At 38.6% G+C, this 57671-nt stretch carries 58 protein-coding genes and 1 pseudogene (2 of these 59 only partly in view); 20 read left to right on the top strand and 39 right to left on the bottom strand.

Annotated elements, in window-relative coordinates; all coding sequences use genetic code 11:
- The 8 genes from HBN50_RS07565 to ubiE all read right to left on the bottom strand — a co-directional run.
- Nucleotides 1-59, bottom strand: partial view of a hypothetical protein gene (locus HBN50_RS07565; protein WP_273869020.1) — the start only. 1165 nt of this gene lie to the left of the window's left edge; 59 of the gene's 1224 nt are visible here — the first part of the coding sequence; the start codon lies at nt 57-59; the stop codon falls past the left edge of the window.
- A gap of 165 nt (nt 60-224) precedes the next feature.
- Nucleotides 225-380, bottom strand: coding sequence for a lipoprotein (locus tag HBN50_RS07560; protein ID WP_273869019.1), 156 nt, complete (start codon nt 378-380; stop codon nt 225-227).
- Nucleotides 381-455: 75 nt separating this feature from the next.
- Nucleotides 456-683 carry a hypothetical protein gene (locus HBN50_RS07555; RefSeq protein WP_273869018.1) on the bottom strand — a complete coding sequence of 76 codons (228 nt, stop codon included), beginning with the start codon at nt 681-683 and terminating at the stop codon, nt 456-458.
- A 52-nt stretch (nt 684-735) separates the two neighbouring features.
- Entirely contained in the window at nt 736-1665 is a 930-nt protein-coding gene (locus HBN50_RS07550) for an enolase C-terminal domain-like protein (RefSeq protein ID WP_273869017.1), read from the bottom strand.
- A gap of 7 nt (nt 1666-1672) precedes the next feature.
- Nucleotides 1673-2551, bottom strand: coding sequence for a 1,4-dihydroxy-2-naphthoate polyprenyltransferase (locus tag HBN50_RS07545; RefSeq protein ID WP_273869016.1), 879 nt, complete (start codon nt 2549-2551; stop codon nt 1673-1675).
- Between the two features lie 8 nt (nt 2552-2559).
- Nucleotides 2560-4293 carry a 2-succinyl-5-enolpyruvyl-6-hydroxy-3-cyclohexene-1-carboxylic-acid synthase gene (gene menD, locus HBN50_RS07540; protein ID WP_273869015.1) on the bottom strand — a complete coding sequence of 578 codons (1734 nt, stop codon included), beginning with the start codon at nt 4291-4293 and terminating at the stop codon, nt 2560-2562.
- 23 nt (nt 4294-4316) lie between these two features.
- Complete coding sequence (locus tag HBN50_RS07535) at nt 4317-5699, bottom strand: isochorismate synthase (RefSeq protein WP_273869013.1); 1383 nt, start codon at nt 5697-5699, stop codon at nt 4317-4319.
- Nucleotides 5699-6412 carry a bifunctional demethylmenaquinone methyltransferase/2-methoxy-6-polyprenyl-1,4-benzoquinol methylase UbiE gene (gene ubiE, locus HBN50_RS07530; RefSeq protein ID WP_273869012.1) on the bottom strand — a complete coding sequence of 238 codons (714 nt, stop codon included), beginning with the start codon at nt 6410-6412 and terminating at the stop codon, nt 5699-5701. The genes HBN50_RS07535 and ubiE overlap by 1 nt, the downstream gene beginning before the upstream one ends.
- A gap of 190 nt (nt 6413-6602) precedes the next feature.
- Here ubiE and HBN50_RS07525 point away from each other — a divergent pair, with 190 nt between their 5' ends.
- Nucleotides 6603-7580 (top strand): polyprenyl synthetase family protein, encoded by a 978-nt coding sequence (locus tag HBN50_RS07525; protein ID WP_273869011.1) that lies wholly within the window; start codon nt 6603-6605, stop codon nt 7578-7580.
- Here the strand turns inward: HBN50_RS07525 and HBN50_RS07520 are convergent.
- From HBN50_RS07520 to HBN50_RS07485, 8 genes are all read right to left on the bottom strand, one after another.
- Nucleotides 7577-8023 (bottom strand): methylglyoxal synthase, encoded by a 447-nt coding sequence (locus tag HBN50_RS07520; protein WP_273869010.1) that lies wholly within the window; start codon nt 8021-8023, stop codon nt 7577-7579. The genes HBN50_RS07525 and HBN50_RS07520 overlap by 4 nt on opposite strands.
- Before the next feature lie 8 nt (nt 8024-8031).
- A complete protein-coding gene (locus HBN50_RS07515) occupies nt 8032-8463 on the bottom strand; it encodes a hypothetical protein (protein WP_273869009.1) in 432 nt (143 codons plus the stop codon).
- A 35-nt stretch (nt 8464-8498) separates the two neighbouring features.
- Nucleotides 8499-9827: an aminopeptidase P N-terminal domain-containing protein gene (locus HBN50_RS07510; protein ID WP_273869008.1), complete on the bottom strand. Its 1329-nt coding sequence runs from the start codon at nt 9825-9827 to the stop codon at nt 8499-8501.
- 126 nt (nt 9828-9953) lie between these two features.
- Complete coding sequence (locus HBN50_RS07505) at nt 9954-10577, bottom strand: hypothetical protein (RefSeq protein WP_273869007.1); 624 nt, start codon at nt 10575-10577, stop codon at nt 9954-9956.
- A gap of 168 nt (nt 10578-10745) precedes the next feature.
- Complete coding sequence (locus HBN50_RS07500; RefSeq protein WP_273869006.1) at nt 10746-11153, bottom strand: response regulator; 408 nt, start codon at nt 11151-11153, stop codon at nt 10746-10748.
- A 135-nt stretch (nt 11154-11288) separates the two neighbouring features.
- A complete protein-coding gene (gene lysS / locus HBN50_RS07495) occupies nt 11289-12875 on the bottom strand; it encodes a lysine--tRNA ligase (protein ID WP_273869005.1) in 1587 nt (528 codons plus the stop codon).
- A gap of 128 nt (nt 12876-13003) precedes the next feature.
- On the bottom strand, nt 13004-14731 hold the full coding sequence (locus tag HBN50_RS07490; RefSeq protein ID WP_273869004.1) for a sensor histidine kinase: 1728 nt from the start codon (nt 14729-14731) through the stop codon (nt 13004-13006).
- 5 nt (nt 14732-14736) lie between these two features.
- On the bottom strand, nt 14737-15423 hold the full coding sequence (locus HBN50_RS07485) for a response regulator transcription factor (RefSeq protein WP_273869003.1): 687 nt from the start codon (nt 15421-15423) through the stop codon (nt 14737-14739).
- Nucleotides 15424-15550: 127 nt separating this feature from the next.
- Between HBN50_RS07485 and HBN50_RS07480 the strand changes: the two genes are divergently transcribed.
- The 8 genes from HBN50_RS07480 to HBN50_RS07445 are packed head-to-tail and all read left to right on the top strand — an operon-like array spanning nt 15551 to nt 21831.
- Nucleotides 15551-16348 (top strand): NnrU family protein, encoded by a 798-nt coding sequence (locus HBN50_RS07480; protein WP_273869002.1) that lies wholly within the window; start codon nt 15551-15553, stop codon nt 16346-16348.
- Nucleotides 16345-16926, top strand: coding sequence for a YceI family protein (locus HBN50_RS07475; protein ID WP_273869001.1), 582 nt, complete (start codon nt 16345-16347; stop codon nt 16924-16926). The genes HBN50_RS07480 and HBN50_RS07475 overlap by 4 nt, the downstream gene beginning before the upstream one ends.
- A gap of 9 nt (nt 16927-16935) precedes the next feature.
- Nucleotides 16936-18006, top strand: a complete 1071-nt coding sequence (locus HBN50_RS07470) for a type III polyketide synthase (protein WP_273868999.1) — start codon at nt 16936-16938, stop codon at nt 18004-18006.
- Nucleotides 18003-18545, top strand: coding sequence for an isoprenylcysteine carboxyl methyltransferase family protein (locus HBN50_RS07465; RefSeq protein ID WP_273868998.1), 543 nt, complete (start codon nt 18003-18005; stop codon nt 18543-18545). The genes HBN50_RS07470 and HBN50_RS07465 overlap by 4 nt, the downstream gene beginning before the upstream one ends.
- Complete coding sequence (locus HBN50_RS07460) at nt 18542-18781, top strand: acyl carrier protein (RefSeq protein ID WP_273868997.1); 240 nt, start codon at nt 18542-18544, stop codon at nt 18779-18781. Before HBN50_RS07465 ends, HBN50_RS07460 begins: the two co-directional genes overlap by 4 nt.
- An 11-nt stretch (nt 18782-18792) precedes the next feature.
- Complete coding sequence (locus tag HBN50_RS07455) at nt 18793-20523, top strand: AMP-binding protein (protein WP_273868996.1); 1731 nt, start codon at nt 18793-18795, stop codon at nt 20521-20523.
- Nucleotides 20507-21595: an NAD(P)/FAD-dependent oxidoreductase gene (locus HBN50_RS07450; RefSeq protein ID WP_273868995.1), complete on the top strand. Its 1089-nt coding sequence runs from the start codon at nt 20507-20509 to the stop codon at nt 21593-21595. The genes HBN50_RS07455 and HBN50_RS07450 overlap by 17 nt, the downstream gene beginning before the upstream one ends.
- Before the next feature lie 50 nt (nt 21596-21645).
- Nucleotides 21646-21831, top strand: coding sequence for a hypothetical protein (locus tag HBN50_RS07445; protein ID WP_273868994.1), 186 nt, complete (start codon nt 21646-21648; stop codon nt 21829-21831).
- A gap of 26 nt (nt 21832-21857) precedes the next feature.
- Here HBN50_RS07445 and HBN50_RS07440 read toward each other — a convergent pair whose 3' ends face one another.
- The 8 genes from HBN50_RS07440 to HBN50_RS07405 all read right to left on the bottom strand — a co-directional run bounded on the left by HBN50_RS07440 (nt 21858) and on the right by HBN50_RS07405 (nt 29543).
- Nucleotides 21858-23339, bottom strand: coding sequence for a trypsin-like serine peptidase (locus HBN50_RS07440; protein ID WP_273868993.1), 1482 nt, complete (start codon nt 23337-23339; stop codon nt 21858-21860).
- A gap of 191 nt (nt 23340-23530) precedes the next feature.
- Complete coding sequence (locus tag HBN50_RS07435; RefSeq protein ID WP_273868992.1) at nt 23531-23737, bottom strand: hypothetical protein; 207 nt, start codon at nt 23735-23737, stop codon at nt 23531-23533.
- Between the two features lie 13 nt (nt 23738-23750).
- A complete protein-coding gene (locus HBN50_RS07430) occupies nt 23751-24470 on the bottom strand; it encodes an ABC transporter ATP-binding protein (RefSeq protein ID WP_273868991.1) in 720 nt (239 codons plus the stop codon).
- Nucleotides 24470-25255 (bottom strand): ABC transporter ATP-binding protein, encoded by a 786-nt coding sequence (locus HBN50_RS07425; protein WP_273868990.1) that lies wholly within the window; start codon nt 25253-25255, stop codon nt 24470-24472. Before HBN50_RS07425 ends, HBN50_RS07430 begins: the two co-directional genes overlap by 1 nt.
- Complete coding sequence (locus HBN50_RS07420; protein ID WP_273868989.1) at nt 25252-26136, bottom strand: branched-chain amino acid ABC transporter permease; 885 nt, start codon at nt 26134-26136, stop codon at nt 25252-25254. Before HBN50_RS07420 ends, HBN50_RS07425 begins: the two co-directional genes overlap by 4 nt.
- Nucleotides 26136-27068 (bottom strand): branched-chain amino acid ABC transporter permease, encoded by a 933-nt coding sequence (locus HBN50_RS07415; RefSeq protein ID WP_273868987.1) that lies wholly within the window; start codon nt 27066-27068, stop codon nt 26136-26138. Before HBN50_RS07415 ends, HBN50_RS07420 begins: the two co-directional genes overlap by 1 nt.
- Nucleotides 27069-27131: 63 nt before the next feature.
- The gene (locus HBN50_RS07410; RefSeq protein WP_273868986.1) at nt 27132-28274 is read right to left on the bottom strand and encodes an ABC transporter substrate-binding protein; all 1143 of its coding nucleotides are present in this window, start codon (nt 28272-28274) and stop codon (nt 27132-27134) included.
- An 84-nt stretch (nt 28275-28358) separates the two neighbouring features.
- Nucleotides 28359-29543 (bottom strand): exo-beta-N-acetylmuramidase NamZ family protein, encoded by a 1185-nt coding sequence (locus HBN50_RS07405; RefSeq protein ID WP_273868985.1) that lies wholly within the window; start codon nt 29541-29543, stop codon nt 28359-28361.
- Between the two features lie 124 nt (nt 29544-29667).
- Here HBN50_RS07405 and HBN50_RS07400 point away from each other — a divergent pair, with 124 nt between their 5' ends.
- From HBN50_RS07400 to HBN50_RS07390, 3 genes are all read left to right on the top strand, one after another.
- The gene (locus tag HBN50_RS07400; protein WP_273868984.1) at nt 29668-30063 is read left to right on the top strand and encodes a response regulator; all 396 of its coding nucleotides are present in this window, start codon (nt 29668-29670) and stop codon (nt 30061-30063) included.
- 83 nt (nt 30064-30146) lie between these two features.
- Nucleotides 30147-30986 (top strand): thymidylate synthase, encoded by an 840-nt coding sequence (locus HBN50_RS07395; protein WP_273868982.1) that lies wholly within the window; start codon nt 30147-30149, stop codon nt 30984-30986.
- Between the two features lie 8 nt (nt 30987-30994).
- Nucleotides 30995-31471, top strand: coding sequence for a dihydrofolate reductase (locus HBN50_RS07390; protein ID WP_273868981.1), 477 nt, complete (start codon nt 30995-30997; stop codon nt 31469-31471).
- 28 nt (nt 31472-31499) lie between these two features.
- Here HBN50_RS07390 and HBN50_RS07385 read toward each other — a convergent pair whose 3' ends face one another.
- Complete coding sequence (locus HBN50_RS07385) at nt 31500-32078, bottom strand: Maf family protein (protein WP_273868979.1); 579 nt, start codon at nt 32076-32078, stop codon at nt 31500-31502.
- Between the two features lie 129 nt (nt 32079-32207).
- Between HBN50_RS07385 and HBN50_RS07380 the strand changes: the two genes are divergently transcribed.
- Nucleotides 32208-33032 (top strand): class I SAM-dependent methyltransferase, encoded by an 825-nt coding sequence (locus HBN50_RS07380; RefSeq protein WP_273868978.1) that lies wholly within the window; start codon nt 32208-32210, stop codon nt 33030-33032.
- Between the two features lie 29 nt (nt 33033-33061).
- On the opposite strand, the gene HBN50_RS07375 is transcribed toward HBN50_RS07380, so the two are convergent.
- Nucleotides 33062-35269 (bottom strand): penicillin acylase family protein, encoded by a 2208-nt coding sequence (locus HBN50_RS07375; RefSeq protein ID WP_273868977.1) that lies wholly within the window; start codon nt 35267-35269, stop codon nt 33062-33064.
- Nucleotides 35270-35415: 146 nt separating this feature from the next.
- Between HBN50_RS07375 and HBN50_RS07370 the strand changes: the two genes are divergently transcribed.
- The gene (locus tag HBN50_RS07370; RefSeq protein WP_273868976.1) at nt 35416-36174 is read left to right on the top strand and encodes a response regulator; all 759 of its coding nucleotides are present in this window, start codon (nt 35416-35418) and stop codon (nt 36172-36174) included.
- Here HBN50_RS07370 and HBN50_RS07365 read toward each other — a convergent pair.
- Nucleotides 36171-36887, bottom strand: a complete 717-nt coding sequence (locus HBN50_RS07365) for a 1-acylglycerol-3-phosphate O-acyltransferase (RefSeq protein WP_273868975.1) — start codon at nt 36885-36887, stop codon at nt 36171-36173. The genes HBN50_RS07370 and HBN50_RS07365 overlap by 4 nt on opposite strands.
- 52 nt (nt 36888-36939) lie before the next feature.
- Between HBN50_RS07365 and HBN50_RS07360 the strand changes: the two genes are divergently transcribed.
- Complete coding sequence (locus HBN50_RS07360) at nt 36940-37587, top strand: class I SAM-dependent methyltransferase (RefSeq protein ID WP_273868974.1); 648 nt, start codon at nt 36940-36942, stop codon at nt 37585-37587.
- Here HBN50_RS07360 and HBN50_RS07355 read toward each other — a convergent pair whose 3' ends face one another.
- Entirely contained in the window at nt 37588-38607 is a 1020-nt protein-coding gene (locus HBN50_RS07355; RefSeq protein WP_273868973.1) for a tyrosine-type recombinase/integrase, read from the bottom strand.
- Nucleotides 38608-38884: 277 nt separating this feature from the next.
- On the opposite strand from HBN50_RS07355, the gene HBN50_RS07350 reads away from it, so the two are divergent.
- Nucleotides 38885-40435 carry a YiiX/YebB-like N1pC/P60 family cysteine hydrolase gene (locus tag HBN50_RS07350; RefSeq protein ID WP_273868972.1) on the top strand — a complete coding sequence of 517 codons (1551 nt, stop codon included), beginning with the start codon at nt 38885-38887 and terminating at the stop codon, nt 40433-40435.
- Between the two features lie 32 nt (nt 40436-40467).
- Here HBN50_RS07350 and HBN50_RS17605 read toward each other — a convergent pair whose 3' ends face one another.
- The gene (locus tag HBN50_RS17605; protein ID WP_443135169.1) at nt 40468-40956 is read right to left on the bottom strand and encodes a PAS domain-containing protein; all 489 of its coding nucleotides are present in this window, start codon (nt 40954-40956) and stop codon (nt 40468-40470) included.
- Between the two features lie 111 nt (nt 40957-41067).
- Nucleotides 41068-41502, bottom strand: a pseudogene (locus tag HBN50_RS17600) (methyl-accepting chemotaxis protein); the annotation flags it as partial.
- 433 nt (nt 41503-41935) lie between these two features.
- On the opposite strand from HBN50_RS17600, the gene HBN50_RS07340 reads away from it, so the two are divergent.
- On the top strand, nt 41936-43276 hold the full coding sequence (locus HBN50_RS07340) for a KamA family radical SAM protein (protein ID WP_273868970.1): 1341 nt from the start codon (nt 41936-41938) through the stop codon (nt 43274-43276).
- Nucleotides 43277-43454: 178 nt separating this feature from the next.
- Here the strand turns inward: HBN50_RS07340 and HBN50_RS07335 are convergent, their stop codons facing one another.
- The 4 genes from HBN50_RS07335 to HBN50_RS07320 form a co-directional block, all read right to left on the bottom strand.
- On the bottom strand, nt 43455-44792 hold the full coding sequence (locus HBN50_RS07335; RefSeq protein ID WP_273868969.1) for a TldD/PmbA family protein: 1338 nt from the start codon (nt 44790-44792) through the stop codon (nt 43455-43457).
- The gene (locus tag HBN50_RS07330; RefSeq protein WP_273868967.1) at nt 44792-46177 is read right to left on the bottom strand and encodes a TldD/PmbA family protein; all 1386 of its coding nucleotides are present in this window, start codon (nt 46175-46177) and stop codon (nt 44792-44794) included. Before HBN50_RS07330 ends, HBN50_RS07335 begins: the two co-directional genes overlap by 1 nt.
- On the bottom strand, nt 46174-46689 hold the full coding sequence (locus HBN50_RS07325) for a hypothetical protein (protein WP_273868966.1): 516 nt from the start codon (nt 46687-46689) through the stop codon (nt 46174-46176). The genes HBN50_RS07330 and HBN50_RS07325 overlap by 4 nt, the downstream gene beginning before the upstream one ends.
- Nucleotides 46690-46751: 62 nt before the next feature.
- On the bottom strand, nt 46752-48092 hold the full coding sequence (locus tag HBN50_RS07320; RefSeq protein WP_273868964.1) for a cyclic nucleotide-gated ion channel: 1341 nt from the start codon (nt 48090-48092) through the stop codon (nt 46752-46754).
- A gap of 140 nt (nt 48093-48232) precedes the next feature.
- On the opposite strand from HBN50_RS07320, the gene htpX reads away from it, so the two are divergent.
- The gene (htpX, locus tag HBN50_RS07315) at nt 48233-49117 is read left to right on the top strand and encodes a protease HtpX (protein WP_273868962.1); all 885 of its coding nucleotides are present in this window, start codon (nt 48233-48235) and stop codon (nt 49115-49117) included.
- Between the two features lie 32 nt (nt 49118-49149).
- On the opposite strand, the gene HBN50_RS07310 is transcribed toward htpX, so the two are convergent.
- The 3 genes from HBN50_RS07310 to HBN50_RS07300 form a co-directional block, all read right to left on the bottom strand.
- Entirely contained in the window at nt 49150-50097 is a 948-nt protein-coding gene (locus tag HBN50_RS07310) for an NAD(P)H-dependent flavin oxidoreductase (RefSeq protein WP_273868961.1), read from the bottom strand.
- A 17-nt stretch (nt 50098-50114) separates the two neighbouring features.
- Nucleotides 50115-51467 (bottom strand): hypothetical protein, encoded by a 1353-nt coding sequence (locus HBN50_RS07305; protein ID WP_273868959.1) that lies wholly within the window; start codon nt 51465-51467, stop codon nt 50115-50117.
- Nucleotides 51468-51700: 233 nt separating this feature from the next.
- Complete coding sequence (locus tag HBN50_RS07300) at nt 51701-52504, bottom strand: tRNA (5-methylaminomethyl-2-thiouridine)(34)-methyltransferase MnmD (protein WP_273868957.1); 804 nt, start codon at nt 52502-52504, stop codon at nt 51701-51703.
- Between the two features lie 106 nt (nt 52505-52610).
- Here HBN50_RS07300 and HBN50_RS07295 point away from each other — a divergent pair, with 106 nt between their 5' ends.
- The gene (locus HBN50_RS07295; RefSeq protein ID WP_273868955.1) at nt 52611-53288 is read left to right on the top strand and encodes a hypothetical protein; all 678 of its coding nucleotides are present in this window, start codon (nt 52611-52613) and stop codon (nt 53286-53288) included.
- 30 nt (nt 53289-53318) lie between these two features.
- Here HBN50_RS07295 and HBN50_RS07290 read toward each other — a convergent pair whose 3' ends face one another.
- The gene (locus HBN50_RS07290; protein ID WP_273868953.1) at nt 53319-55079 is read right to left on the bottom strand and encodes an acyl-CoA dehydrogenase family protein; all 1761 of its coding nucleotides are present in this window, start codon (nt 55077-55079) and stop codon (nt 53319-53321) included.
- 216 nt (nt 55080-55295) lie between these two features.
- Here HBN50_RS07290 and HBN50_RS07285 point away from each other — a divergent pair, with 216 nt between their 5' ends.
- Nucleotides 55296-57050, top strand: a complete 1755-nt coding sequence (locus HBN50_RS07285; protein ID WP_273868950.1) for a hypothetical protein — start codon at nt 55296-55298, stop codon at nt 57048-57050.
- 39 nt (nt 57051-57089) lie between these two features.
- On the opposite strand, the gene HBN50_RS07280 is transcribed toward HBN50_RS07285, so the two are convergent.
- On the bottom strand, nt 57090-57671 hold the end of the coding sequence (locus HBN50_RS07280) for a hypothetical protein (RefSeq protein ID WP_273868948.1). Its footprint extends 696 nt past the window's final position; only the last 582 of its 1278 coding nucleotides appear in the window; the start codon falls outside the window, past its right edge — the gene reads right to left on this strand; the stop codon is at nt 57090-57092.

Genomic DNA, 57671 nt, shown 5'->3' with positions numbered 1-57671 from the left:
GTTGCAAGTACAGAAGTACTTACAGAAAGAAGCGCTAATAAAGAAGCCAAATGTTTCACGGTGTCTCCCAGGAAAGTTGATAGTGCCCCTCGGATTTACCAGAGTGTCTTTAGTTTGGCCATGAATTGTTTTGTTAGGATTCTATAAAGATTGGAAATTGCAAGGATTTGTGGACTTCTTACAATCTGAGAGAAAAAAAATGGGGCCTTATGGCCCCGTATTTCTTAATAACCGTTACAGCGTTCGTATTGATCAAAATAGTGGTATTGATCGACAAAATAGGGTTCCTCACATGAAGATGCTGGTTTCCTATTCGTTGTAGAACAAGATGCTAAAGTTGCCAGTGCTAAGAAAAAGAAGACAGATAGTGTTTTTTTCATGTTGCTCTCCTGATGAATTATTCATCTTATCGGCAAAAGACTGACAAACTTGATAGGTCATTTGTAAGGAATTGATTAAGACTTCTTAGAATCTGCCTTTTTTTCACCCTTACAGCAGTCTTTCTTCTTTTCTAGACTACACTGTTTCCCGTCTTTTTTCGCCTTGGCACATTTTTCTTTCTTCATTTTACATTGCTTTGAAGAGCATTGTTTCTTGTCTTTATTACAGTGCTTTCCACCAAAATGTGAACAAGATGTTGAAAGTACAAGCATTCCAGCAAAGAGAAGTGTTGTTAATTTCATGTCGTTTCCTTTGTTAAGTTTGGCCTTATTATATCTTAGGATATATTTGAATTCATGGAATAAGAAAAATTGACCCACATGTTGTACGCGTAAATAGGTTTTCTTGAATGAAAAAGGCGCTCATCGTATCGAGTCCATGAAACTGACCTTTTAACTCTTCGTTTTCATGGATAAAAACGCAGTAGCAAGCTAGCGTAAACGGGCCCTCAAAGGCGGAGGAGAGAATGATATTTTTTTGACTTTTTTTCAACTCTTTAATTTGTTTAAGATCGAAATTAAGCCCTGGCTTTACGACAAAACTTGTCACTTGAGAGGGGATTCTCTTTTCACGAAGAGATTTCTCTAGATTTTCATCAAGTGCAATAGGGATATCGTTTATGGCAAAAAGTTCTTCAAAATTAGACAATGGTTCTTCAAAGTATTCAATAAACTCTTTCTTAGTAATTCCATTCCAAAATTGTTCAAGCTGTCTCTTAGAAAGTGATCGATTGGCATCTAAACGCAAGAGCGTGTCCTTAGAGCAATTTTCTATGATTTGGTTGATGTCGTGAATCTCTTTTTCAAGTTCATCGCGACCAATTTTTACTTTTATTCTTTTGGCCTTTAGGAGCTCTTTATTATTAAAACCTGGAACATGAAGAGAGTTAATTTGAATGGGAATATTTGTATAGCGCTCTTTTCTTTGAAATAAAAAGCAGCATTGGAGAGCGACTTTTAATTGGCAACTCACATCTAATTCACTGATTGATAATTCATCGAGTTGATAAAGTTCTTCCTTTGAAAGTTGCCCCAGTTCTTCTATTAGATCTTTAAGGCCTTTAGTGTGAAGTCCTTCAAGAGAGGAGAGTTCACCCATTAAAACTCCGTCTTTATGATCAAATTCAAAGCGAAGAAACTCTTTTTCAGTTAGAACTTTTTTACCAATGGTCATTGGATTTTTAAAGAGAAGTGAATCAATTTCTTTAAATCTTAAATGAGTCATAGGTCTTTTAAAAAACCAGTCCAGCAGAGAGGACTAAGCAAAAGAAAAAGAGATATTTCCCCGTATTGGCCAGGCAATCGTTTAACTTCTTATCTATAGGCTTAGTAAGAATATGATTCCATACGAGAATAAAGGCATAAAAGAGAAGCGTTGCAATTAGCACTGAGTTCTTTTGTAGTCTTGCATAAACCATAAAAGGAACAAAGCTAGAAACCCAAGCAAGTCCTACCGTGAAAAGGCGTGCTTTCTTTTCTCCTAAAAAAGTTGCAATGGTTTTCTTACCCTTTTTCTTGTCACTATAAAGATCACGAAGATTATTAATTCCCATAATCGTTGCAGAGATAAATCCTGGACCTAATCCTAGAGTTAAAAGCAGCTCGTGATTGGTCGATCCAAAAAGATAACCTGCACCCCAAAGTGCGATTGGTCCAAAAAAGAGAAAAGCAAAAACTTCACCAAGCCCGTAGTAACTTAGTGGAAAAGGTCCACCAGTATAGGCCCAGGCAAAAAAGAGCGAGCTAAGGCCGATGACTACAATAGGAAGCCCCCCTTGAATCATGAGATAGATTCCAACTAGGAGTGCTAATGTCATAACAAAGAGACAGCCTTTTTTAACCTCGTTAGAACTTAGAAGATTTGAACTTGTAACACGAGTTGGCCCAAGTCTATCTTCGTCATCGAGTCCTCGAATACCATCGTAATAATCATTGATAAGATTACTGGCAATTTGTAAGAGGACAGCGCAGATGATCGTTAGAAAAAAGATGAGTGCGGGAAGAGTCTTATTGTCATAATACGCTGCAGCCGCTGCAAGTATGACAGGTGAAGCTGCAGCAAATAACGTTTTTGGTCTTGAGGCCAAAAGCCAGGCCTGAGTTTTACTCATATATCCTCTTATAATTTTACCGTTTTTAACTTCTTGTACACTTCGATGTTCTCATTATTATCGAGGACTACTTCTATGAGTGTTTTTTCTTTGTCCTCATAGTAATTGTTGAGTGCTTGAGAGTATTCATTTGATGTTTGAACTTTCTTATATTGAATACCAAAGGCGCTACAGATGGCCCCAAAATTAATATTGTGCTCTGTGATCATTGGCGCAAGAATTTCTTTTTCACTTGCAATTGGCAAGAGAGTGAAAATTCCGCCACCTTTGTTATTAACTAAAATAATTAAGTTGTTTTTTTTATGCTCTTTGAAATAATGAAGGGCGTTTAAATCGTGAAATAAGCTGACATCTCCTGTAACGAGAGTGACTTCTTTTTCAAGAGCATCACTAATTCCAAGGGTTGTACTTACCATTCCTTCTATGCCACTTACGCCTCGATTGCAAAAAATTTGTAATTCTTTTTTCTCACTTGGATGAATGAAGCTGTCAAAAGATCGAATGGCCGTGCTATTGGCGATAAAAACGGATTCCTTACTTGGGATTTGTTCAATGAGTGTTTTACTGATCGATGGAAAACTTAGAGGGCCATTTTCAATGAGCTCTCTTTTTGTTTCGACAAAATTTATCCAAGGGCATGATTCTTTTTCTTGATGAGAATAAGTGAGTTCTTTTCTTAATAAGGAAAGAAAACTTCCTAATTCACACTCATAGCGTTCATGATAAGAAAAACCGGTATCTTCTAAATCCATTGATTCACTAATAAGAATTGATTCAATTTGCGGATTTTCTTTTAGATATCGATAGTAGTGCTTACCTGTTAAACGCCCTCCTAAATGGATGATTAAATCGGGCAGGTGAGTGTTAAAGTATTCATAGACCTCTGGGTGATCCATGCTGGGAATACCTCTTGTCCTCTCCATTGATTTCAATGGAAAGAGATATTTCACTGAGCTTGAAACATCGAAGAATGCATCAAATTGATTCTCTTCGAAAAAAGATCGAATTTCATTTTTGGCCTTGGCCGTATTTTTTCCAACAATAAAAAGAGGAGAGTTCGCTCTTTGAATTTTCTCTTTTAATAAATTAACGGCCGAATCATCAACTGTGAGATAGTTTTTGTGATAAGTCGTTTCAAGGGAATCGTTTTCAAAATAGGACTGAGCATGCTTTTTAAACGTTTCTCCAATAGGTCCCTTCGTTTTATCGAGAGGCTCTCTAAGAGGAAGGTTTAAATGTACCGGTCCAAAAATAGGAGCATGTGCTCTGTGAACTAGTTGATCAATTGCTTTTGTCAGCGCAGAAACTGGAAAAGAGTCACTTGGTGCATCAAGGTTAAGATTATACAGTGAGTATTTTCCAAATAGATTTTGCTGGTCAATGGTTTGGTTAGCATCAACGAGCGAGAGCTCTTTTGGTCTATCTGAAGAGATGACGATAAGGGGAAGCTTATCTCTTTTTGCTTCAATGAAGGCCGGATAGAAATTGGCCATGGCCGTACCTGAAGTACAAACTAAACAGGCAGCTCGATTGGTTGCTTTCGAATAACCAAGAGCTCTGTATGAGAGAGATCTTTCATCGATACCCTCAATTATATTGGCCTTTGAATTATATGTGATGGCCGCAATCATTGGTGCATTTCTCATGCCAGGGGCAACATAGAAATCAGTGATTCCTTGGCGCGTGAGTGATTCCACAATGAGGGCACACCAGAGACGATTAATGTTTTCAAAGTTCTTCATAGCATTTCTCTTTGGAAAGGAGATTAACTTTGGAGATAGGAGATGAAGTGATTCATCTTTATGCCTGTCTCTTCCCATTCTTGTTCAGAATTTGAGCCTGTAACAATTCCTGCTCCGCCGTAGATATGAATGCGATCATTTTCAAAAAGGGCCGATCGGATGGCCACGGCAAATTCTGTCGAATCACCACTTATATATCCCATCGGTGCTGCATAGAGGCCACGATCAAAAGGCTCTAGCTCATTGATAAGACTTAGGGCCTTTTGACCTGGCAGTCCACCAACAGCAGGAGTAGGGTGAAATGTATTAATGAGCACAGCAAAGTTATCCTTCTTTGTTGTGTAGGCTTCAACCTTTGAATGAATATGTTGTACGTAATGAAGTTTGAGGACTTCTTCAATTTGCTTAACTTCAGGTCTTAGACCTAAGTTTTGCATCTTCATTTTTATTGTATTCGTTACTAAACGGTGTTCCTTGATTTCTTTTGGCGAACTCTTAAGATCGTTCTCAAGAAGTTTGTCCTCTGCTTCGTTTGGACTTCTCTTTCTCGTTCCTGCGATAGAGTCAATTTTTAAAGAGTGATGTTCTTTTAGAAAGAGTCTCTCAGGAGTTAGAGTTAAGAATGATCTTTGTTCATCTATTTGGATAAAGCCTAAATAGCTTTCATTGGCCTTTTCATGAAGCTCTTTTAAAAGAGTGAGAGAGTTTACTTGATCGTTACAAATAACAATTTTTTTTCTCGCTAACACTACCTTGTCGAGATTATCTCTTGTAAAAAAATCAAGGCTTGTTGAGATCATGTGATCCCAAGTTTGTTTGCCTGGGGTCTCTATTACTTCAAGTGTAGAAGGGCTTCTTCTTTCAATAATGTCTTCATGTGTTTCAAATTCTAAGCAGTGGTTAAGAGCGAAGGAGTATTTAGCCTTCTCTCTTGGATTACTTAAAATTTTCTTTGGAAATTGAATGCGTGCAAGTGTCGATTCAGCTTCTTTAATGAGACAAACTTTTGGTACAAAGAAAAAACATTCGCCAAGATCGCCCCATTCAGTGTCGCGACTTGAGTTTGTATCAAAACGTTGCGCTCCAATAATGTGAATCTTTGAGCACTTCTCAGTGATATCGAGAATTTTATTATAATCACTTTTTTTAGTGAATGTTATATTTGAACCAAGTCCTAGAACTTCTTTTCTCGATCCTTGATCGAAGCCTCTTTGTTTAAAGAACATACGAGGAGAAGCCTTCGCAAATTGAGTTAGCTCAATAAGATCAAGATTTGCTAGAGGAAGATCAATGCTGATGTATTCATTGGCCTTAATCTTCTTTAGAAAAGACTCGTCAAAACTCTCTTTACTTAGGTCGCGAATAGCATTTAAGACGCGGGCCTTAAGATCAATCAAGTGAAGCATTAGTGCTTATCTCCAATGTAGAGTGTGGCAATTCCAAATGTTAATTCATAACGGTGAACATTTTTAAGATTTGCATTTCTCATAAGTTGTTCAAAGTCATCGCCATAAGGAAAGTCTTCAACACTCTCATTGAGGTAGCTATAAGCATCTTTGTGTTTTGAAAGTATATTTCCTACGAATGGTAGAAGATGGCGAAAGTAGAAAAAATAGATCGCGCGAATTAAAGCATTCTTTGGTAGTGAAAACTCCATAATCATACAGCGACCACCAGGTCTTAGAACTCTTTCAATATTCACAAGGGATCTCTGTGGGTCTGGGAAGTTTCTAATTCCAAATGAAATTGTCGCTACATCGAAAGTTTCATCGGCCGCAGGAATCTCAACGCCATCACCAATATGAAGGGCAACTTTATCTGTTAGACCTTTTGCCGCAACTTTTTTCTTACCAAGCTCAACCATTCCTTTAGAAAGATCAAGTCCCGTTACTTTTTTTACTTTTTTATCTTTAATAAGAGTTAAGGCAACATCACCTGTTCCTGTGGCAAGATCTAAAACTTCTAAATCATTTTTCATTGGAAGATTTTTCTTAATCTTATTTCTCCAATAAATATCAATTCCAAAAGAAAGCAGGTGGTTGAGAAAATCGTACGTTCCTGCAATCTCGTCAAAAATTTTATAGGATTCTTTCTTTCTGTTATCCAGAGTATCGGCCATGTCTTATCCTTCTATCTTATGAATACTTAATGCTTTTTATCCTTATTTTGGCCCTCTTTCAAGTTGAAATCTCCATATGCGTTAAGGTCTATAAATTGTCGCGGCCCCATGCATTTCCTAAGTTTACAAAGGCCCAACTAAAATGTTACAACTTTCCAATATTACATCATTAACTCGTTAGAAATTATTTATGTTTCAAGATTTTTTAGCATCCATTCCAGAAAGTGTCCTCGATGAAGTTCAAGACTTAAATCTTGATATTGAGTCTGAAAACTGCAACAAGGCCATTGAAGAACTTCTTCAACAGTCTGTTCTTGTCGGTGGAAAGAGACTTCGTCCTCTTCTTACTTACTTGATGGGTAACCTATTTCAGGTTAGTGCGAGTGAGCTTTCTCCTTTTGCAAAGGCCATTGAGTTAGTTCATGCTGCAAGTCTAGCTCATGATGATGTTGTTGATGATGCGAGTACACGTCGTGGCGAGCCTTCAATTAATGCGCTAGCTTCGAATCAAAAGGCAGTTCTCGCTGGAGATTATCTTCTTGCAGATGTCATTTATACTCTTGCTCATAAAGGTGATCTGACAATTGTTCAAAATATGAGTCTCGTCATTCAGGCCCTTGCCGAAGGTGAGTGGATACAGCTTGATGCCTCAGGTTCAAAAAAATATACTCGTGAATTAATCAAAACGATTGCTATGAAAAAAACGGCAAGTGTTATGGGTTGGTGCTGTTGGGTAGGTGCTTATAAGGCACAGAAGGGATCTGAATTGGAAAGGGATGCAAAGACTTTTGGTGAGAAAGTTGGAGTTGCATTTCAGTTGATGGACGATACCTTAGATTTTTCTAAAGACTCAAAGAAAGATAGTTTATTAGATGTTCAAAACGGCATTATCAATTCCGTTCTCTTCGAGTGGCTCGAGTCTCACCCAGAGGCGAAAGCGAAGTTTGAGGCCGGAGAATCTATGGCCCAGGTCTTTGATTCAAGTGATATCGCCGAGTCTTGTACAATCGTTGAAAATAGAGCGCTTGATCTTCTAAGAGAGGCCAGAGAGCTACTTGATTCAATGAAAGAAAAACTTGATCTTGATGAAGCAGGTAGTGCTCACTACGAGCAGGCCAAACTTCCTCTTTTAAAGATTCTAGAATATCTCGCAAAGAGAAAATTTTAGATTTTTCTATCTCTTGTGTAATTCCAAACTAAGTGGAGATCTTTTTTATAAGGTTTTCTAAGCATCTCACTTTCAGCGACAAAGTCGGCAGTTGCTTCATTACAAGCGAGAACCGTGTTCCAAAGAGTGGCAACTCTCAAGAGTGCCTTGATATCTGGGTCGTGGGCCTGGGAAGTAAGAGGGTCCCAAAAAAATACAAGAACATCGAGCCTCTCTTCAACAATCGCGGCCCCTAATTGTTGATCTCCTCCAATTGGCCCACTTTTATACTTGATGACTTTAAGTCCCGTTTCTTTTTCAATTTGTACACCAGTTGTTCCAGTGGCAAAAAGTTGGTGGTGTTTAAGCTTTTCTTTGTGGCGATTAACCCAATTAATAAGGTCTTTCTTTCTTTGGTCGTGGGCAACGAGGGCTATTTTCTTCTGCTCGTTCATTGTACTCATATTAATTCCTATTTCGTACAAGTCGGTACGCGAAATGAAATATCTTTAAAGGCCATCTTACAGCGATCTTTCGCACTAGGGGAATGTCTAGGGAATTTTCTTAAGACATATTCTTTGAACATTGATTTATCATCCGCCGCGGGAAAATTATTCTTTGCTTTAAGGATTTCAACCTCAACATAGCACTCTTTGAAACCTGTACCTCGAATGATTTGGGTTAGGTTTGCGTAGAGATCCCCTGGTCGAATTTCTTTTTCGTTATTAAAGAGAGAAACATTGTAGTTCCTCTCTTTAAGTAAATCGATAAATTGTTGATAGAGAAGGGCATTGTCGTTTGTTTTTTCATAGACTTTTAAGTTGCAGCTTTGGTGACGTACTTTATAGTACTGAGCACTCGCCTGTATGCTTAGAAGTAGAAAAAATGAGATAAAATATTTCAATGCAATCTCCCTTAAGTTTCTCACCACCAAAACAATTATAGAATGAAGTCGCGATAATCTTCCTTGCAAGCGAGTTCAACATCTTTAATCTCTTTAGGGATCATGCTTGAAAGGTTCTCGTAACCCTTATCTGTGATAAGAATATTATCTTCTATTCTAACACCAATTCCGCGCAATTCACTTGGAATTTTTGCGTTAGATTTAGGAAAATAGAGACCTGGCTCGACTGTGAAGATGACTCCTTGCTCGAATTTCGTTTCTTCAAATTCATCTGTTTGGTAAGGGTTTTGATCATGGACATCAAGTCCGAGCCAGTGCCCTGTTCCGTGTGGATAGAACTCTCTAAAGCTTTGTGTCTCTAGTGCTTGTTCAAGTGTTTGATCGAGGACTTTTAAGTCAATAAGACCTTGCGCTAAAACACGACAAGACTGCTCGTGAATTGTCTTTAGTGATGAACCAATCTTTGACTTTGCAAGTGATGCTTTTTGCGCTTCAAGGACAATTGAGTACACTTCTTTTTGCATACCAGTGAATGTTCCATTGATAGGGAAGGTTCTGGTGATGTCTGTAGCATAAAGGTTAAGCTCACTCCCTGCATCGATAAGCAGAAGATCACCATCATTTAGCTCTTGATTATTTTCAATATAGTGAAGAATATTGGCATTATCGCCACCGGCGACAATGTTGTCGTAGGCATTTCCTTCTGAGCGGTCTTTATTGAATATATATTGCATTAAGGCCTCGACCTGCTTTTCTGTTTTTCCAGGTGCTGCAAAGGCCATGGCCGCACGATGGGCCTTGTTTGTTGCTTCCATCGCAAGCTTCATAAATTGCACTTCTGTTTGATCTTTGATTAAGCGCATTTTTTCAATGAATGGATTAAGATGAAAGAAATTAAGTGGAGGTGCCGTTTCTTTTGTTCTCTTCTTTTTAAAGAGCCCCTGACAAACTTTGCGAACGTTCATAAAGAGGTCCGTGTTATCAAACATATCCATATAGAGAGACTCATGACCAACGAGGTAGTCGCCAATGCGCTTTTCAAATTCATTGATCGGGTAGGTCTCATCAACTTCCGTCATCTCTAGAGCACGTTCAGGGCCTATGATTCGTCCGGTCCACATTTCCATAAAAGGATCGCGCTCTCTGACAAAGAGGATCTGTTTTTTTTCTGGATAAGTTGTGAGTACTAAAATGGCATCGTGCTCAGGGTATCCTGTAAGATATTTGAAATTACTATTTTGGCGAAAAGGAAATTCTGTATCGTTACTTTTTGTCACTAACTCTGCTGAAGGAATAATGGCGATTCCTTTGGCGATCATATCATTGAGTGTTTCTCTTCTTTTTTTGAAATCTGTTGTAAGCATTCTTACTCCGTTTTTGTATTTTTAACTAAATTATCACGTTAAATACACATTGGTAAGAATTGAAAAAGGGCCCAGTTTGGGCCCTTAGATGATATAAGTGTTGTCTGAGTATGTCGCGTCTTGTTATTAAAGTTGACGACAGCTTTGGTAAAACCCTGAAGAGTAGTTACAGTCTTGAAGAGCTTCTTGACAGGCCTTGGCCTCAACACCAGTTCCACGTCTACCAGTAACTGTTGCAGTGTGATAATCAACAAATCTTCCTGTTCTGTAGTTGTATCTCTCTACAGTACAAGTTCTTGTAACACGTTGACCGTAGTCAGGGTTACCATTATCTCTTCCGTTACCGTCACAGTATGCTCTTGGATTTCTTCCATTTCTCTGTCTACGATCTAGGTCTCTTTCACATTCTCTTTGCGCTTCACGACAAGCTTCTCTTTGTGAGTAGGCTTCACCGATGAAAGAATCAATAATATTTCCATTTCCTCTTCTTAAATTAACTGTACAGTAATCAAGTGATGGAGTTGGATATGGGTTGTAATCGCCATTTGAAACACACCTTAGGCCTCTATCTGTACCCCTCCTGCTCCTTCTTGCAAGATCTCTGTTACATTCTCTTTTAGCGTCACGACAATTATAAGCTCTATATGTGTCGATTACTGCACCTGTTCTCGACTCTAGTCTAGCTGTACAATTAGCACTTGCGTATGTTGAAGCTGCTAAAACGATTCCTGTTACTAATGCTTTCATCATGTGGTCTCTCCTTTTTGGTTGCTTAAGTTCAAAATAGAAAAGAGCTGACCATAAGACTAGGAGAGGTGGTGATATTTTCAAAAAAAGGCGCTGTTTGTAATAATTTGTAAGAAAACAAATTTACTTTTTGCGAGATTTCTTGACTATGGGGCGCAGTTTGTCCCTGGATTAAGCAGCTTTTTGAGCTGCTTTGATATCCTCAGCAAGAATAATTTTACAAACTTTTTCAAAACGGCTCGGATCCATAGGCTTTTTCATGACATAACAAAGATTGTCTTGAGTAAAGTTGAGCGCCTGAGGGACAGCTGTGATGAGGATCAGTGGTGTCTCTGAATTAGGGTTTGAAGCGGACTTTAATTTCTTTGTGAAGTCGAGACCGTTCATATAAGGCATGTTTACATCACTAATGATGAGATCATATTTTTCGTTGAATGAAGTATTAAGGGCCTCCATTCCGTTATCGTAAATATCAAATTGTATTTCAAAAAATTGAGAGAAGTAATCTTCTAAAAATTCTTGATAAAACTCACTTAGCATCGATTCGTCTTCAGCAATTAGAATTTTTAATGTCTTCACTTAGGCCTCTCAAAGTAATTGAAAATGATTTACTTAAGATTTTATCGAATCTTGGGCCAAAATATTTAATTAAGAATGAATCAAGATTATAAAAAGCCCCAAGATCTGAGTAATCTCAAGATCTTGGGGGCTTTATTATTTGATGAGGTTGAGTACTTTATCGCGACCGATAGTGCGAATAAATCCGGCCAGTTTTGGCCCTTTCTCTTTAGAGATTAAGATCTTGTAGAGAATAGAAAAGGCATCTGCTGGCGTGATTTCAACAGCATGGATGATTTCATACATTTTTTCGTGAAGATCTTTGTCCGACTCTAGTTCGCTCCACTCATCTGATTCGATATATTGAGCAAATTCAGCAAGAAACTTCTCTTGTAGCTCATCTGTTTCAACTTGTGGACGTTCTTTATTAACTTGGAACTTAAATTCTTCTGGAGCATGGTTTTCTAGCCAGAAGAGGGCACAATTTGAGCGCTCATTAAAACGACGAAGATCTCTATCATTTTTAATATCGGCTTCATAGGCCTTCTTTGTTTGTTCAATATTTCCTTCATTAATCTGAAGAACGTTACAAAGGTGTCTAAATGATGGTTGAATTGGGCACTCTTTTGGCATTTCACCAATTTGTGAAAGTTCGAGAACTCTCTTGGCCATGTTGACCTTTTTTTCGTTTCCTGTTTCAACACCATAAGCAAGTCTTTCTTGGCGATCAAAGTCTTCATACGTTTTTAAAACATCGAGATCGAAGCTTACTGCGAAATCAACATTTGTTTTATATGAGGCAAAGATCCATCTTAGCATTTCTGGCTCATAGATCTTTAGGACATCGTTAACTGTGATGAGGTTCCCTTTAGAAGAGCTCATCTTTCCACCGAGACCTTTGATAGAAACAAAGTCGTATTGCACATAGATTGGTGCTTCCCAGTCAAAGATCTTTACAATGTCTTTTGCCGTTGTAAAAGATCCTCCTTGAGAAGAGTGGTCTTTCCCACCTGGTTCGAAATCAACTTTTTCAAACGCCCATCTCATTGGCCAGTCAACTCGCCATGGAAGTTTTGCTAGAGAAGTGTCATTGAGATCGATCTTACCTTCATGGCCAGTTTCATTGTGCTTGTAAGTTAGAATGCTCTCTCCGTCCCACCCTGTGATTGTTGTCTGATCTGTTTTATATTTTTCACAGTAGACTGAAACTGGATAGTAGTCATCTCCATAAGGAGTTGTACGGTATTGGTTTAGGATATCTCTAATTTCAATTCTCTTATTGAGAGCGTGCTTAATCTGTTCTTTGTAATCACCGGCGCGATATTTCTTTGCTTGATAAATTGGCTCAACCGCAACTCCAACTTTCTTTAGTTGTGCTTCGAATGAATGCTCGTGGTGAGCAGCATATGATTCGTGCTCTCCATATGGATCTGGAGTATCGACGATTGGTTGAAAGAGATATTCTTTCAGTTCATCTTGTTTTGGAAGATTGAGTGGCACTTTTCTGAATGTGTCGTAGTCATCCCAGCTAAAGATGAAACGAACTTCTTTACCGCGCTCTCTTAGAGCTCTTGCCACGAGATCAACAGTAATGACCTCTCTGAAGTTACCAAAGTGAACAACACCAGAAGGTGTAATTCCACTAGCGACGACGTAAGAGTCTTTATCACCTTTTTGGCGAATGATACGGTCGGCCGTAATATCGGCCCAGTGAATGAGTGGTTTTTTCGTTTGTTCAGTCATTTCGACCTCATTTATGAATGTTATTTATAGTTAAATAGGGGTTACAAAGGGCGATTTTAACAGGGAAAATGCTATGAGTAAATTATTTGATTCATATAATCAGAGGGCCTCTAAAGAATTTATCGGCCCTAGCTCTGTGAATGTAAGTAATCTCTAATTGTAAGCTCGACAATGAGCCCCTTTGGCGTAGAGTTCTTAAGAACAAGATTCCCGTCGTGACTTTTTGCGATTTTGTGGACAAGACTAAGGCCTAGTCCAAATCCTTTGGCCAAATGTTTTGTCTTGTCATCTCGATAAAATCGATCGATGGCCTTGGAGAGAACTTCTTCACTCATTCCTTGACCATTATCAACAAAACTAAAATTGATTGTTCCATTTGATTTTTTACATGTCATAGTCAGTTGGCACTCGGGACCAGCATATTTGATGGCATTTTCAATAATATTTTTAAAGGCCATATAAAGAGATTTCTCGTGGCCTAGAAAATTAATATTGTCGCCTTCAAAATGAAACCTATCTTCCAATTGTGTTTGATAAATGGAATTGAGTTCATCAAAAATAGTTTTTGCATGAAGAGTCTCTAGATTTTCACTGGCCTTATTTTTGTCAAAGCGGGCAAGCATCATCAGATGATCGAGAATTTCTTGAAGCTCTATAGCACTCTCGAGATTTTGTTGAATGGTTTCTTTGTACTCTTGTGCTTGGCGATCCTTTCGAAGGGCAACTTCGGCCTCGCCGCGAATAGCGGCCAGAGGGCTTCGAAGTTCGTGAGAGGCATCACTTGTAAATTGAGCGAGGCGTTCTTCGGATTGGCGCCTTTTTTCTATTTCTTCTTGTAGTTCTTTATTGAGATCGCGCTGCTGTTCGATTCCCGATCGTAAAAAGAAGGTAATGACAAAGAGAATGGAAATGCCAACGGCAAAGACAATCTTTATATGCTCTCCGCGCTTAATCTCTTTGTAAAAAGGAGATTTTTGATAGATGGTCATTGGAATTTTCATTTCTAGGTGCCATGGGCGATTGTCGTGGATATTAACTTTGTCGGTATAGAAAAAATACTGCTCTTCTTTTTTTGACCATTGTCCAAGCTTAGTTAAATCGAGATTAAACGAAGAATCAGGTCGTGTAAGAGTGAAAAATGGTCCATCAAAGATTTTTATAAGGGAGTCTATTTTAATGACTGCCGATAAAATTCCATGAAGTTCACCTCGTTTATCATAAGTTGGAATTGAGTAGATAATACCGAGACGATCATCTGTTCTAATTTTATCAAAATGGGGGCTCTCACTCTTAGTATTGTCACAAGTGATGAGTTCATCTCCACTGGTTGCAGGGTAGTCGAGTTTTTCAAAGGAGTTAGACTTTGGGAATTTTTCTTTAAAAAATGACAATTGCTTTTTTATGTCATTCATTTCGTAGATTTCAACTTCACTGCTACCGTGATCGCTTTTGTGGGCCTTTTCTTCGTGCTCGTGGTGTTGTTCGTTTTCAAATTTAACGATACCTCGAGGAAGCTTTGTCGAATCATCCCATTGATTGAAATCGGTAGAAACGGGAGTGTAGTACATTTCAGAAATTTTCGTCTTCTCTTCAAGATTAGCATAGAGACTCTCATAGAGCTCTTTTCGATATTTAACTTCTGAAGGGGAGTTTAGTGAGACACTAATTGATCTAAGTCCAAGATAGATGTGTTCGAAGTGTCTTTCTATCTGGGAGCGGGTGAGAATGAGCTTTTTATAATTTTCACGATAAAACTCTGCTTGAATACTGGCTTCATTAATATGGCCATAGTGCTTGATGCCATAGAAGATAATGAAGAGAATAAGTGAGTAAATAAAAAGCTGAAGTTTTCGCATAAGTATTAATCCTGCTCGATCATATAGCCTAAGCCGCGAATCGTTTTGATGTGGGAGTTCTCTCTTCCCTGATCAATCTTCTTACGAAGTGATTTTATATGAACATCGACAATATTGGTGGCGCTATCAAAATTGTAGCCTTTTACATTTTCAAGAAATTGAGAGCGTGTAACGACTTTGTTAATTCTTTGAAGTAAATAAACGAGTAAATCAAATTCAGTTTTTGTTAATTCAATGATCTCTTCATTCAAATAGACTTTATGTGAATCAATACTAACTTTCAGATTATCGTGAACAAGGTATTGTTCTTCTCTTTTTTCACTAATATCGTTAATCGATCTTCTAGCGAGGGCCTCGATACGAACCAGCAATTCTTCAAAGGCAAAGGGCTTGGTTAGGTAATCATCACCTCCCTCTCTAAAGGCCTTCAACTTGCTATCGATATCATCTTTTGCCGTTAAAAAGAGAACTGGCGTTTTCTTATCATAACTTCTAAGAGAGCTTAGAAATGTCATACCATCGATGTAGGGCATCATAATATCACTGATAATCACATCAAATTGATGGGTTTTTGTAAATTCAATGGCCTTCGCTCCATCGGGAGCATATTCAACGACGTGGCCTTCTTCTTTGAGCCCTTTTATGAGAAAATGGGCCAATTTTTCCTGATCTTCAATAATTAAAAGTTTCATAAAGATAGTTTACCATTATATATCACCTTGAAAACATAAGGTTTTTTAGATTTCATCAAATCTTCATCTTGGGATTAGCGAAAATTCATCTTTATTTGCGATGATATCTCTAGTGAAGGAGAAAATCATGAGTCAAACAATAGAAAAGAGCAAAAATCAAAAGCGTGCACTCATTTCAGGGCGAGCTCTCATCTTTATTTTTGGTCTCCTTGTTACGGCCTTCTACTTCGTTGCCATCGCAGGTCTTTTTCTCTTTTTGAATCAACTATTACCTTGGATGAATCAAGGTGTTCTAAGTAGTAGACAGTGGATTGTGAATCTGTCTCTTTTGACACTCTTTACTCTTCCCCACAGCCTGCTCTTGGAGAAAGGGCCAAGAAAGTGGGTTGCTAAAATTTTTCCAGCTAAAATATTTATGAGTGTTTATAGTTTTCATGCAACGAGTACCCTTATTTTAATGTATTTCTTTTGGAATTCGAGCTCAGCAATGGTTTGGAATTTTCACTTTGGCCCAGGCCAAGTCATAGTGATCTTCTTTATGTTGTTGAGTTGGCTTTTTATGGGTGTATCACTGCATTTTTCTGGACTTTTTCACCATGCTGGTATCGCTCAGTGGACAAGTTACGTCTTTAAGAAAAATTATGAAAAAATTAAGCCCTTTCAAGGTCCTTATCGCTATATGAGACATCCAATTTTGATATCATTTTTTCTAATGATTTGGATTAGACCTTCAATGAGCTTGGATCAATTAATTTTAAGCGTTTATTGGAGTGTTTATCTTTATGTAGGGATGCTTCTTAAAGAAAAGAGATTGCAAAAGTCGAAACTTTTTCAAGAATACAAAAAAGAAGTCTCGATGATTCCTTTTTACAATGAAATTTCAAAAGTCTTTCCTTTAAAATGGAAGGTAGAGGAGCGTTTATGAAAAATATAATTTTCTTGTCATTTGGGATTGTTCTCCTTTGTCTAGGGACGAGTGCGAAAGAATATGAATTCAAAGATTTTGAAAAGGCGAAAGAGAGTTCTAATTTTCTAGAGTTTCAAGTCGTCTCAACTAAAATAGGTCTTTGGTCTGATAAGGTTATCGGTCATGTTAAAAAATTTAACACTGAGGCAGTCATTTCAAAAAGGGGAGATCTAATTTCTTCTAAGAATATGAAAGTTGAATTTCCCGTCGAGATGATGGACACTAATAGTGAAAGTCGCGATGAAAAATTGCATAACTTTTGTCTGGCAAAAAAAGATCATCCAACGATTAGTCTTGTTATCACGGATGAGGTTCTTTTTAATGGGAAAGAGCACATAGTTGAGGGGACTCTCAACATAAGGGGAGAGTCAAAAAGAGTTAAATTGACTCTTAAAATAAATGAACTTGAAAAAGGACGTTATGAAATTTCTGGATCGGGACTCTTTAGCTTAAAAGAACTTTCCATTCCAGACCCTAGTATTGCCGTAGCTAAACTTTCTGATGAAATTACAATTAGATTTCACTTTCAACATTAAGAGGAAATTATGCCAAAAATAATCCATGTGGAAACTCTTTTAAGTGAACACGAATACGATCAAAAAGAAGTCTTCGATGTTTTAAAAGATCTTTGGAAAGAGAAGTATTTTAATCTCGATCGGATTGAAAAGATCTTTGAAAATACTAGTGTGGGAAAGCGCTATTTTCCTGTTGAACTATCAAGATATAAAACTCTCGATACTTTTGAAGATAAGAACAATGCTTGGCAAGAAGCTGCTAGAAGGCTTGCACCAAAACTTGTTACTAAGCTCATTGAAAATTCTGGCGTTGATACTGATTCTATCGATCTCTTTTGTAGCAATAGTGTAACGGGATTAAGTGTTCCTTCGATTGAATCAATCATCATAAATGAGATTGGTCTAAAAAGAAGTACGATTCGTCTACCAATCTTTGGATTAGGTTGTTTGGCGGGAATAGCTGGTTTAAACAGAGTATGTGATTTCTTAAAAGGATCACCTAAGAGTGCGGCCCTTTTTCTTTCAATCGAGTTTTGCAGTTTAACAATGCAAAAAGAAGACTTGAGTATGGCCAATATCATTTCAAGTGGTCTCTTTGGAGATGGACTCGCTTGTGTTTTAGTTGTCGGTGACGAACACCCTCTGGCAAATCGCCCAGGGCTTGATTACCAAGGATCGAGAAGTGAGGTCTTTTCTGATACTGAAAGAGTGATGGGATGGGACTTTGTAAACTCAGGAATGAAAGTTGTTTTAAGTAGTGATGTTCCTACGATCTCTAAAGAAATGGTCCCTCCTGTGGTAAATGAGTTTTTAATTGATCAAAATCTTTCAAAGGATCAGATTCGCCACTATATTGCTCACCCTGGAGGTCCAAAGGTTCTTGGGGCACTTGTTGAGGGACTGGGACTTTCTCAGGAAGCTTTGTGCCTGAGTTATGAAACATTAAAAGAATATGGCAATCTTAGTTCTGTTTCCGTTTTATTTGTTCTTAAAGAATTCTTTTCTCGCTCAGTTAAAAATGATGGAGAAGACTGTCTTGCTCTTGCTATGGGGCCGGCCTTTTGTGTTGAGCTGTCTCATTTTATTTGGAGAGATTCATGATCGTTCTATTTTATGTCATCTTCCTTGCCACAGTGATTCAAAGATTATTTGAATTACGTTTATCAAAGAAAAATGAGAAATCGATGATCGCAAGTGGAGGGGAGGTGATTTATAAAAAGGATATTCCTTTTATGATGGCCCTGCATACCCTTTGGTTTGTTTCTCTTCTAGTCGAATTCAATATGAAAGTCGTTCAATTCGATATCGTTATTTTTGCACCATTTATCTTTTTCTTTTTTCTTGGTCAACTCTTTCGCTATCTGGCCATTACTGAATTAAAGGGGAGATGGTGTACTAAGGTAATCGATATGAAAGGGGCGATGCCCATTGCTAGTGGTGTCTATAAAGTTATTCGCCATCCTAATTATTTAGGTGTCATTTTAGAGTTTGTTGCCCTTCCACTGGCCTTTGAACTCTATTTTACTGCAGGTGTCTTTTCGCTTTTAAATCTCTTCTTTGTCTTTCATAGAATCAGTGTGGAAAATAAATTATATTATGAAAGAGCAAGTCTCTATAATGGAAAAGGAAATCCTTCATGAGCGAAACTGAAATTTTTAATATTGTAGAAAAGATTTTAAAGAACGAGTGTCTCGTTGATAGCAGTTTAGAGATTTCTAAGCAATCAAAACTCATTGATGATCTTTTTTTAGATTCGATTAATCAACTCACTCTTTTAAGCTCCCTAGAAAATCACTTTCAAATGGTAATTGAAGATACCTTCGATCCACCGCAAACGGTGGGAGATATTGTTAGTTTAATAAAAAAATCGATTTAAAAGGGCCTGTCATGTTCTCTATACTAAATTGGCATAAAGACAATGAGCGAAAAATTCACTTTTATTCTAAAAAAGGCGTCAATTCCTACTCTTATTCTAGTCTTATTCAGTCGATTCATTACTTGGAGACAGATTTTAAAAATAGGGGAATTAAAAAAGGTGATGTTGTCGCTTTGATGTTCCCAACTAGTCTAGAACTTGTTGCGACTTTCTTTGCTCTTTGGAAGATCGGCGCCACTCCAACTTTTCTTTATCCTCCTATTAGGCTAGGAAAAATTGATTTTTGGCTAGAAAAAACGAAGCACTGTTTGAAAGAAGTAGACGCCCGTTTTCTCATCTTGCACGATATTTTAAAAATGACGGGTAATTCATTGCCTATTGAGCATTTTTCAGTGTCTTTAAAAGAGATTGATTCGTTTGAATCTTATCCTAGCTCTTTTTCTCTTAAAGAAATTGAAATTAATGATAAGGAAATCGCCTTTATTCAATTCTCTTCTGGCTCAACCGGAAGTCCTAGACCAATTGAAATTCCATTTTCTGCTCTTTATGCCAATATTAAGGCCATTATTAAAGCGCTTAATATTAAGGAAGGAACGAGCGAGAGTTGCGTGAGTTGGCTCCCTTTGTACCATGATATGGGCCTTGTTGGTGGTTTTCTTTGTGCCATCTATGCAAAGGCTTCTCTCACACTTATTGAACCTTCTCAGTTTTTGGCCTGCCCCTCACTTTGGTTTAAGGCCATCTCTAAAATGAAGGCCACTGTCAGTGTGGCGCCTAATTTTTCGCTTGGTCTTCTTTCAAAACGATTTAAAGAAAGTGATTATGAGGGAGTCGACCTGTCTAGCCTTCGCGTTCTCATGTGTGGGGCCGAGCATATAAGCAATGAAACCTATTCTAAGTTTTATCGTTTTTTTTCTCCATACGGACTGAGTGAGCTCGCCTTTACTCCCGTTTATGGACTTGCCGAAAATACTCTTGCTGCGACATTTTCTAAGGCAAGCTCTGTAGCCAAAGCAAAGTACTTTGATGAGGCCGCCCTTAAAGTTGATAAAATCGCCATCGCTACTGATCATGGACGAGAGCTATTTAGTGTTGGATTTCCGGTGGAAGGAACTCAAATAGAGATCTTAGATGATTGTGGAGAGTCTCTTGGTGAAGCTCATGTTGGCGAGGTGGCCTTTTTTGGAAGTTCAATGTGTGCAAATGTAAAGCGCGACTCGTTTGGGAGAATTAGAACAGGTGACTTTGGCCTTCTCTATGAGGGAGAACTCTTTATTTTAGGGAGGAAAAAAGAAGTCCTCATTATTAACGGTCGCAATATAGATCCTGTAGAAATCGAGCAAGTAGCTTCGAAGATTCCTGGTGTTCGTGAAGGAACTGTGATGGCCTTCAGCTCAACAAAGAATCAAAAAGACAGCGAAGAAATTATTGTCTTTCTAGAACAAGCTCATTCCATGAGTGACAAGGGTCTTTCGAACTTAAAAAATGAAATAAAAAAAGATGTTCTAAAAGAAGTGGCACTGACAGTTAGTGAAATTCACGTCTTTAAAAAATCTTCTCTTCCTCGTACAAGTTCAGGCAAGCTTATGCGTGTAAAGGCCAAGGAGCTTTATGAGAGTGGAAAGTATTTATCGTTAGAAGGAGGGCCCGTTGTAGATTTCTTTTCTAAGTATATTGCCCTTTTTAAACTCTTTGTATTTTATCCATTAAAAAAGAAGATGGCCTATGACAAGCGATCCTAATTTGATTGTCATTGTTGGAGGGGGTCCTGTTGGGCTTTATCTTTCAATTTATATAAAGACTTTGTCTCCCAACCAAAGTGTCTGTGTCATCGAGAAGAGCTCATGGCCAAAGGATAAAGTTTGTGGCCAAGGACTTCTTCCAAAAGGTGTTTCGTGTTTAGAGGAAGTTGGAATAAAAAATCTTGGTCTTAGTCTTGAAGGAATACAAATTCATTTTAAAGAAAGAGATTTTCTTTTAAAGGCCGGATCAAAATTTAGGGGAATTAAAAGAAGTGATCTTTCAAATGAATTGTACTTAAAAGCAAGATTAATGGGAGTGACACTTCTTGAATCCTCACTTGTAAGAAGTGTTGATCTACATTCTAAGAAAATAAAAATTAGTCAAGATCAGAGGATAAGAGAGATTACTTATCATCAACTTATCGCTGCCGATGGAATTAATTCAAGTATGAGACGCCTACTTGGGGTTTTGAATAAATCATCTTTAAAGCGATTTGGTGCAAGAGAGCATTTTGTCGTTGAAAAAGAACTAGGGCGGGTTCACGTGTTTTATCATGAGCAGATTGAATGTTATTTAACTCCTGTATCGAAGGATCAAGTTGAATTCTGTTTTCTTTGGCATCAAGAAAATGCGAATCACAAAGAATTTTTAAAGAATAAAGAATCACTCTATCAATTATTTGAACATGAGTTTTTGAGACTAGGACTAGGTCTGAACTCGAGAAGATCACTCTTAGATTTCAAAGTTCTTGGCCCTCTAAGCAGGTCTCCTGTCCTTAGAAAAGAGGGGGTTTACTTTGTCGGTGATGCTTGTCAATTTAAAGATGGGATCACTGGTGAAGGCGTTAGTTTAGGTCTCTCTCAGGCGCGCTCTCTTGCAAGTCATTTAACTGGCTCAAGAAGTCTTTTAAGCTATCTTTTTTTAAGCTCATTAAACATTTTTATTTATAGGTTAGGCTGTGAGTTTATGCTCTTTTTCTCTTCTAATTATTCTCGCACAAGTCTTCTTGGCGAACTCTTTTTCTCAAAGATTTCGATGTTTTATACTTATTTGAAGCGTCAATTTTCCTAAAGGTTTGCCGAAAAGTAGGAAATCAAGTAATCTCCTTCCAAGGAGAATTTATGTTTCTTGCAGGTCTTGTAAAGTTTGTTATTTTCTATTGTATCTATCGTCTCATCCGTTATGGTGTTCGCTATTATCTCCTGTCTAAAACTTTTGAAAAAACGACACCTGGGCCAAAGAATGGTTATAAGAATGCTAATCAGTCGGATGTTTTTGAAGCTGAATATACTGTCATCAAAGATTAGAAAAGGCTCCCATTGGGAGCCTTTTTTTAATTTAATGATAGCTTGAAATCACCTGCTGCTCCGTTGTATCCTTTGACGACGAGGTAGCGAATATTAGATGAGCGCGTAAGGGTAATAGACTCTGTATTTTTAATTCCCTCACTTTTTCTTACCACATTTCCTGCTGCATCAAGCGCGAAGAGATCTAAGTCGCCATTGGCATGAACAAATTCTAAAGTAGCATTGGCACTAATCCCTATATCAACTTTGTAGTAGAGATCAACTCCTGATTCTATGCTCGCGCTTGTTATAGATGGAGATTTTATTTTTTTAGCGCTTTCCATCGTGTCGTTACTTGTCGGATTTTGAGTTTCAACTTTTGTTGTTAAGCTAAATTTTCCAGTTGCACTAGAGTAGCCGTAGACAACTAAGAAGTATGTCCCAGCTTCGAGTTCATTTGAAATTGATTCACTATCTTTTGTTCCTTGTGAAACCTTAATCTTCTCGCCACTTTCACTAACGAGGGCCAAGTCGAGATCACCTTGGGAATGAGTGAATGAAAGAGTGGCCTCCAGGGGTGTTGGCCCAGTAATAATCATTTTGAAGTAGCGTTTTTCTCCACTCGAGTTGATACTCATTGAATGAGTTTCTCTTTCTTTGGTAAGAACAAGAGCACTACTCATTGATGTGTTGCTTTGATCGCTTGGATCTGTTGGTTCACTTGGCCTGGGATCAGTATCTGCATCATCACTTATTATCTGTGCATATATATCTGGGTGTGCGCTTTGAAGAAAACTTGTGATTTTGCTCATTGGCACACTGTAGTTCATAAAGCCTCGACCCATACCATTATTACCTGATCCTGCATTATGAATTGAGACAACAGTATTTGAATTTTGACTTAGAACAGGGCTTCCTGAGCTTCCTCCAAGTGTGTCGGCATTGTGGGCGTAGATCGATGCAACTTCTGTGATTTGTCCTTCGCTAAATTTCTTTGTCCAGTTACAAGAGCGTTGATTGTAGTAATCGCAATTTTGTTGAACGACATAGATTGGCTCTCCAACAGAGACTTCTTGTGTTGCTAACTCTACTGTGTTGTATTCAAGACCAGGTGAACTCGTACAGCGAAGAATTGCAAAATCCAATGCCTGATTGTTAAGAACAAATTCAGAACAATCATAGGGGATGTACTCTGTTGCAGAAACGCCGTGTAAGCGATTAAATGTTGCCGTTACACCACTTGCGTGGGCCGGTGTTGGAATGCAGTGATGATTTGTCATAAGGAGATCTTCACTAATAAGAAAACCTGTACAACGTGAACCCATAGCGGGCAGATCGATTGTGGCCACGGCCTTTGACTTTACTCTTTTAATATCTGTCTCTAAGAGGGTCGTCACTTCTTTCCAATCCAAGCTTCCAATAATGATGCTTGAATTCATTAGTTTTGCCGAGTTTTCCGTGTGGTCCTTTTTTCCACAAGAGAAGAGGGTTAGTAGTAAAACGAGAAGAACTCCATGTCTTTTGGTCATTCCCTTGCTCCCTTTTTTTTAGTTAACGATCCTTTCATGGATCAAAACTCACTTAAAATGATAATTGAGTAAAAAGGATATGAAGAGTGAATAAAACTCTTAGTTTCTAACAGCAAAATGAGACGAATATGAATGATTTTTTAGTGAATTAGAGAAAATTAGGACAAAGTGACACCTACTAAGGTCTAGTTTTAAACTAGACCTAGTAGACTTTTTAATTCTTGATCAGAGATTTCTCCGCGCTTGACAGCTGATTGAACGACCATGAGGGCCTCTTGATATTTTACTCTCTCTGGTGCGTTGACGAGTGAGAGGTCAAGGTGCTTTTGGTTTTCAATCGTTGAGTACTTAACTGCGTTTTTTAACAGCTCAACAGCTTGATCAAAAGTAATATTCATGATTACTCCTATCTTAATGACCTAAATATGCCTTTTGAATTTCTTCATTTGATATTAATTCTTTTGCATCACCTTGCATAGCGATTTCTCCAGTGGTTAAAACATAACCACGGTGAGCGATCTTCAAGGCCGCAAAGGCATTTTGTTCAACTAAAAGTATTGTCATTTTGTCATGCTTATTAATTTCTTTAATTGCTGAGAAAATATTTTGTACGAGAATTGGCGCGATCCCAAGACTTGGTTCATCGAGTAGCAGAAGCTGAGGGCGACTCATATAGGCCCTAGCAATGGCAACCATCTGTTGCTCTCCTCCAGAGAGTGTTCCTGCCAATTGTTTACTTCTTTCCTCAAGACGAGGGAAGAGCTTGAACATATACTCGTAATCTTTTTTTATTTGCTCATGATCATCACGAAGATAAGCACCCATTTCTAAGTTTTCCTTTACCGTAAGATCGGGAAAGACCATTCTTCCTTCTGGTGACTGAGCAATACCTTTCTTAACAATCTCAAAGGCCTTGAGGCTTTCTATGGGTGCGCCTTTAAAAAGTATTTGTCCTGAACTTGGTTTTAACAGGCCTGAAATTGTGTGAAGTGTTGTCGTCTTTCCCGCTCCATTGGAACCGAGAATCGTGACGATTTCACCTTCATTAATATGGAGATCAATTCCGTGGATGGCATGAATATTTCCATAGTGAACATGCATTCCTTTAACTTCTAATAATGGTGTACTCATTATGCCTCCAACTCCTCTTCATCACTTGTTCCTAGATAGGCCTCAATAACTTTTGGATTGTTTTGAATATCTTTTGGCCCACCCACAGCAATTTCTTCGCCATGATCAACCACATAGATTCTCTCACAAACTTCCATAACGAGTTTCATGTCGTGTTCAATAAGAAGAATTGCAATATTAAATGTGTCGCGAACCCAACGAATAAGTTTTGTTAGATCGGCCGTCTCTTTTGGGTTCATCCCAGCTGCCGGTTCATCGAGAAGAAGGACTTTTGGTTTTGTTCCAAGGGCCCTGGCGATCTCTAGTCGTCGCTGCTCTCCGTAAGGGAGGTTTTTTGCGAGCGTATGGAGTTTACTCTCAAGTCCAAAGATCTTTAAAAGTTCAATGGCCTCTTTTTCAATACGCTCCTCTTCAGAGTGATACTTCCTTGTTCTAAATATAGATTGGAGAAGGTTGTACTCAGTTCTGTAGTGGCAGGCGAGTTTGATATTGTCGAGAACCGTTAGGTCTTTAAAGAGACGAATATTTTGAAATGTTCTGGCAATTCCTTTTTGTGTAATGTGGGCCACGTGCTCACCAACAATCGATTTCCCATCTAGAAGAACATCTCCCTCCGTTGGTGTATAGACGCCAGTAATCATGTTAAAGATCGTTGTCTTTCCCGCACCATTAGGCCCGATAATCCCAACCAATTCATTGGCACCAATATCCATTTTAAAATTGTTGACGGCAACCAGACCACCAAAGCGCATTGTTATATTATTTGTTTGTAATACAGAACTCATGAATTTGTTCCTTTCTTTTGAAAGAGTGCGAGAGGGTTAAATTCTTTTTTACCAAAAATTCCCTTTGGTCTTGCAAGCATGAGAACAATAAGAAGTACTGAGTAAATGAGCATACGCCACTGGGAGATTGTCTCTCCAAAGAAACGTAACAACTCCGGCAGTACAGTTAAGATAATTGCTCCAGCAATAGATCCTGAAATTGAACCAAGACCACCAAGAATAACCATAATCAAAATAATAACTGACCACATAAATGTGAATGAGTTTGGACTAATAAATTCTTGATAGTGAGCGTATAGTGCTCCAGCAACACCAGCAAACCCAGCGCCAATGACAAAGGCAAGGGTTTTGTATTTGAAAGTGTAAATTCCCATACAGTCAGCTGCAATTTCATCTTCACGAATACTGATGATGGCACGGCCATGAGTTCCACGAATGAGATTGGCCATGAAAATAACCGTTAGGGCAATGATGAAATAAAGTAGGGGAAGATTGGTCCATTTTGGAATTCCCGTAAGACCTCTAGGTCCTCCAACAATATCCATATTCATAATGATGATTCGTATGATCTCCCCAAAGCCCAGGGTGGCAATGGCCAAGTAGTCGCCTCGAAGACGCAGGCAAGGAACACCAATAACAAGTCCAGCAAGAGCCGCGCCGACAAAGCCTAGACCACAAGAAATAAAAAGGTTCATAAAGTCTGGAATTGGCAGTGGCATAAAAACACCATAGGCGCCACCAACATAGGCACCAACGGCCCAAAAACCAGCGTGACCAAGAGAGAGCTCTCCGCAGATTCCATTAATTAAATTCAAGCTCACAGCGAGGATGATAAAGATTCCTGAGATCGCTGCCAGGTGAGCAATATATTCTAAGTTCATTAAACTTTCTCCTTAACGTTTTTCCCTAGTAGTCCGGCCGGTTTAATTAGCAGGATGAGAATGAGGATGGCAAAGGCAACAGCATCACGATAAGTAGAAATCCAAAAACCAACGACGAGGTTTTCAGCAATTCCGAGCACGAGTCCACCAAGGGCAGCGCCTGGGATAATTCCGATTCCGCCAAGGACGGCGGCGATGAAGGCCTTTAGACCTGGAATGAGTCCCATCATCGGTTCAACTGTGTTGTAATACATTCCAACGAGAACACCGGTTGCTCCCGCAAGGGAAGCACCTAAGAAGAATGTGAAACTAATAACTTTATCTGTATCAATACCCATAAGTTCAGCTGCGTTTCTATTATAACTTGTCGCTCTCATTGCCTTTCCTATTTTAGTGTGGGTAACAAGCCACCATAGAAAAGTCATGATTAAAAGAGTCAGGGCCATAATGAGTATTTGAACATAGGAAATAAAAATATTGTCATCAAAAAAACCAATTCCATCCGATGAGATGAGGCTTGGGAAGGCCTTAGGTTCCGCTCCTACTGTTCCTTGTCCTAGGTATTGAAAAAAGAGGGAAGCACCTAGTGCGGTAATCAGGGGAGTAATGCGTCCGTGGCCACGAATTGGTCTATAAACAAGTTTTTCGACAATGACAGCAATGGTTCCACTTCCAATCATGGCAAGTGGAAGACCTATTAAAAGCGCCAGCGCTGGGTCCATATCGACGGAGATAAGATATCGGCATATGTAATAGCCAATAAAAGCTCCGATCATATAGAATTCACCGTGGGCGAAATTGATTAATTTAATGATCCCATAAACCATGGTGTAACCAAGGGCAATGAGGGCGTAGATACTACCTTGAGCAATTCCGTTAAGTAGGAATTGGCATAGATCGTAAAAAAAGAATTGAATCTCTTCTCCAGTCACATTGATCTCCTATCAATTGACAAAAGAGCGAGTTATGAACTCGCCCTTTTGAGGATGTCTTTTTTATGGATTAACTTTAGAATTGAAGATGTTTCCGGCAGGAGTTGTTTCGAGAACAACAGCACTCTTTCTAGCATTTCTATTTGAGTCAATTGTAATGAGTCCAGTGACTCCTTGAAAACCCTTTGTCGCAGCAATCGCGGCATTGAGGGCCTTAGGATCTGTTGAACCGGCCCTTTTAAGAGCATCGGCTACAACGAGAATGGCATCGTATCCAAGAGCGGCCATGGCCCCTGGCTTGTTACCAAAAGTTGCTGTGTAGTTTTTTACAAACGACTGAACGAGTTTATCACTATCATCTGCTGCAAAGTGAGAACTAATGTAGTTACCTTTAACAGCATCTCCTGCAAGTTTTTGAAGGTCTGGAGAGTCCCATCCGTCACCACCAAGGAATGGAAGATCAATTCCCATACTACGAGCTTGCTTTAGGATAAGACCTGCTTCTGTATAGTATCCTGGTAGAAAAATAACATCAGGCTTTCTTCTTTTTACTTTTCTTAGAAGTGAGCGAAAGTCTGTGTCTTTTTGAATGTAAGAGAACTCATCAGGAATGATTTCTCCACCAAGTCTTGTAAATTCTTTTTTGAAGACACGAGCTAGACCTTTTGAATAGTCTGAAGAAGTGTCGATGATGATAGCGGCTTTTTTCTTTTTAAGATTTTCTGCTGCAAATTTCGCCATAACGACACCTTGAAATTCGTCAGTGAAACAAGTTCTTGAAACAAAGTTTCCAACTTGTGTGACTTTCTCATTTGTCGAAGCGGGAGTAAGAAGAGGAATTTGTGCTTTCTGTGCAATAGGTGCACCAGCGAGTGTATTTGTTGAAGCAACAGAGCCAATAACGATTGATACTTTATCAACTTCAATAAGTTTTTTTACTGCTGAAGCCGCATCAGTCGGCTCACTTCTGTTATCTTCGCTAATGATTTTAATTTTCTTTCCAAGAACACCTTTTTTGTTGATGTCTTTTAGCGCAAGCTTGATTCCGTTTAAGCTTTCTTGACCATAAGTAGCAATGCCACCTGTCATAGCAAAAACAGTTCCGATTTTAATTTCAGTTTCTTTCTCTTGTGCATGCGCTTGACCAATAATTGAAGGCATTAGCAGCGATGACAATAAAAGAGTTTTCCCTAAAAACTTTCTCATTTTCCCTCTCCTTGGATGTTTAAAACATATAAAGTTTAGGAAAGGGAGATTGCTTTGTAAAGGTTTTCTCTTTAGAAATATTAGCTATTTATAAATCAACGAGTTTTCTCTCACATTCAAGAAAGGCTCAAGCCCAAGGGCCTCTAGCGCACTTAATTCTTCGAGTGATCCATTTTTTTCAATCCACTTTCTAAGCGAATCTGTACCGTTAATTAAATCAATGGCAATTTTATCAAATTCGTACTCGTATGGTTTTTTATTCCATTCAAACTTTTCGCCAAGTTCATGATAGAGCTCTCGCATAAGCACCTGACCAAGTCTCCATGTTTGCGCCTTTGAATTTTCTGTTAGGTGGATATGAAGACCGCCACAAGGAGAGCCCGCGTGCTTTTGGAATGTCGGCATAAAAACTAGGGGTCTAAGAGAAATTCCTTCAAACTTAGAAAAGAGATCAGCTCTTTTATCTAAAAACTGGTAGGGACCAAGAGCTGGGTGACCAACGACTTCTAATGACCTCGTTGTACCACGACCTTCTGAGATATTTGTTCCCTCAAAGAGAACGGTTCCACAAAATGTGAGACTACTTTGTGGGGTTGGAAGATTGGGCGAGGGGTTGATCCAATCTCTCATCGTTTCAATCCAATGCATTGATCTGTTCCAGTGTTCCATTTGTACGATTTCAAGATCGACATCGATCTTCTGCTGCTCTTTTGCAAAGAGAGCGACTTCGGCCATGGTCATTGCGTGGCGTTGAGCAATGGGAAGTACGCCAACAAAAGATTCGTAACCCTCTTGTAAAACAGTTCCTTCGATCATTTGTCCACCAACGGGATTGGGACGATCGAGAATGACGAGGCGAATTCCTTTTTTTGCACAGGCCGCCATTGTATAAGTCATTGTTGAGATATAAGTATAAACGCGAGTTCCCACATCCTGAAGATCTACGATAAAAGTGTCGATTCCCTCGAGCATCTCGTCAGTTGGAACTCTTGTCTCACTGTAAAGTGAATAGACTGGTAGTTGGAAAAACGGGTGAATATAGTGGTCTGTTTCGACCATATTGTCTTGTACATCACTTACGAGTCCATGTTGTGGACCGAAAATTTTTTTTAGGCGATCACCAAAAACTTTTTTAAGACCGATGATACCGATATTGTAATTTCGATCAACTGAAGCACTGTGGCACAAGTAGGCGATATTGCCTTTAATTTTACTTTGTTCTTCTTTTGAATCTAAAAGACGTTCTAGTCCAATAATTGTCGAGGACACGTTTAACCTTCCTTAGTTAATTTGGAATAATTGTAGGGTCTAAGTTACGAAGAGTCTATTATTTCAAAGATTTGTTGACCTGCAAAGCGGGAGAACTTATTCTATTTGAAAGGCAAATCAAGACATGGCAAATAAAGTAAATATCGTATTTATAGATGATGAAGAAGATATCCTCGATCTTGTGGATATTTATTTGAGCCGTATTACCAATTTAAAGATGCACTACTTTACAACGATGGATCAGGCCGAGCAGTTGATTCTCAATGAGTCTGATCAATTAAGTTTAGTGGTATGCGATATTGGCTTTTGTGATGACGAAGAGCTTTGTAGTGATGGAATCGACTTTTTACGACGTATAAGGTCGCACGGCTCTAATGTTCCTTGGGCCTTTTGCTCAGGCTATTCCAATAAAAAAGAGGAGCTTTTAAGCGATTCTGATCTCAATGTGACCTCATTTTTAGAAAAGCCTTTTTCTAAAAAAGAACTCCTAGAATTTATTTACCGACACGTTTCTAAATAATCTTCTTAATTTGGCAGTGAATATAGACAAGCTCCTTGCGTTAAGGCCAAAATGAGCTGTAGAGATAACACACGGAGAAATTAATGAAACAATATTTAGACTTACTCAAGGACGTTAGTGAGAATGGTAACGATCGTGGAGATCGCACAGGGGTTGGAACGCGCTCTGTTTTTGGAAGACAAATGCGCTTTGATCTATCGCAGGGGTTTCCTCTTGTGACGACGAAAAAAGTTCACCTTCGAAGCATCATCCAAGAACTCCTTTGGTTTTTAAAAGGAAGCACGGATAATAATTGGCTCACAGAGAGAAAGGTTTCTATTTGGAATGAATGGGCCCTTGAAAATGGTGACCTCGGTCCAATTTATGGAAAGCAATGGCGCTCTTGGGCCGGTCCTAACGGTGAAGTTGTTGATCAGGTCACAAACCTTATCGAACAAATTAAAACAAAACCAAACTCACGCCGATTAATCATCTCTGCGTGGAATCCAATTGATCTTCCTGATGAAACAATTTCCCCGCAGGAAAATGTTGAGAATGGTAAAATGGCCTTGGCCCCTTGTCATTGTCTTTTTCAATTCTTCGTGGCCGATGGAAAACTTTCTTGTCAGCTCTACCAAAGAAGTGCGGATCTCTTTTTAGGGGTTCCTTTTAATATTGCCTCTTACTCTCTTCTAACTCATATGATCGCCCAGCAATGTGATCTTGAAGTTGGAGACTTCGTTCATACTTTTGGCGATTGTCACTTATATCAAAATCACTTAACGGATGAGATTGTATACGAACAATTAAAAAGAGAACCACGTGCTCTTCCAAAGCTTGTGATCAAGAGAAAACCAGATAGCATTTTTGACTACGAATTAGAAGATTTTGAATTTGTAGGCTACGAACCACACCCAACGATTAAGGCGCCAATAGCAATATGATAATTTCGATGATTGTAGCGAAAGCTCAAAATAATTGTATTGGCAAAGATAACCAGCTCCCATGGCGACTTAGTGGTGATTTGAAAAATTTCAAACGAATCACAATGGGCCATCATATGCTGATGGGTAGAAAGACTTTTGAATCAATTGGAAAGGCCCTGCCTGGAAGAACGAGTTTAGTTCTCTCTAAAACGGCCACTTTTTCAGATGAAAATCTTTTTACTTTCGATCACATTGAAAAGGCCATCGACTTTGCCCGTGAGCGAGGAGAGAGCGAGTTTTTTATTATCGGTGGTGCTGGAGTTTATGCTTCTTTTTTTGATTTAGTCGATCGACTCTATTTAACTGATGTTCACGCTGATGTGGAAGGAGATGCCTTTTTCCCTAAAGTTGATCTTTCATCTTGGCGACTTGTCCAAGAGAGCTTTCAAGTGCAAGATGAGAAAAACTCCCATCCTTGGACATTTAAAATTTTAGAAAAATAAAAAAAAGGCCAATTTTATTGGCCTTTTTTTATAAGATCTTTACACCTAATTTCATGAGTGAACTTGAGACACTCAAAAGAGGCAGGCCAATAATTGAAGAGTGATCATTACAATCAATGCTCTCAAAGAGAGCAATTCCCATTGTCTCCAATTTATAGGCTCCACAACTCCATAGTGGCTCATCCTTAGTAACATAGGCCTCAATTTGTTCTCTTGTTAACTCTCTCATCTTCATTGTCGCAACAATTGTGTGTTCGATTATTTGTTCATTTAAAACAATAGTGACACTTGTAATGAGCTCGTGTGTTTGACCTTGAAGCTTTAAGAGATGATCGATAGCTTTTTCTTTTGTTAAAGGTTTGTTAAATATTTCACCTTTAAAGTTTAAGACTTGATCGCCGGCAATAATGATATCGTTTGGATATTTCTCTTTTACTTTGAGAGCTTTTTGCTTTGATAGTTCAATTGAAACTTCTCTTGGAGTTAGCCCTTGGTCTTTGATGGCATCTTCATCGATATCAGGAGAAAAGCATTCAAACTCAAGGTTGAGCGTTTCAAGTTGAGCTTTCCTAAAGGCCGAGGAACTCCCTAAGATAATTTTTGGCATCAATATTCCTTATTTGTTATTTGCGTTCATTTCTTATACTAGGAAAATAATTAACAATCTTAGGGATTGACGTCAATATGCTTGAGAGAAATTAGGAAATAGCGGATAATTTCTAAATAAGAGGTGAAAATGAATAAAAAGACGGACTTTCCTTACTTGCATGGCTTTAATCAAAAAGAACAAGATCGACTTCGAATGCAGTCACGTTTTACAGAGTATTCTGTCTATCAAGGAATTAATTTTTCTGGCGTTGAAAAATTACTTGAAGTTGGATGTGGGGTTGGTGCCCAAACGGAAATTCTTCTTAGAAGATTTCCCGATCTTCATGTAACAGGAATTGATCGTTCAACGGCACAACTTCAAACGGCCACGGATTATTTAAACACCTTGCCTTATGCAAAGGATCGTTTTGATCTTCTTCAAATGGATGCAACCAATCTTAATTTTGCGCAGTCTCAATTTGATGGCGCTTTTCTTTGTTGGGTCCTCGAACATATTCCTGATCCTGCAAAAGTCCTCTCAGAAGTTAGAAGAGTTCTTCGCCCAGGGAGTCGTGTTTATATTACGGAGGTTCTCAATTCATCGTTTTTTCTAGAGCCTTATAGTCCGAATGTTTGGAAGTATTGGATGGCCTTTAACGACTATCAATACGACATGAAAGGTGATCCTTTTATTGGCGCAAAGCTAGGAAATATTCTTTTACAGCAAGGCTTTAGAGATATTAAAGTTGAAACTAAGACGTGGCACTTAGATAATAGGCGCCCACAAAAGAGAAAAGAGTATATCGATTTTTGGCACGAACTTCTTCTTTCTGCCGCAGATCAATTACTTGAAAAAGAATATGTTGATGAGCAGACAGTAGAAAAGGCCAAAGATGAGTTACAGCAAGTGGCCAATGATCCAAATGCTGTGTTCTATTATTCATACATTCAAGCAAAAGCTACAGTTTATTAAATAATGTGGGCCTTCAGCTTATGAGGGCCCTATTTTAAAGTTAATGTTTTGTATTTTCCACTAAGCCACATCTCAACATCGCTTTGATAATACTTCGAAAAACGACTACCACTAACTCCGCCCGCTAGAACGGTTTGCATTTCTTTTGTACTAAGGTCACTAATCATACGATAGCTCGGGCAAAAACTTGATTGTCGACCGTGAGCGCGATAGACGGCTCCTTGTACGATTGTTGCTCGGTTTCCTTCGATTTGGATTTCCTTAGAGTCAAAGCCTAAAAACTCGGGAAGAGCTCCATCAAAAAAGATATTGGTCATTTTTAATTTATTCACTTGACCCCAAGGGAGAAGTTCATTCTCTTTAAAATATTCGACTGTCATTTGAAGCGCGTTTAAGAAAAATTCCTTTCTCGACTTGTTCTCAAACCACAAAGGATTCTCGTTAAAAATTAAATCATCAAAATTCTTGTAGTAATCGACAAACAGAGAACATTCAGTTTTTAAATATTGAAATGACTCTTCTGTTAAAAAAGACTCTGTAAAAACACCTTCAAGAAGGAGTGAATAAAACTTTTCAAAGAAAACAGCTTCTTTAGATTCTTTGTTATAGCGTAAATCCCAAAGGAGGAGATTTTTAAAATTCTCATCTTCTAGATGAATATTTTCTTCTTTAATAATATCGATAAATTCTCGGGCCTGAATGGAAACCAGATCATTTTGAATGATTTGCATCTTTTTACTATCTAGCGGTTTCATTTGCTCTAAAAGCTCTTCGATTCGCCTCTTTCTATAATCACCCATAGGCATATTGATGGCGCGAGCGGCCCCTTCAGAGTGAATATAGTTATTAGCTGTTACGATCATTTTCTCGAATGGATTTGTAAAACGAGAGAGTCTGTTAGCTTCGTGGATTCCTTGCCACTGTTCTTCCTTTTTGTATCCAAGACTGACGCAAAGACCTGAACCTTTTCGCACAGGAAGTCTTCCTGATTGCTGATAACCGATATTACCCATATTGTCCGCGACTAGCCAATTGCAGGAGATGGTCACTTTAGAGGCAACGTTTTGAAAGTCTTCGACTGTTTTACAAGTAAGGAGATTTTTAATGGCACGCAGAGAATCGGCGGCACCATCTTTATAACAACTCCATGCATAGGAGAGGTAGTGACCTTTTGATAAAATAGGGTTTGTACCATCACACTCTAATACGCCATTGTCAGTTTGACGGATAAAGAACTCAACATCGTGATGCGATTTTCTTTTAATCATTTCTCGTCTCATCTTGAAGGGAATAAAAGCATCTTCACTGCGATAAGTATTGGAGCGAACTTCTTCAATGAAATAGTCAATCATATCCATAAAGCCATAGGTGAAGCCAAAACTAAGATGCTCTGTTCTTCCCATGATAAGCCCTGGAACCCCTGGCATGCTAATTCCGCAAAAACTCTCAAGCTCTTTTACATTGGCCGAAAATTCATACCAAATAGCTGGAAGGCGATTACACTCAAGATGTGGATCATTACATTGAATAGGAGAGTTTGAGCTTGAAAGTTCCCCTGAAATGACCCAGTTATTCGAGGCCATTATTTTTGGAAGGGCCTTTAAAAGGCGAATCTCTTTAGGAAGAGTTCTCTCTTTTATTCTTAGCTTCTTTATAAGGCTGACCTTACTTTGATCAAGCTCATCGAGATGAGGAGAGAAAATGGATTTTAATTTTTCTAAATCAGCATTTTCTTTCACGAGTTCTATGATGAGTTTTTCAATATCTTGTTGTGTTTGTGCAAGGCCTACATAAGACATCACTTTGATGGTAGAAAGAGTATCTTCAGGCTCCCATTTTTTAGGATTGTGACCAATGAGAATAAACTCTAGAGGGCGTCTATTTGTTTCTTGAAAGTAATTAACCCCTTCACAATAGTCATTGAGGTACTCAAGTTCGTCATGAGAGAGTTTTGAGACTTCTTTTTTTGCTTCGTGGGAAAGACCAAGTTGTCGCATAAAGCAATCAATCGAAAAAGTTTCATCGTTATCTTTAAAGCGTTCGCTAAGTTCTCCCTTGCTGATAATACGAAGCATTTCCATTTGAACAAATCGCTCATGAGCATGCAAATAGCCAAGGCCGTATGAGAAATCATTCTGTGTTAAAGCTTCAATGTGGACTAGGCCTGTTTCTTGATTTCTCTCAAAGAGAATTTCATTTCCCAGTCGATTCAAACTAAAGGTTTTTTTGATTTTCATGCGTTTTCCTCTTTTGCAACACTTCTGTGTCACATTGAATATATTGGCCTTGAGTATGAATGAATTTTAATGCTTCAATCGGGCCATGTCACGGAATTATGGTCACTAGGAACTGTTGATTAAAATAGTCAAAATAGGAGAGGGATATGGAAAAGCATCTTATTGTCATTGGTCATAGTAATGAAGATTGTGTGGCCATAGGAAAAGAATTTGATGGATATGAATGTCATTTCTATAAGGCCTCTACAATTGAGGATGTTTTCTCATTTATCCATTCTAAAGTCATCGATATGATTATTTGTGATTACAACTGTGCCTATGAGTTTCATTTTGATTTAGCGCGATTGCTTCATGAGAAAAGTTACGACATTCCGGTCGTCTTTTATAATGCAAAGAAACTCTATGAAAATCATGGGACTTTTTCAATTGAAGGAAAACCCATTTGCCAATTTAGCGATGTTAGTAATGTTATCTCTAAGGCCTTTGTTAACAATTTAAAGGCCCACGAAAAGCTAATTAATCCAACGATTATTTATGCAGATGATTCCGATGACAACCATCTTCTCATGGAAGTGACTCTTAAAGACCTTGGGCCCAATATCGTTCATTCGTTTACCGGCAAGGATGCACTTGAAGATTATAAAGAGTTGTTAGGTCAAGGAAGTCCTATTGATATCATTATTCTTGATTTGGATATGGGTGAGCTTAATGGATTGGAAACCTGTCGGGCGATGAGAGAATATGAAAAGGATAACGGTTTATCTCCAAGGCCTATTGTCGCTTTAAGCGGGGTTGAAAAAGAGAGATTTTATCATATGTGTGGACCACAAGATGGCTTTGATGCTTATATTTATAAGCCCCATATGCGTGAAGAGATTCTCTCGACAATTAAAGACTGGGCCTAGGCCTGAAGCTCGCGATCTAGAAGTTCGACTTCTTTGGCGATGATCTCTTGGCACTTTACGGAAAGTTCTGTGATATCATCGTGTGTAAGTCCTTTAGTCGATATGGGATCGAGAACTTTTGCGACGATCTTTCCACTTTTAAATTTCGTTAAATTTAAATTTGTATGGTATGAGCTAATGGCCACTGGAACGATGGGCACTTGGGCCTTTATCGCTGTGTAAAAGGCACCCTTTTTAAAACGCTGAACACCGCGACCTTTTGATCGAGTTCCCTCTGGCATTATCCAAAGAGAAGTCTTATTGGCCTTAAGAGCTTCAACGGCACTGTCCATCGTTGCCCAGGCCTTGGAACGATTCCCTCTATTGATGAGAACATTTCCTGCAAGCCAATAGGCCAGACCGAAAAAAGGAATCCAAAGAATTTCCTTTTTTCCAACGCTCACTGTGTTTTTAGGAACAATACGTCCTAGAGGAAAAACATCGAGGTTGTGTTGATGGTTAGAAATATAAACAGTTGGCCCATTTTGATTGAAGCCTTCTTTATTTCGTAATTCTAGTTTAATATTGAGAATGATGAGTCCCAGAGAATAGAACCTAGCAATCAGCCATGTGTTTTTTGGGTTTTTAGGGCGAACCAAACCAATGAGGAGTCCTAGGATTCCAAAAAGAACGGTAAGTATTGCAATAAAGAAGATTCGAATTAAATAGATCATCGCTAACAATCCTAGGGTTATAAGAGCGAGATGCCAAGTGCTCGGAGCATAGATGAACAGAGAAGTTTTGCGAAAATTAGCTAATAGACTTAATGCATTCCGCTATAGTCTCTATGCTCCTCTATACCCTCTAACAAGATATTTCTTTAAAAAGGCCAGAAGTCGCTCTCTAAGCACATTAAATGAGCTGATCAACAATTCAAACCCTTCTAAAAAGGTCCTAATCGTCGGTTGTGGGGATGGTCAGGATTTGGAGTTTTTAAGATATGATCACCATATCTATTTAACTGACTTTTCAAGGGTCATGCTCGATAAGGCTACGACGAGGGCCAAAGGTTATGGATTTTCTCATATCCATGCAAAAACCATGAGTGCTGATGATCTTCAATTTGAAAATGATAGCTTCGATGTTGTGATTTTAAATCTCATTATTACTGTTGTCTCTGATCACGAAGCGGTCGTAAGAGAAGCTCGTCGAGTACTTAAAAGCGGTGGACTCATTAGCGTTTTTGATAAATCAATTGACTCTAGAAGACCTGGTCTTTTTATTTCTATCATTAATTTCTTCACAACACTCGTTGCCACCTCGATTAACGTTTATCTCGATGGCATCTTTAAAAAGTTCAATCTTGAGATTCTAGATAAGAGAAATCTTCTTTTAGGTGGTCTTTTTAAGTCTTACCTTTTAAAGAAGTCTTAGTTAATGAAGCCGAGCATTTTTTAAATCTCTTTGAATGAGTTTTTTATCAATATAAGTCTGAGTAACCTTGGCATCATTATGATTGAGATAGTCTCGTACTAAGAGAAGATCCTTTGTTCGACGATAGAGATTTGTTGCACAGGCCTTTCTAAAACTATGTGGTCCAAGCTCACTTGTTAGTCCAGCCTTTTTAAAAAGATTCATCAATTGGCGATACATGGCCCTGGTACTAAGGGGACGAAGGGAGTTTCCACTAAAAAGATATTCACCCAGAGTCTTTTTTTCATGGGCCAAAAGAAGTTTGTAAATCTCATTGAATTTCATCAAGTAGAGATCGTGTCGATACCCTCCTTTTCTGATAACTGTGATGCACTTATTCTTTTCATCGAAATCACTAAATTTTAACGAACAAAGTTCACTAATACGAAGCCCTCCAAAGTAGAGAAGCGAAATGGCCAGTTTTTCTCTCACTCGCCAGGCCGACTCTCGAAGTGCCACCCACTCTTCTACATAGAGCATGCGCGTGTTTTTTACATCGGCCTCTTTTAACTTAAGCCCATGTATCTTTGGTCTTATGGGAATCTCTTTAAAGCGCTTTTCTTTGTGTGAATAGGCCTGATTGAGAAATTCATAGAAATTTTTAAGGCTTGATAAGTGTCTTTTTTGTGAACTTATGGCCAAGGGACGCTGCTCGATAATTTGAATTTTTTGCTTTTTAGTCTTTTTGAGTAAGAGAAGGCGACAAAAATTGACTAAAAAGAGAGCCATTTTTTCTTTTAGTGAAAGAGTTTTTGTAATTGTGCCACCATGAGTGAGGAAATTCTTGTACTCCATGATGTCATCCTGATCAACGGCATCGATCGTTTTATTAGTTTGAAACTCAAACCACAAAATAAATTTTCTAAGATCAGCTTCGTAATTTTTGATGGTGTGCTCAGATTTATTCTGTCTTTTACAAGCGTGTAGATAATTTTCAAACCACTGCTGATTTTTTTTATTAAGAGAAATTCTTTCGTTCATTTTGGTCATGAATCCTTTCATAATTTTTTTAAAAAACCGATACCTTGGCTAGGCCCTTTCAATTTGCGTGAATCCTCGCGCATCGATGTCTTATAATTTATATTATATGAAAAAAAATGTCCATAACTTACTGAAATAAAAGAGAAAGTCCATAAATGGGTCTAGAATCGATTCTAAGGAGTAGTCCTTGGTCTAACCTAGGGGAAATTGCCATAATTTGTTTGGCATTAAGGTTTTTGCTAAAGACGACGAAAAGAGTAGGGAATAGGAGTTGTAAATGAAAAGAAATCTAGCTTTTGTCACCCTCGTTACTCTAACTTTGACATCGTGCTCTACGCATCAAGATTTTTCATGGCGTGGGCCTGCCAGTGTTCATAAGAATAAATTATTTGAAATTCTCGATGAAGTTCAAGTGACTCTTAGTAGAGATATGGGAGCTCGTGAGTGTCACGACTCAATTGAATATTACTGGAAGAAACTTTATGAGTTAGATTCAAAAACGGTTGCACTACAGTCAATGAGTCCAGAGGATATGGATGAGTACATACGCTCTTCTTTCTATATACGACTTGGAATCAAGGAGAGACTCAAGGATCTAGAGCGAGAGACTAGTGATGATAAGAAATGTTTAGTTTCTATTAAAAGGGCCTTCATGGCCTTGCGTTACGTTGAAGATTATTTAATTGAATATAGTTATCAAAATGAGCACAAATCTGATGATCACTTTGTTACTTTAACTGGTGATGGAGGCCATTTTCTTGTCAATCCTAAGTACTCTGGATTCAAAAGCTGGCAGGATTTAAATGGTGGAGATGTTCTTCTTTCAAGAGGGAACGCTTTTTCTTCTGCGGCCATTGCTCGTATTGGTCAGACTGATACTCAGTTTTCTCATTTAAGTCTTGTCCACAAAGAGAAAGATAAAATTTTTACATCTGAGGCGCATATTGAGATTGGAAACGTTGTCGCGCCAATTGATGTCCACTTAGAACAAAAGAACGCAAGAACAGTTGTCTTTAGGCATAGCGATAAAAAGCTTTCAGAGTTAGCGGGAAAAATAACTTTTAACCACGTTAAGAAGGCCCAAGTTGCTGGTAGCAATATCGAGTACGACTTTGGAATGGATTATAAAGATGAGTCGAGACTATTTTGTTCTGAGGTTGTTTACTTTGGTTATAAGCACGCTTCAAAAAAACTTGGAATGGAAGAAGTTGATATCCCTGAATATAAGACTCGCTTTAACAAAGGACTTGTTCCTTTTTTACGAGATTTAGGAATTAAAGTAACCAAAGAGAGTGTTTCATCGTTTGATACGTTTGGACCAGGAGACATTCAATTTGATTCGCGCTTTGATATCGTCTCTGAATGGAGAAACCCAAAGAAACTTAGAGATTCACGCTTTAAAGACGCCATTTTAACAAAACTCTTTCTTTGGATGGAAGATGAGAATTATCGCTTTCACCCAACCGTTGGAACGAAACTTATGTCTCGCTTTTCAACTCTTGCAAGAAAGAGTGATACAATGGTTAAGATTTTGAAGTGGAAATATCTATTAAATAGAGACATCTCGAAGGAATTTCCAAAAAATATGACGGCCAAACAAATGAGACTCTTTCTCGTTCTAGATGAAGTTGGAGAATATTTTTACAAAGAGTTAGATCAGAAAGAAAAGGCCAATAAGGCGCCTTTAAGTCTAGGTGAGATGTTTGATTTCTTAGATTCGCTTAAAGAGAAAGATTACAAGGCCTGGAAGAAGTATCATAAGAAGAGAATTCTTGGAGGCTTCATCGCACCAGCAAAACCTAAGTTTCACAATGTTTTTCATCCATAAAAAAGCTCTCCTTAGGGAGAGCTTTTATAATATTAAGGTAATCTTTTATAAGCTTCTTTTGCTCTTTCAATTTCTTTGTCCGTTGGACGTAGTCGAATTGAAATGTAACCCTCTATAACTTTATTTTCGTTAAAACATGGAAAGACAACCGCCTTAACCCAATAAATTCTTCCAAGACGACCACGATTTTTTACAAAACCTTCCCAAATCTTACCTGCTTTAATTGTCTTCCAAAGGTCTTCGAAGGCCGTTTTAGGCATGTCTGGGTGGCGAATGATATTGTGAGGTTTGCCAACAAGTTCACCATTTCCATATTGAGCAACACTGTAGAATTGATTATTGGCAAAGGTAATGACACCTCTTGGATCAGTTGCAGAAATGAGAATATCATTTTCTGTCATACGATATTCATCTTCTCTTTCATTAAAGCGATTGTTGTTTGTATAATCACTCGCTTCTATGGCCGGTTGTAAGCGATCAATTGGATCGATTCCTTGATTAATTAGATTGTTAAACTTCATAAGACGAAGGAGGTTATCAAATGTATCTCCGATCGTTTTAAGTTCTAAGAGTTCATTGTTAACAGCAGCTGTTGTTTGTTCGAGAGTGTTAAAAACGCGAATTGAGCTATCAACCTCATCTTTAAAGTCACTTGTTAAATGCTTTACTCCCGTCATTTCTTTCAATGTCGTTTGAACTGTCGTTAAGCTTTCGCCCATCTTTTCATTAGATCTTCCAACACTTGAAGAGAGATCTCCGATGGCCTCACCAACTTCAACAAGAGTTTGTTGAATTTCTTCATTGGCCTTTTTTGTTACCTTAGAAAGTTCTTTAACCTCTGTGGCGACAACGGCAAAACCCTTTCCTGATTCACCCGCTCTTGCCGCTTCAATCGTTGCATTGAGCGCGAGGAGATTGGTTTGATCAGCAATAGAGTTAATCTGTTTTAAAAGTTCATTGATATTATTGAATTGATTTTCAAGATTTTTCATTTGATCTTGAACTTCATTTAGTTCTTCACGAGTCACTTTGGTACTTGAAGTTACTTCATCTACTGAAGAGGACATTTTATCAATAGAGTGTTGAATCTGAGTCAGTCCGTCTTGAAAATTGTTGAAGGAGTGAATGCTATTTGTGATTGTCGACTGTTGGGCCGAGAGATCTTTTTGCATTTTCGATGAAGTATTTGTGATTTCAGTTCCTGCACCAAGTACCAGAAGCTGAAACAAATCTTCGGGATTAAAATCTTCCATGAGTTTTCTCCAAAAGGTCATTTCTAAATTCTCTTCTATTTTCCACGAAAATGAAAAAAGATAAAGGTGTTTTTTGTCACAATTTCAAGAAGATAGCTTTGATATTAACAAGATGTGTAATGACAAATAAAAGATTTTCAATAAGTTAGTGCCTATACCAAACTAAACAACTTTATTATTTCATCTTTAATGCCGAAGAGTAGGTACTAATAAGATTGGAAATGATGAAAAAGAGAAAGGATGACTTATGTCTGAGATGAAACATTTACGTGTTCCTAATTTAGAGCACAGAAATTTTCGAAATGATGACTTTTGGAAAGAGATACCCGCTTGGGCAAATGTGAGTAGAGGGGAGTTCTCTGATCACTTATGGCAACAGAAAAACGCCATTAGAAAAGTAGAACAAGTAAAGAAGATATTGGGAGATAAACTAGACGATGCTTTCTTACAAGACATCATGGATGCTATGCATGTTGTCCCAATGAATATTCGTATTACTCCTTATATTTTTGCTCTTATGGACTGGAAAGATCCAGCAAACTGCCCTCTAAGAATGCAGTTTCTTCCAATCAAAAGCCAGCTTCTACCAGATCACCCATTTCATATGGCCGACTCTCTCGCTGAAGATGCAGATATGCCGGTTCCAATGCTAACGCACAGATACCCTGATAAGGCACTTTTCTTACCTACAACGATTTGTCCGGTTTATTGTTCTTATTGTACAAGATCGAGAATTATTGGTGGTTCAACAGAAACAGTTGAAAAAGAAACATACGGGGCTAACCAGAAAAAATGGGACGATGTTTTTGAATACATTGTTAAAACACCACAGCTTGAAGACATCGTTGTCTCTGGTGGTGATGCTTATATGCTCACACCAAAACAAATTCGCTATATTGGTGAGAACCTTTTAAAAATACCTCATATTAGAAGAATTCGTCTTGCAACAAAAGGGATCGCGATCTTTCCAATGAAAGTCTTAACAGACGATGCTTGGGTTGAAGCGGTTAGTGATATAGCTAAGCTTGGACGTGCTTTTGGAAAACAAGTTGTTATCCATACACACTTTTCTTCAACAAAAGAAATTACAAAGTGGTCACAAATGGCCATGGATCGCCTTTTCTCTCTTGGAATTATCGTTAGAAACCAGGCCGTCCTTCAGGCCGGTGTTAATGACTCAATCGAAGAGATGGTCCAACTTACAAGACAAGTGAGTTATATGAATATTCAACCTTACTATGTTTATATGCACGACATGGTGCCTGGTTGTGAACACCTTCGTACAACGCTTAAAGAAGGTGAGGAAATCGAAAAGGCCGTGCGTGGAACGACAGCAGGCTTCAATACTCCTACATTTGTTTGTGACCTTCCTGGCGGAGGGGGGAAGAGACACGTTGCTTCTTACGAATACTATGATGAAGAAAATGGGATTTCTGTATGGAAGGCCCCTTATGTAAAACCGGGTCAGCATTTTGTTTACTATGATCCAATCCACAAGCTCTCATCAGAGGCGCAAGAACGTTGGTCAGATGCCAATATTAGAAAACAAATGGTAGATGATGCATTAAAAAAAGCAGGAATTAAATAGAAATAAAGGGCCAGGCAACTGGCCCTTTTTTTATGATTCATTCTGTAAAAAATTGGGGGGTTTTACAGAAATTGTCGTCTTCACAATTTATGTGAAGAAACTATGAAATTGAATTGATGATGACAATCTAAATTGAAATTATTACAGAGGCCGACTTCGGCCCCTGCAATGAGTCGAGCTAGAGGCCCGCAATAGAGAGATTAGAAAATACGATTTTAGGCATAAAAACAGTACCCATAGAGTTTGAGTGAAGTTTATCACCAACGTGAGTAATGTCATTAAGGGCCTTAAAGAAGTTACCTGAGAGTGTGACTCCTTTAACAACTTTTTCCTTTTTTCCATTTCGATAGAGGTAACCACTAATAGGAAAAGAGAATTCTCCACTAATAGAATTTGCCCCTGAGTGAAGACCTTGTATCTCTACGATTTCAAGATGGTCCATTTGGTTAATTTCTTCTTCTTTTGTTGAACCGAGATTAAAAACTTTATTAGAAAAACTCACATTGAGTGATCCTCGAGCTGAGCGAGCTGCGTTGTGTGTATTTTTCATCTTTAGCTCACTGGCCGTCTTTGAATTTTGAAGAAGACCACAGTATTGACCGTTTTTAATAAGCTCTGTATCACTTGTTTCCATACCTTCGCTATCAAAACTTTGGTTATTGAAGCCACGTTCAAAGTGGGGACGATCAATTAGTGAAAGTTCTGGGTGAGCGATCTGTTCGCCTAATTTTTCAAAAAGAGGGTTCTTTCCTTCAATTGTTGATTCTGCTGAAAAGATATTAGAGAAGACACCAAAGAATGAACTGAAGGTTCTAGGGGAGAAGACGATATTGTATTTTCCCGTTTCAACTTGCTCACCTTTTAAAAATTCACTAGCGTGAAAGATGCTCTCATCAACGAGATGATCGATGTCAAGGTCGCTAAAATTTCTTTTTACAGAACCTTCATAGAAAGAAGTATTCTTTCCCTCTTCTTGCATAAGAACAGAAGAAGTTGCAGAAAAATAGCGAGAGCTCTCAGAGCGAAAAGCCCCATTTGTATTCATATAAAACCAAGTCGAAGAACCTTCGCTAAGTCCATTGTACGGTGAACTCTTAACTCGCGAATCTCTTTTCTTTGGAAGTGACTCAAGTTTTAAGCACATTTCAATCATTTGTTCGGCATCGATTGTTTCTTTTGAATTACAGGCCGGATTATTTTCGTGCTTTTCACTTTTTTCACAAATAATTTTTTGATGAGGGTCTTCTTTTGAAAAAGATGCGTAATCAATGGCCTGCTTAACCATGATTTCTAGAGAGTCATCATCAATGGCCTCAGAGAAGCTCGTTCCAACACGCTCATTTTTAATGATACGAACGCCGATAACGGCCGAAGAGGATACTTCATATTTTTCTAGCTCACCATCGTGCGCTTTAAAGGAAAGACTCTTTCCCTGATCAAAAATAACATCGCCAGTGGCCTTATTTTTTTTTATGAGATCAATTACTTTTTGAAGAATGATTTTTTGCTCTTTCATTAGGCATTCCCTCCAACTAGAATTTCATCAACTTTTAGGGCCGCCTGTCCAACTGTTACAGGAAGGGAACCACTAGAACTTCCACACATTCCCGCTGCCATGTCCAGATTATTACCAACCATTGAAATCTTTTGGAGAGTTTCTGGACCTGTTCCAATAAGTGTTGCAGATTTTAGTGGGCGATCAATTTTTCCATTTTTAATGAGATAACTCTCTTGAGCGGCAAAGTTAAATTCTCCCGTTCCTGGATTCACTGATCCACCGCCCATTTTCTTGCAATAGATTCCGTGATCAATTGTTGAAACCATTTCTTCAAGAGAATAATGCCCAGGTTCAATATAAGTATTACGCATACGACTTGTCGGAGCGTATCGATAGTTTTGGCGACGTCCTGATCCGGTTCTTTCAAAGCCCGTTTTCATAGCACCAACTTTATCAACCATGAAGCTTTCAAGTTTTCCGTCTTTAATAAGTTGAGTCTTACGAGTCTTCATTCCCTCATCATCGATAGTAAGAGAACCCCATGCATTTTGAATGAGTCCATCATCAACGGCACTTACGACAGGATTGGCAATCATTTGGCCCATCTTATCGTGAAAGACAGAAGCTTTTTTAGCGACAGATGTCGTTTCTAGAAGGTGACCGCAGGCCTCGTGAAAAATTACTCCACCAAAACCATTGTCGATAATAACTGGAAGCTTTCCTCCTGGACATTCATCGGCCGTAAGCTTTAAAAGGGCCTGTCTTGCTACCTCTTCTCCTAGAGCTTGTGGATTGACTCCTGCCGTGAAATCCCAGCCCATCAGAGCCCCAGGGCCTTCAAAACTTGAGTTCTGCTCAGCTCCATCCTTAGCGATAGCACTTGCAAAGATACGCGTATAGTGTCTTTCATCACCAATGTGGAGACCTTCAGAGTTGAAGATTTCAATTTGTTGATGTCTTTGGAGTGATCCTGCGTCTAGTTGAACAATTTTTTCACTTTGATCTCTTGCGGCCTTATCAACTTTCATGAGGTAGCGAACTTTTTCATCTAGGAGAATGTCGTTATTAAGTCCATGAAGTGTAGGGTGAATATTTGTAAATTGCTCGAATGAGAAATTGGTTGAATTAACGCGTGGATCTCTTCTATCTTTTGCACAAAGAGATTTTACGATAAATTTTAATTCTTCTTTACTCGCCTTGTTTGTGTGTCCATAAAGAACTTTCGTTCCAAAGAGTAAGCGTACACCGACACCAAAAGAAATTCCCCCTTGTAGGTTATTTACTTTTTGATCGAGAAGTTGAATGTATTGGCTTTGATTTTTTTCAATGAATAATTCACAAAAATCAGCACCTAGCGAGAGACCGTAGTCAATCACATCGCGAGCGGTTTCTTTCGTTATCATAGGATCCTTCTTTTAAAGTCGATAGATCGTTTGTTATTTTGATCGTTAATAAAAATCTCAAGTGGTCCATAGAGATCTCCTGCCCATAAGAGATCATCTTTCATCTGGGCAATTTCACTATTATCCATTGTTTCCTCTTCACTGCCAAGGAGAACAAGATCGCCAAGTAAAGTCTTATTATCGTGGTCTTTGCCAATTAAGATTAATTTATAAGCACAACGCTTGAGTTCAAATGTAGGGAGGATTTCAGTGAGTGAGAGCTTTTTCATTTTCACTGAATAGGTACTGGCACTAATTTTCTTGTGATAGGTGTGTGCGTAGCGAACTCTTCTTTTGAAGACATTGAGCTTTTCGCTAAAAAAGTGACAAATCAATTGAACTTGGGAATCAGTAATTTCGATATCGAAAGTTTCTATTTGCCCTTCAATGGCGGGAACTTTGAGACGAATATTGTCAGCACTGGCGCTGAAAGTGAAGAAAAAGAGAGACCAAAAAACTAGAAAAGCGTTCATCTTTACGTCCTTGAAAAGAGTCATTTAAATAATGCTATCTCTTTTATTTAGATCCGTAAAATTTAGGCGGCCTGTTGTGGTGTTTTTTCTCTTCTATCTGATGATCTCTTTTGAGCAATCCCTTCAACTCTTTCAAGAAGCTCTGGGTGTTTTTTAATAATTTCAAGAAAGTCAGACTTCTCAAGCTTGTAGAGGTCACAGTACGTTTGCGCTCGAACGTTAGCACTGCGCTTGGTCTCTTTCAAAAGGGCTATCTCGCCAAAAAATTGTCCTTCGTGAAGATTGGCAACAACGCTTCCGTCTTTTAGAATAACTTCTGCAACGCCATGTCCAATAATATACATTTCGTGTCCAATTTCACCCGTGTTGATGATCGTCTGTCCTGGAGAATAATACATCTGCTCAAGAGCGCTAGCGACATCTTTTAAGCAGGCCTGAGAGCAACTCTTAAAAAGAGGAACAGTTCTTATGAGCTTAATATTCATATAAGTCATAAGTTCTTGCTGAAGTGCGTGAGGTAATTCAGAGATGATGCGATTGTCATTATCTGTCAAACGCTTTTCAAGAAGGTGATTATAGTAATTAAAGACGGCCCCTTGAACGCGATCAGGGACGTTGTAATATTTCATAAGAGAGTTTAGATCTCCCATTTTCTCTCTTGCCTTTTCTTTATAGCGATCGGCATCGGAAATCATTTTGGCCACATTACCAATAACAACCCCGTAAACCCCAACTCCACAAATCATAATGGCCATCGTGAAAAGTCGTCCCGTATTGTTAACCGGAGTTACATCACCGTAACCAATTGTCGTTAACGTCGTTATTGTCCAGTAGAGAGCTTCGATATAGCGTGTCGTATTGTCTGTATCTTGCGAGGGGTGAATTAAAACCCACATACAAGAGATAAAGTGAACCGCAACCATACTCATCACAATGAGAAATTGAAACTTAACTCCCTTTGGAATAAGAGCTATTCCTCCAAGGAGATTAAAGGCCTTTGCAATTCGAACAAAGCGGATAAATCTTAAAAGGTAGAAGAATTGATATCCATGAGAAAGCCCCATCTTCATGGCAATAAGGTCATAAGGCAGGGCCGCTAAAAGCTCGAGGGCCATTGTCATTGACCATATGATCTTTTCATTCTTTGTTTTAAATGGAGTGGGCGATTTGAACTTTGAGCGAAATTGATAAATAAAATCAATGGCAAAGAAGCTTGAAATAAGAAGATCGCTTAACAATTGCCATCCCTCTGTTCTTTGTTCGAAGGTAAAGCTTAATGCTGCTTCGATAACAGTGTAGGTAATCGCCCAAAAAATGAGACCTTGCCAGATAATTTCTGCTCTTGAAAATTTCTTTTGATTAATCATACGCCCTAGATTGTGAAAAACACAGTTGATGCCCATGAAATCTATCGGCAATTCACTAATTTTCTTGAGTCCTAGAGCTTATTTTCGTCAACTTTGTGTCAATTCGCTTCGCTAAATATTGACTATAGCGAAAATGATATCAAAATAAGGGAAGAAAACATTATAAGGAGAAGAAAATGTTTAAAAGAGTTTCACTCTTTCTATTAACAAATATCCTAATCGTAGCAACGATTTCGATTGTCACAAGTTTACTTGGAGTAAAGCCTTATCTAACGGCCCAAGGAATTAACTACGAAAGTCTATTGATCTTCTGTTTGCTTTGGGGGATGGGTGGATCTTTTATTTCACTACTGATTTCAAAAATGATGGCGAAGATGGCCATGGGAGTTCAGATTGTTGAGCTAAATGGTCCCTATCATGAACTCGTTGCAACTGTTCATAGACTTGCTAAAAAGGCCGGCATTACAAAAATGCCAGAGGTTGGAATTTACAACTCTCCAGAAGTTAACGCTTTTGCAACTGGACCATCAAAGAATAATTCACTTGTTGCTGTATCGACTGGTTTACTTGAGCAAATGAATCAAGATGAGGTTGAAGGTGTACTCGCACACGAAGTTGCTCACGCGGCCAATGGAGACATGGTAACGATGACTCTCGTTCAGGGTGTCGTGAACGCCTTTGTGATGTTCTTTTCACGTGTCATCACTTTTGCGATCTCCCAAGCATTAAAAGATGAAGAGGGGCGTGGTGGCCTTGGCTTTTTTGCACAGACGGCCGTTATTTTTGTTCTCGATATTCTTTTTACGATTCTATCAAAGCCCATTGTTATGTGGTTTAGCCGTTATAGAGAGTATAAGGCCGATGCAGGTGGAGCAGAGCTTGCTGGAAAGCAAAAGATGATTGCAGCTCTAGAAAGTCTTGTTCGTTATCAAGATCGAATCATGACAGATGATTCAAATATGGGAACGTTGAAAATTGCTGATAAACAATCGATTATGGCGCTCTTTTCTTCACACCCACCGCTTGAGAAAAGAATTCAGGCCCTTAAAACTTCAAACTAATAAAAGAAAAGGAGATCAGTTGATCTCCTTTTTTATAACTTCATTTTAACTTCGCTATATTCTCGAATTAAATTTTCCACTAGCTCAAGGCACGTTGGGATATCTTTTAAAAGAGCACTTACTTGACCAATTTCAAGTTCTCCCTCTTCGAGATCTCCTTCAAGCATTCCCTTTTTTGCTCTTCCTTTTCCAAGAAGTGTAATCATCTCTTCTTTCGTTGCACAGCGCCTTTCAAGCTCTTGCACTTGATTGAAAAAGTGATTTTTCATCAAGCGTACAGGCACGAGGTCTTTCATGGTTAAAAGAGTTTCACCACTTGTTGCTTCGAGAATTTTCTTTTTGAAATTATCGTGAGCACTAGATTCTTTTGTTAAGGCAAAGCGAGTCCCTAGTTGAACAGCACTTGCTCCGAGGCAAAAGGCCGCGGCTATTTGTCTTCCATCTCCGATTCCTCCAGCTGCGATAACGGGAATCGATAGGGCATCAACGACTTGGGGAATAAGGCACATGGTTGTGATTTCATCGCGTCCATTGTGTCCTCCGGCCTCAAATCCTTCTGCTACAACAGCATCAACTCCGGCCGCTTCACACTTGATGGCAAGCTCAGGAGAACTTGTCACATGAACAACAGTGGCCCCGTGATCTTTTAAGTACTGCGTGTATTTTTTAGGGGAGCCAGCACTTGTAAAAAAGATTCTAATTCCCTCTTTTAAAGAGACATCAATTTGCTCTTTAGAGAGATGGTAAAGAAGGGGAACATTGACTGCAAGGGGTTTGTCTGTCAGCGACTTTGCTTTTTTTATATGGGCCTCTAAGAGCTCAGGCTTCATTGATCCTGCACCAATGATACCAAGACATCCTGCATTTGATGCTGCTGCCGCAAGCTTCGCTCCTGATACCCAAACCATACCGGCCTGAATAATAGGATATTCAATATCAAAGAGCTTACAAAGAGGTGAGTTTGGAAATGGTGATGTCATGATTGCTCGCTTTGGTTTTATGAATTTTTAATGGTCTTCTCTAGAGCATGAATAATATCTTTCATATTGTCTAGATCATACTTTTCCTTAAGGATATCGACAATAGGTCTTGGCTTTCGACCACTGTCTTTAAAAGAAAGAAGTTCATTTGTAAATTCAACGGCGACAATGAAAATCAAAGAGAGTTTTGGAAATTCTCCCTTGTTATTAACGGCAAAGCCTTTTCCATTCGAAGTACCATGATGGTTTTTAATTATGGTATCAACATCTAAAGGCGCCTCAGGGTGCTTTCTAATGATGAGGGCGCCATCTTGAGCGTGATTAAAAACAAGGTCCCAAAGATCACTTGTCATCTCTGCTTTTTCTAGCTCTTCGTAAGAGCTAATTTTAGCTAGCTCAGGGTGCTCGGTAAGAGAGATGTCTTTAAAAAACGATGCATAGGCAAGAGTTTCATGGAGCTCTCTTTTATCAAGTCCTAAGTTAACAAGGATTTCACTGGCTACAATCGAGCACATATGGGCGTGGCGATAAAGATATCCTGTTTTAGAATTTATCACTTTAAAAAGAAGAGGTGACATCTCAGGGTTTTCTTTAAAGGTATCAACCATGGAATTAACAATACTTTCAGTTAACTGAACTGTGGCACTGTTAAATCCCATTTTATATATTTCATTTAAGGCGACGTGAAAACTGTCGGACATGATTTTAATTTTCTGATCAGTCGTTAAGCTCTTGTCGTTTAACTTACTGACCAGTTGATTTGAGACATAGTTAACAAAGCTATCTTCGTGCTCTTTTGATATGTAGAAGTTTTTAAGTCCCTGCTCAATATATTTATTCACGATATCTTTGCTATAGCTATCTTCTTCGTGGATGCGCTTAATGAATTGATATTCTCCTGGTGCTTTTTTTATGCGAATAAAAACATCGCAAAAAGAAGTATCAAGTCCAAGAAAGTACTTTACTGGAACGGGGATATAATCGGGAGTCATCTTCTTTTCAAGAGTCTCTTCTTTTACTCCAAGAGCGCTACAGGCTATTTTAATAACACTTTCCCAGTCTTTAGAGTCATCAATGACTTTGGCAATCTCTTCAAGTCCAGGGTAGTTGGGAGCAACTTCACCAAGAAAAACCAAAGGTATTTCTAAGCGGTTATCAATTATATAATCGGTAATTGCGTGGGCGACATTATCACTGTCAATATTAGATTTCGCAATAATAAGATCAACTGTTGGCAAGAGGTTTAAAAGATCGATAGCATCGGCACTATTTTCGCGTGGAATGACATCTGCTCCTGCATAGGATTTCAAATTGAGCGTGATTAGATCAAGCATGGTTTGATTATCTTCAATAACTACCACTTGCGCCATGGTGATTTCCTTTCTTTCTGTTTTTTTATTTATCGGATGCTTTTTAAATGATTTTAGCTAATTATCAGCTTGTTCTTTATTAAAAATGCTTTTTCTAAAGAAATAATTGGGAGTGTATTGAAATCAGTAAGACTCATACTTAAAAGATGGGTTTATCTCGTGGCAAAATTTCTGGCCAAAAGACCTAAGTGTCTTTAATTCAGAGGATCTTGTTTAAAAAGATGGCCGAGTTGTTATGCTAGATCTCGATCAACAAGAGCACACACAGGAGAGCGCTCAAGACTAGAAAGAACATCTTCATCACTAACTCCTTCTAAAGTCGCTAGAGTCGCGACCTTCTTTGCACCAAATCCCTCTCTATTTTGAACATGAAAGCCCGCTTGAATAAGAGATTTCCTAATTCTCTTGGCCGAAGAATAGGTACTGAGAACAACCTTTGAATGAGAGATCTCTTTAAGAGTTAAAAACCACTCGACAGTCCAGAGGGCCGGATTTTTCTTAGGACTGAAGGCATCTTGATAAATTGCTTTAACAGCAGAGAAATGCCCCTTTTTAAAGGCCTTAATCGTCGTCTCTCTGGCATCGCCAATAAGAATGATGAAATTAAGCTTCTCATTAAGGTATTGAAAGTAGCAAAGATCATCTTGCTCTAGGTATTGGAGCTTTTGAAAATATTCGCTCTCTTTAAAGGTTTCTTTGGCAAATTCAACGAGGGCCTTATCAAGCTCTGTTGAAACAAAGGTTAGAGGAGCTTTTTTGTGATTTAACCAGTAATCAATGGTAATCTTTGGTCCAATTCCAAGTCCTAGACCTACTTCAAAGACAGTCAGTTCTTCGCCTGAGCGAATCGATTGATCGACAAGACATCCCTCAAGGTAGTTATACTGAGTTTCCATGGCCGCTCCAGAAAGGGAGTGGCAATTTTCATCAAAATAAGCAGAGTGAAGGGTGATACTCCCATCCTCAGTAGTGACAACGTCATAGGCTCCAAGTTCTCCTTGGAAGCTAGAGCATTTATTGGCCTTTAATTCATCCATAGTTATCAATTAACAGGTAAAAAAGTTCTTTACCATAAAAAAAACAAGGGCCTACTTAAGTTTTTTGATTATCTGACCGTAAAGCTAGGTGATGAAAGGATTTTATTTGATCCCTCTATTCATTTTACTTGCCTGTGGAAGGCAAAATGCAGGTAGCAGCGACTACCAAAAGGCCGTTGTTGGTCAAGGCTTCGCTCTATCTGATGAGTACTCTGATAAAGAGCGCTCAATTATTGATCGCCTGTGCACAAGCTATCGCAATAAGCGCATTCAATTTCAATCTCTTCAAGAAACGAAGAAGCTTGATGTTAAATTTGAAGATAAGCAATGTGATAATGTTCAAAAAACAAAAATCTATAATGCCGAACTAACTCTTAAACAATTACTGGCCTCAGGTCCGATGTATTTTGATGGGAGTGTTCCGGTTTCTTATTTCTCTATTGTTCAAACAGATAAGCACGGAGAGGCCAAAGATATTTGCGAGGCCGTACTCTCTGATAAATTGCCAAAGAAAGTGATCACTGAAAGAGAACAGATTACGATGTATCAATTTCTTCGTTCAAATGAATACGATGGAGTCGATGTCATTAGAAAGATTATAGGAGCTCAAGATAGTGCCACTGGTGAGCTTATTGGCGAGAAGATTATCGATGTTAAAGTCAAAACGGATTCCCAGTCTGGTCACACCATTGGTCTTGTGATGGAAATTTATAAGCAAGAACAGTGTCAGGAATTCCCAGAAAAGATGCTTAGCTTTAAACAACTTACAATGAAAGAAAAATAAAAAGGCCCAAGTTAAAGGGCCTTTTTTATTTTATCGAATATCCCAATCACAATAAATGGCTTCGAGTCTTGGGCGAATGAGTTTTTCATATCGCTGATAGAGATCGAATCTCGACTCGTCTTTTTTAGCATGTTCGCAGAGTACTCTCAATGTTTCCATATATGAAAGCGCCTGACACAGGGTCTCTGCGTGAGACATAAGACCGTTGAGTTTTTCTTCGTTGGCCCACGCCTTTGGATTTAAAAGATCAGTCGCTAACTCTGGCCTAAGGCATTTAACAAGCAGAGCAATCATATTCTTTTTAAAGCGAAAGTGGACTTTTTTAAAGGCGATAGAGCATTCGCCGGCATCACTTAGTAGCTCTGTTGTTGGATGCTTAAAGAGAACATTACTAAAAAATCTCTTTGGATCTTTCATGGCGTATTTAACAACATCTTTTAAGGCCATTAGAGCTTGTATCTGGCTTGTTCCTTCATAAAGAAGTGGACCAAAGGAGTCGCGGTGAAACCTTTCGACTGGATATTCTTTCATAAATCCATATCCACCCAGAACTTGAACGGCCTTTGTCGTTAAGTTCGTTGCGGCCTCACAGGCATAGTATTTGACAAGGGGAGTTCTCTTTCGCGTCCACAGGTTCGCTTCACTATAGAGGTTCTCTTCTTCTTTTGTTAAATCCTGAGATTGATTCTTTTTGAGATCGAGCTTTTGAAAGATGTCAAAGTGGGAGATCGTATCAACAAGAAGTGCGCGAATAGCATCTCTTTCTGTTTCGAAGTCTTCCAGATTTCTACGCATAAGAGGTAAATCAGAAATAGGGCGATCAAATTGCACGCGCTCATCGGCATAAGTTCTCGCATAGCCAATTGAGGCCTCAATTAAACCAAGGGCCTGCATACCAACGGCAATACGCGCTTCGTTCATAAGATGAAGCATATACTTGAAACCTTCACCTGGGTCGCCAACGAGGTGGGACTTTGAGTTTTCATAGACAATTTCACAAGTAAATGAGCCATGCATCCCAAGCTTATGCTCATTTTTAGCGACAATATAATTTGGTTCATCTTTTCCTTCGACATCTTGTTCACAAAGAAAAAGAGAGATTCCCTTTAGCCCCTCTGGTGCGTCTTTAATACGAGCAAGAACAAAGCTAACGCCACCACCACCATTTGTGATGAAGATTTTATTTCCATTTAATAAGTAGCTTCCATCCTCACAAGGGGTGGCAGAGGTTTTAATCATACCAAGATCTGATCCACACCCTGGTTCCGTTAAGTTCATGGATCCACTTAACTTTCCTTCAATAATCTTTGGAACAATTCTCATGGCCGTTTCTTCGTCTGTGTAGCGGTGAACCATTTCAGCTATTGAAGTAAAAAAAGCAACCTGAGTTGATGAAGAAAGACAAGCGCGTGAAAGTTGCTCTAAGAGAATCATCAGGAGAACACTTGGAGTTTCAAGCCCTCCAAACTTTCTTGGAAGAGGCAGACCAAAGACCTGAAGTTCACTCGCTTCTTTGTAGAGTTCACTCAAGGCTTCACCCGGAATTGTTCTACCATTTTCAATAGAGCCAGGGCCTTGTTCATCTAATTTCATTGAGCGTTCGGCAACAGAAGTCGCGGCCCAGTGACCAGTTGAAGTGAGAAGTTCTTTAAAAAAATCTAGAACTTCTTCTTTATTTTCTAACCCATCTTCTGTTGGAAAACTTGGGTAGTAGAGATTTATAATGGCATCCCAATCGATTCCATTTTCAAATAACCATAACCATTCTTTTTCGTTATCAAAGTAATTCATCGTGAATCAACCCTCGTTAAGGCCATGAAGGCGGTTGTGTTTATCACCATATTTTAAGGAGTTAGTGGATTTTTGTACAGACTTATCGGCGACTTTGTATGACTGGGGAGTCATATGAAATAAAGTGGTGCCGACAGAAGTAGTCGCCTTTTATTTCATAAAGCTTAAAATAGGGGGAAATTTTAGTTTTTCACGGTTTTACCCGATAATAAGACTATGAATTCTAAGATCTTTTTAACATTTATCTCACTACAGACCCTCCTTATCACAAGTTCTTTTGCGAGCAATGAATCTCGTGCAATCGAATCGCAAAAGGAGAGTTCCGATATTCTTTCAAAGGCCATGGAAGTTCCTGGTGTAAGTGAGCAAGTTAAGAAGTGCCAATCAAATAATGTGGCAAAAGAAAATCTTTCGAGTTGTGTTTGGGGAGGACTTTCTTCTGAACAGCAAAAACAGGTTCAGCAGGTTGTTAACAAGACAAAAGATGGAAAGAGTCTCGAAGGAAAGTATGAATCCGTTTACACGGGATCAGATAATAATAAACAGAGTAAAGGAATTAAAAAGCTTGAAGATTATCTCTACAATAAATTAGCAAGTGTTCTTTTTGAAGAGACAAGAAAGGATAGCTCTTTCTTTAAAAATAAACTCGTTGATGAAGGTGTCTTCTATGATCTCTACGAGACTCAGGTTGGGAAAAATATTGTCTCAGCTTTCTCTTCTTATTGTATGGATGCTCACGCAGGCAATGATTACGCAATAAAAAAAGATGAAGTTTATAGAAAAGAAAATCGTGAAAAGAATATTAAATCACTTGGAAACTTCGATGCTAGTTCAAGAAATTCTTGGAATGATTGTATCGTTAAGGTTCCTAAGATCTGTCACGATAAAAACTTAATCTCTGAAGTTCAAAATAGTAAAGACGCCGATGAAGTGACAAGTGAAGATATTGACTACACTCAAGTTCGCGCCTGTGAGGTCGTTAATTATGTGAAGACGGCAAAGCAAAACCTCTTGGCCATCACAAAGGTTAAAGATTCCATAAAAGATCTTAAAGTCGCGAGTAAAGATAGAAAGTCAGCAACTCCTTTTTATGAATCAAAGGGAAAAGATAAAACCATCGATGATCTAACAACGGTGACTTCTGGTGAATTTGTCAATGAAACAAAGTATAACGACGCTCAATTAGAAGATGCTAAGATTCTTGAAGAGTGCCAAAAGACAGGTCAGATAACTCCTGAGTGTGAGGCCTTTTTAAGTGATGCAGGTGAAAATGAAGAGCAGCTTATCGAGCAAGGTCTTCGCGCCGAGGCCTTAAAAAATAAACTCATTACAGATCTAGAAGAAAATCCAGAAAAGGGTTTAGAGCAATATTTTAAAGACCAAGGGTATTCAGAAGAAAAAATTAAGGAGCTTCTCGCTGGTGATGTCGACGCGTTAAAAGACATGATTAAAAAGAGATACGAAACTGAAAAAGATGCCCTTGTTAAATCACTTGCCATGCAATTAGAGAAAAATCAAAAATCAAAAAGTGATGATGAATCGACGGCCAAGGCCGAAAATGAAAGAAAGCTCGATGCCATTCAAAAAGAGCTCACAAGTAAAACAAGTGATTACGCTCAACTTATCCATTTTAGTAATATTGTGACAGGCTATCTCGAAGTTGGGGGAGACTCTAACTCTAGTGGTGGTGCCAGACAGCCTGGTTCTGCTAAAACGAGTGTTAACACTTATTCTATTAGTAAGGAGCTAGACAATAGTGCCTTTACTGAAGAAGGGTTAAAAAAGGCGCAGCAAGCGGGGATTGATATCGCTAGTGGAAGTGGGATTAAAAGAGATGAGGCCGTTAAGCGTCTTGCAGAGGGTGGAATTGAAGTTAAGGATTCTCCTGATGATGCCGGTTCAAAGACACTTCAGGTTCAAGAAATTAATGATGTTATCGAATATGATATTCACGACCGTGAAACAGATTAAAAAAGGCCACATATTCTGTGGCCTTTTCTTTTTATCATTTTAGTACCATTGCTTACATCTAGTCTTTGGACCAGTAACTTCTCCCCAACGAACTTCTAGAGAATCGTTAGGATGCGAAGAGAGTTTTCCTCTTCTAAGTCTTGTAAAAAGAGTTGCTAGATCAATCGTTGTCCCTTCTTTGTATTGAATTGGACAAGCAAAGAGAAGCGCTTCTTTTTGTTCTCTTGTTGGTTCGTACAATCTCTCTTGAGTTGTCGATTCATGCCAAAAGAGTGCATTGACGTGCTCGTATACTTTTGCATCGTAGAGCTCTCCCGCTCTATGAAGATCAAGGTATGTGCTCCAAAGCGTTTCGTAGGCATCTTTCAGGGCCTTATCTCTTGCAGGTGTTGAATAGGCATCGTAATCTGCATAATTCATACACTTACCACCAGTTGAAACGTGATGCTGATAACCTTGGTTAACATATTCAATACGTGACTGAGCTTCAGTACATACGTTATTAAATACTCTTGTTAGTAGTGCTGAGTCATCTTCATCAACAGTTTTTAACGTATTTTTAACGTGCTTGAAAAAGCCTCTACCCATTTGTTTAACCATGGCGTACTGCTCAGTTGAGTA

This window comes from Halobacteriovorax sp. GB3 (assembly GCF_028649655.1).
In the GTDB taxonomy this organism is placed as follows: Bacteria; Bdellovibrionota; Bacteriovoracia; order Bacteriovoracales; family Bacteriovoracaceae; genus BSW11-IV.
The sequence above is the reverse complement of the archived record's forward strand: the minus strand, read 5'-3'. Positions and strand labels throughout refer to the sequence as shown.

Coding starts and splice junctions, on each gene's coding strand:
- HBN50_RS07325 (WP_273868966.1), bottom strand. CDS start 46,689: ATGAACGCTTTTCTAGTTTTTTGGTCTCTCTTTTTCTTCACTTTCAGC.
- HBN50_RS07340 (WP_273868970.1), top strand. CDS start 41,936: ATGTCTGAGATGAAACATTTACGTGTTCCTAATTTAGAGCACAGAAAT.
- HBN50_RS07400 (WP_273868984.1), top strand. CDS start 29,668: ATGGCAAATAAAGTAAATATCGTATTTATAGATGATGAAGAAGATATC.
- menD (WP_273869015.1), bottom strand. CDS start 4,293: ATGAAGAACTTTGAAAACATTAATCGTCTCTGGTGTGCCCTCATTGTG.
- HBN50_RS07470 (WP_273868999.1), top strand. CDS start 16,936: ATGCCAAAAATAATCCATGTGGAAACTCTTTTAAGTGAACACGAATAC.
- HBN50_RS07360 (WP_273868974.1), top strand. CDS start 36,940: ATGAACAGAGAAGTTTTGCGAAAATTAGCTAATAGACTTAATGCATTC.
- HBN50_RS07490 (WP_273869004.1), bottom strand. CDS start 14,731: ATGCGAAAACTTCAGCTTTTTATTTACTCACTTATTCTCTTCATTATC.
- HBN50_RS07420 (WP_273868989.1), bottom strand. CDS start 26,136: ATGAACTTAGAATATATTGCTCACCTGGCAGCGATCTCAGGAATCTTT.
- HBN50_RS07485 (WP_273869003.1), bottom strand. CDS start 15,423: ATGAAACTTTTAATTATTGAAGATCAGGAAAAATTGGCCCATTTTCTC.
- HBN50_RS07560 (WP_273869019.1), bottom strand. CDS start 380: ATGAAAAAAACACTATCTGTCTTCTTTTTCTTAGCACTGGCAACTTTA.
- HBN50_RS07465 (WP_273868998.1), top strand. CDS start 18,003: ATGATCGTTCTATTTTATGTCATCTTCCTTGCCACAGTGATTCAAAGA.
- HBN50_RS07290 (WP_273868953.1), bottom strand. CDS start 55,079: ATGAATTACTTTGATAACGAAAAAGAATGGTTATGGTTATTTGAAAAT.
- ubiE (WP_273869012.1), bottom strand. CDS start 6,412: ATGGCCGATACTCTGGATAACAGAAAGAAAGAATCCTATAAAATTTTT.
- HBN50_RS07385 (WP_273868979.1), bottom strand. CDS start 32,078: ATGCCAAAAATTATCTTAGGGAGTTCCTCGGCCTTTAGGAAAGCTCAA.
- HBN50_RS07410 (WP_273868986.1), bottom strand. CDS start 28,274: ATGAGAAAGTTTTTAGGGAAAACTCTTTTATTGTCATCGCTGCTAATG.
- HBN50_RS17605 (WP_443135169.1), bottom strand. CDS start 40,956: ATGAAGTTTAACAATCTAATTAATCAAGGAATCGATCCAATTGATCGC.
- HBN50_RS07480 (WP_273869002.1), top strand. CDS start 15,551: ATGAGTCAAACAATAGAAAAGAGCAAAAATCAAAAGCGTGCACTCATT.
- HBN50_RS07425 (WP_273868990.1), bottom strand. CDS start 25,255: ATGAGTTCTGTATTACAAACAAATAATATAACAATGCGCTTTGGTGGT.
- HBN50_RS07370 (WP_273868976.1), top strand. CDS start 35,416: ATGGAAAAGCATCTTATTGTCATTGGTCATAGTAATGAAGATTGTGTG.
- HBN50_RS07375 (WP_273868977.1), bottom strand. CDS start 35,269: ATGAAAATCAAAAAAACCTTTAGTTTGAATCGACTGGGAAATGAAATT.
- HBN50_RS07335 (WP_273868969.1), bottom strand. CDS start 44,792: ATGAAAGAGCAAAAAATCATTCTTCAAAAAGTAATTGATCTCATAAAA.
- HBN50_RS07305 (WP_273868959.1), bottom strand. CDS start 51,467: ATGGCGCAAGTGGTAGTTATTGAAGATAATCAAACCATGCTTGATCTA.
- HBN50_RS07445 (WP_273868994.1), top strand. CDS start 21,646: ATGTTTCTTGCAGGTCTTGTAAAGTTTGTTATTTTCTATTGTATCTAT.
- HBN50_RS07455 (WP_273868996.1), top strand. CDS start 18,793: ATGTTCTCTATACTAAATTGGCATAAAGACAATGAGCGAAAAATTCAC.
- HBN50_RS07535 (WP_273869013.1), bottom strand. CDS start 5,699: ATGCTTCACTTGATTGATCTTAAGGCCCGCGTCTTAAATGCTATTCGC.
- HBN50_RS07390 (WP_273868981.1), top strand. CDS start 30,995: ATGATTGTAGCGAAAGCTCAAAATAATTGTATTGGCAAAGATAACCAG.
- lysS (WP_273869005.1), bottom strand. CDS start 12,875: ATGACTGAACAAACGAAAAAACCACTCATTCACTGGGCCGATATTACG.
- htpX (WP_273868962.1), top strand. CDS start 48,233: ATGTTTAAAAGAGTTTCACTCTTTCTATTAACAAATATCCTAATCGTA.
- HBN50_RS07520 (WP_273869010.1), bottom strand. CDS start 8,023: ATGAGTACAATGAACGAGCAGAAGAAAATAGCCCTCGTTGCCCACGAC.
- HBN50_RS07380 (WP_273868978.1), top strand. CDS start 32,208: ATGAATAAAAAGACGGACTTTCCTTACTTGCATGGCTTTAATCAAAAA.
- HBN50_RS07330 (WP_273868967.1), bottom strand. CDS start 46,177: ATGATAACGAAAGAAACCGCTCGCGATGTGATTGACTACGGTCTCTCG.
- HBN50_RS07365 (WP_273868975.1), bottom strand. CDS start 36,887: ATGATCTATTTAATTCGAATCTTCTTTATTGCAATACTTACCGTTCTT.
- HBN50_RS07310 (WP_273868961.1), bottom strand. CDS start 50,097: ATGACATCACCATTTCCAAACTCACCTCTTTGTAAGCTCTTTGATATT.
- HBN50_RS07460 (WP_273868997.1), top strand. CDS start 18,542: ATGAGCGAAACTGAAATTTTTAATATTGTAGAAAAGATTTTAAAGAAC.
- HBN50_RS07355 (WP_273868973.1), bottom strand. CDS start 38,607: ATGAACGAAAGAATTTCTCTTAATAAAAAAAATCAGCAGTGGTTTGAA.
- HBN50_RS07555 (WP_273869018.1), bottom strand. CDS start 683: ATGAAATTAACAACACTTCTCTTTGCTGGAATGCTTGTACTTTCAACA.
- HBN50_RS07430 (WP_273868991.1), bottom strand. CDS start 24,470: ATGAGTACACCATTATTAGAAGTTAAAGGAATGCATGTTCACTATGGA.
- HBN50_RS07320 (WP_273868964.1), bottom strand. CDS start 48,092: ATGGGCATCAACTGTGTTTTTCACAATCTAGGGCGTATGATTAATCAA.
- HBN50_RS07505 (WP_273869007.1), bottom strand. CDS start 10,577: ATGATGAAAGCATTAGTAACAGGAATCGTTTTAGCAGCTTCAACATAC.
- HBN50_RS07300 (WP_273868957.1), bottom strand. CDS start 52,504: ATGGATGAATTAAAGGCCAATAAATGCTCTAGCTTCCAAGGAGAACTT.
- HBN50_RS07510 (WP_273869008.1), bottom strand. CDS start 9,827: ATGCTTACAACAGATTTCAAAAAAAGAAGAGAAACACTCAATGATATG.
- HBN50_RS07395 (WP_273868982.1), top strand. CDS start 30,147: ATGAAACAATATTTAGACTTACTCAAGGACGTTAGTGAGAATGGTAAC.
- HBN50_RS07525 (WP_273869011.1), top strand. CDS start 6,603: ATGTTTCAAGATTTTTTAGCATCCATTCCAGAAAGTGTCCTCGATGAA.
- HBN50_RS07545 (WP_273869016.1), bottom strand. CDS start 2,551: ATGAGTAAAACTCAGGCCTGGCTTTTGGCCTCAAGACCAAAAACGTTA.
- HBN50_RS07350 (WP_273868972.1), top strand. CDS start 38,885: ATGAAAAGAAATCTAGCTTTTGTCACCCTCGTTACTCTAACTTTGACA.
- HBN50_RS07450 (WP_273868995.1), top strand. CDS start 20,507: ATGACAAGCGATCCTAATTTGATTGTCATTGTTGGAGGGGGTCCTGTT.
- HBN50_RS07550 (WP_273869017.1), bottom strand. CDS start 1,665: ATGACTCATTTAAGATTTAAAGAAATTGATTCACTTCTCTTTAAAAAT.
- HBN50_RS07475 (WP_273869001.1), top strand. CDS start 16,345: ATGAAAAATATAATTTTCTTGTCATTTGGGATTGTTCTCCTTTGTCTA.
- HBN50_RS07285 (WP_273868950.1), top strand. CDS start 55,296: ATGAATTCTAAGATCTTTTTAACATTTATCTCACTACAGACCCTCCTT.
- HBN50_RS07440 (WP_273868993.1), bottom strand. CDS start 23,339: ATGACCAAAAGACATGGAGTTCTTCTCGTTTTACTACTAACCCTCTTC.
- HBN50_RS07435 (WP_273868992.1), bottom strand. CDS start 23,737: ATGAATATTACTTTTGATCAAGCTGTTGAGCTGTTAAAAAACGCAGTT.